The organism is uncultured Winogradskyella sp., from assembly GCF_947495255.1.
Taxonomy (GTDB): Bacteria; Bacteroidota; Bacteroidia; order Flavobacteriales; family Flavobacteriaceae; genus Winogradskyella.
In genome coordinates this window covers 1-57671 of record NZ_CANLYI010000014.1, presented here as the reverse complement: position 1 = coordinate 57671, position 57671 = coordinate 1, and the positions used below count along the sequence as shown (strand labels likewise).

The following is a 57671-nucleotide window of genomic DNA, read 5'->3' as shown; positions in this document are numbered from 1 at the left end:
ACATAGATATAATCGTTATCATTAATCTGTTGGTAAACATCATGCGTTTTCTGAACATTTTTATGCTTTTTTAAATATTTAAATTTAAACTCATTAAATCCTTTACTCGCAATTGGTGCCAAATACATTCCTAGAAATAATGCAAAACCTGCTACGATAGTTGCTCCTATCATGTAAGGTCTTAAAAATCTAGAAAACGAAACACCAGAGCTTAAAAAAGCAACAATCTCAGTATTATTGGCTAACTTGGAAGTAAACCAAATTACTGATAAGAATAAAAACAGCGGAAATAAAAGATTTGCAAAGTAGACTGTGAAATTTAAATAATAGAAAGCAACTTCACCAAAAGGTGCATTGTTTTCTAACATTTTACCTACTTTCTCAGCTAAATCTACCGTGATTCCGATAGGAACAAACAACAATAACATCGTTAAAAATGTTAATAAATATCGCTTTAATATGTACCAATCTAGGATTTTCAAATTGCTTACTTTTTTTAAAATAAAAATATCAAAATTTTAAAGTCGGTTATCCATTTGTTTAACCATTTTTTCCTTCCATGCTCTAAAATCACCTGCAATAATATGTTTTCTTGCCTCTCTTGTTAACCATAAATAGAATCCAAGATTATGAATGGTAGCAATTTGCTTTCCTAATAACTCATTTACTGTAAATAAATGTCTTAAATAAGCTTTGCTATATTCCGTATCTACAAATGTTATTGCCATTTCATCTATAGGCGAAAAATCATTAGCCCATTTTAAATTTTTAATATTTATAGAACCATGAGCCGTAAAGAGCATTCCGTTTCTGGCATTTCTAGTTGGCATCACACAATCAAACATATCTACACCTAACGCAATATTTTCTAAAATATTGATTGGTGTACCAACTCCCATTAAATAACGTGGTTTGTCTTCTGGTAAAATGCTACATACTACATCCGTCATAGCATACATTTCTTCTGCCGGCTCACCTACTGAAAGTCCACCAATAGCATTTCCTTCAGCGCCTGCATTAGCAATATATTCTGCAGATTGCTGTCTTAAATCTTTATATGTGCTTCCTTGAACGATAGGGAAAAAGGTTTGGTCGTAATCGTAGGTTAAAGGTGTTTTTTTAAGATGCGATAAACAACGTTCTAACCAACGATGTGTCATATGCATAGAACGTTTTGCATAATTATAATCGCATGGATAAGGTGTACACTCATCAAAAGCCATAATGATATCAGCGCCAATTTTACGCTGAACTTCCATTACATTTTCTGGCGTAAACACATGGTAACTGCCATCTATATGCGATTTAAACTTTACACCTTCTTCCTTAATCTTTCTGTTTGAAGACAAAGAGTACACTTGGTAGCCTCCAGAATCGGTTAAAATATTTCTATCCCAATTCATAAATTTATGCAAACCACCCGCTTGCTCTAAAATTGGTGTTTGAGGTCTTAAATATAAATGATATGTGTTACCAAGAATTATATCTGGATTAATATCATTTTTCAACTCTCTCTGATGCACTCCTTTTACAGAAGCCACAGTACCAACTGGCATAAATATTGGTGTTTCTATAGTGCCATGATCTGTTGTTATAGATCCTGCTCTAGCCTTTGTTTCTTTATCTATTGCTACTCTTTGAAATTTCATGTGTTTTTACTTATTGTTTTACAGCGAACACATGTTTCAATAAATTAATCAATCTATTTTTTGATGATAATTTCAGCATGCTCGTTTCATTAAATATAAGTCAGACGGCAAATATATATAACTCTTTAGGATTCCCTCTTAAATTAAATTTAAAATAATAGTCCAAAATTAAATTGTATTAAGAAATCCCTTAATTATTGATATTGTTAGCAAATCGCGTATTTCGTTAATAAGTGCACCTAATCAACTTTTGAAAGACTTCATTAAAAAGTTACATTTGTAGCATAAAACTTAAGTAACATAACATGCCAAACATTAAAGAATTAAACGATTTTACAACTCAGGTTCGTAGAGATATTATACGAATGGTACATAAAGTAAATTCTGGTCATCCTGGAGGATCACTAGGTTGTGCAGAATTTTTTGTTTCTCTTTATCAAGAAATATTAGAAACCAAAGAAGGTTTTGATATGGATGGGATTGGGGAGGATTTGTTCTTTCTATCAAACGGACATATTTCACCAGTTTATTATAGTGTTTTAGCTAGATCTGGTTATTTTCCGGTTGAAGAATTAAACACTTTTAGATTATTAAACACTAGATTACAAGGACATCCAACAACTCACGAAGGTTTACCAGGTATCAGAATTGCTTCTGGTTCATTAGGTCAAGGTATGTCTGTTGCAATTGGAGCAGCGCAAGCTAAAAAATTAAATAATGATGATCATTTAATTTATAGCCTTCATGGTGATGGTGAATTACAAGAAGGGCAAAACTGGGAAGCAATAATGTATGCTTCTGCTAAAAAAGTAGATAACCTTATTTCAACTGTAGATTTAAACCAACAGCAAATTGATGGTTCTACTGATGATGTTTTACCAATGGGAAGTCTAAAAGCGAAATTTGAAGCTTTTGGTTGGATTGTAATTGACATAGAAAAAGGTAATGATATTGAAGCTATCTTAAAAGGTATGGCTGAAGCAAAATCTTTAACAGGGAAAGGAAAACCAGTTTGTGTGTTATTACATACAGTAATGGGTAATGGTATCGATTTTATGATGCATACACATGCTTGGCACGGAAAAGCACCAAACGATGAGCAACTTGCTAACGGTTTAGCTCAAAATCCTGAAACTTTAGGAGACTATTAATCACCAATCAAAAGAAAAATGAAAACATACACATATACAGAAAAGAAAGATACAAGAAGTGGATTTGGAGCAGGTTTAGCAGAACTTGGTAGAACAAATCCTAATGTGGTTGCCTTATGTGCTGACCTTATTGGATCTTTAAAGATGAATGAATTTATTGACGAAAATCCAGAGCGTTTTTTCCAAATAGGAATTGCAGAAGCAAATATGATGGGTATTGCAGCAGGTTTAACCATTGGTGGAAAAATTCCTTTTACAGGCACATTTGCTAACTTCTCTACAGGTAGAGTTTACGATCAAATTCGTCAATCAATTGCTTATTCTGGGAAGAACGTAAAAATTTGTGCATCTCACGCAGGATTAACGTTAGGTGAAGATGGTGCAACACACCAGATATTAGAAGATATTGGTTTAATGAAAATGTTGCCAGGAATGGTGGTTATTAATCCATGTGATTATAACCAAACAAAAGCAGCAACTATTGCTATTGCTGATTATGATGGTCCTGTTTACTTAAGATTTGGCCGTCCTTCTGTGCCAATCTTTACACCAGCTGACCAAAAATTTGAAATAGGAAAAGCTGTTCAGTTGACTGAAGGAACTGATGTAACTATTGTAGCTACAGGCCATTTAGTTTGGGAAGCATTAGAAGCTTCTAAAGTTTTAAATGAAGCTGGTATTTCTGCTGAAGTTATTAATATACATACTATTAAACCATTAGACGATAAAGCAATATTAGACTCTGTTGCTAAAACAGGTTGTATTGTTACCGCAGAAGAACATAACCATCTTGGTGGTCTTGGTGAAAGCGTGGCTAGAGTTTTAGCACAACACAAACCTACACCTCAAGAATTTGTTGCAACTAATGATACTTTTGGAGAGTCTGGTACTCCTGCTCAACTTATGGAAAAATATGGATTAAATTCTGATGCCATTGTTAAAGCAGTAAAAACTGTGATCAAAAGAAAATAATTTTGTTTTGGCATCGTTTTTGAAAGTACATGCTTAAATCTAAAAAAACGAACATTATGAGAAATTTAAAAAAATCAGTTATTTCAACTGCGCTTTTATTATTTATTGGGTTTAGTTTATCTGCCCAAAACAAAAGTTCATTTGGTTTTAAAGGTGGTTTAAATTATGGTGCCAATGGAGATTATTTTGATTCCGTAAATCTTAATAGTAGTAATCCAGACCAAAATATTGGATATCACGTAGGTATTTTTGGTAAAATTGGTAATAAAATTTATTTACGCCCTGAAATTGTTTACACTGTAACCAAGAGCGATTACAATAACAATGATTTTAATATAAAAAAAATTGACGTTCCAGTGCTAGTTGGTATAAAAGTTTTAGGACCTTTAAGTGTCTTTGCTGGGCCATCTGCTCAATATATATTGGATACTGATTTTCATGGAATTGATATTGACAATGTTCAGGAAGATTTTACAGTTGGACTTAACTTTGGAATTGGATTAAATTTCAATAAAATAGGTATTGATTTAAGATACGAAAGAGGCTTTGGCGAGAATGAGGCATCATTTATTGAAAATAACATCACAACTATTAATAGTAGAATTGATACAAGACCAGAGCAATTGATACTTAGTTTATCTATTGGATTATAAAAATAAGAAATAGTATTAAATAAAGAAAGCCACTCAAATTGAGTGGCTTTCTTATTATATAAATTAAAGACATTGTATTAATTACTCTCTTCCTCTTCGTTATAATCTATTACAATTGTTGCATCTAAATAGTCTGGAGTTCCATCACCATTTGAATCCATTACAGTAACCGTTTTAATTGTAATAACACCACCTTCTTCCGTTCTGCTATATTCGTATTCATTAGAAGCTAGAGTTGGCTCTACTTCGCCAAGATTTGTATCTACTGTATAATCCGTAGACATCAATTCATTAAACGTAGAAACATCATCGCCATCGTCATCAAAATCTATGTAATTTGGAAATCCATCTTCATCTGTATCGTCATCAAATGCATCAGTATTATCATCTAAATCTTCAAGATAAGAAGGAATTCCGTCATTATCATGATCCATGACTTCATACTGTAATAATTCAAATTTAAACATCAAATTGTCGTATGAATAACCCGTACTAGTTCCAGAGAAATAAGCTAATCCAGAAGGTACAAACATAATTCCTAGTCCAAAATTATCATAACTTATATTTCCGTTATCATAACTAAAACCTACTGCAGAGTTAAATTTTGGCATAACTAATTGCCAAGCTCTAATACTACCTAACGAGGTAAATCCGTCACCATAAAGTAGCAATTCTTCTGGTGTAATTATTGATTCAAAAATTTCTCCATCCTCGTTAACTGAAGATCCTTCATATCTAACTCTAATACGATCTGTAAATTTAGGAGCAACACCACCTCCTTGATTTAGGTTTAATATATAATACTTATAAGTTGCATCTACATATTCTGTTTCATAAGTATCAACAGCGTCTATTAATAATGTATTATTATCTGGGTCTGGCAATTCTTCATATACACCTTCATCATCCTGAAGTAATTCTGTTATAATTATATCAGTGTATTTAGGGTTTGTACTCGACTCGAAAAAACTAGAGTTATAGTAATGTGTTGTTAAATACAATAAAATAGCATCGTTATCTATAACTTGTTGCTCCGTTCTGTCTTCTACTTCAACGGTTGTAGATCCATCATCATCATTCTTACAAGAAATAAGTATAGAAAATGTAGCAAGTAATATAAGACTTAACCTCAATGTTTTAATTTTCATAGAATTTTGATTTTTTTCGTCTAAAACTACCACAGTTTTAGAACGTTGTTCATTATTGCTTATTTTTAACACGCAAGATACAATAATATAATATTTTTGTACTAATCTATTAACGTAGTTTTTTATTTAAAGAATATGCGAATTGACAAATATTTATGGTGTGTGCGTTATTACAAAACACGCAGTATAGCTACAAAAGCTTGTAAAAAAGGACAAGTAAAAGTAAATGGTGCTGCTGTAAAACCCTCTCGAGAAGTTTACCCAACGGATAAAATTGAACTCAGAAAAGATCAAATTATTTATCAATTAACGGTGAACGATTTACCTCCAAACCGTGTGGGTGCTAAACTTGTAGATATTTATAGAGTAGATACAACACCTAAATCTGCTTTTGAAGCCCAAGAACTTCTTAAATACAGTAAGGACTATTATAGAAAAAGAGGTACTGGTAGACCTACAAAAAAAGATAGACGAGATATTGATGACTTTTATGATGATGAAGAATAATCACAACAGAGCGTATTGGGAAAACCGTTATTCTCAAAATCAAATTGGTTGGAATATTGGTAGAATTTCTACACCTCTAAAAACGTATTTTGATCAATTAACAGATACATCTTTAAAAATTTTAATCCCTGGTGCTGGTAATAGTTATGAAGCTGAATATTTATGGCGTAAAGGTTTTAAAAACATTAATGTGCTAGATTTTGTACAACAACCTATAGATAACTTAAAAAATAGAGTGCCTGATTTCCCTGAAAACCAATTATTTAAAACTGATTTTTTTAAACTTAATGACAGCTTTGACATTATTATAGAGCAAACCTTCTTTTGTGCTTTAAACCCTAACTTGAGATTAGAATATAGAAATCATATGCATAAATTGCTTAAACCTAACGGTAAGCTCGTTGGTTTACTATTTAATTTTGAGTTAACGGAAACGGGGCCTCCTTTTGGCGGAAGCGAAGATGAATATAGATATCTGTTTGAAGAAAAGTTTAATTTAAAGATCTTAGCGCCTTCAATAAATTCTATAAAAGAAAGACAAGGTAAAGAACTGTTTTTTATCTTTGAAAAAAAGACCTAATGGCACTAACAAAAAATACAATTTTAAGTCACAAAGAAATTGAACATAAAATAAAGCGCATTGCTTACCAAATATATGAAAGTAACGTTAATGAAACGGAACTTATAATTGCTGGTATTGAAAGTAATGGCTATACCCTTGCAAAAAAGATAAAAGCAAACTTAGATAAAATTTCTTCTATTGAGTCTACACTTTGTAAGGTTACCATTAATAAGTCTGAGCCTACAAACCCAATTAAAACATCTATTACAAAAGAAGATTATACTAATAAATCTATAGTACTTATAGATGATGTATTAAACTCAGGTAGTACTTTAATATATGGTATTAAACATTTTTTAGATGTACCATTAAAACAATTTAAAACAGCTGTTTTAGTCAATCGAAATCACAAAAAATTCCCAGTAAAGGCAGATTTTAAAGGGATTTCACTATCTACGTCATTATTTGAACATGTTCACGTCAACCTGTCTAAACAGCCTTACGAGGCTTATTTAGATTAAATGTGTAAGAATAGATTCTAATACTTCTTTTAAAGATTTGTTATCAGTATTAATGGTATGGTTTGCTTTAGAGTAATATAAAGAGCGCTCAAATAAATGTTTCCCTATAAACTCCAACATACCCTCTTCTGTATTGATATGACTTATTAGAGGTCTTTGCTCTTTTGCCGCAAATAATCGTTTTGATAAGAGCGGAATAGATAGTTTTAAATAAAATGAAACCACATTAGAATTTTCGTTTATTAAATCCATATTTACACTGTAACATGGCGTTCCTCCACCTAACGAAAGTACAATATCATCTGTTTGACTAATAATTTCCTTTAAATAAAGTGTTTCCTTTTTTCTAAAATAAATTTCTCCTTTTGTTTTAAATAAGTTTGAAATTGTAGCATTCTCTTTTTCGGCAATAAAATCGTCTAAATCTAAAAATTTATAGTTCAATACTGAAGCTAATTCCTTTCCGAGAGTCGATTTTCCCGAACCCATATATCCTAGTAAAACTATAATCATAGCACTTAAAAATTGATTATTAAACTCTTAGGTTTATTCACAACAAAAAAACAAAAAAAAATTCAAAAAAGTGTTGTTAAATTAAAGAAAGCTTTTATATTTGCACCCTCGTTAGAAAAACGTAACGACCAGTTAGCTCAGTTGGCAGAGCATCTCCCTTTTAAGGAGAGGGTCCTGGGTTCGAGCCCCAGACTGGTCACTTAAAGAAAGTTAAGCTTAATGCTTAGCTTTTTTTTTGCACAAAAATGACTGAAAGTCAAAAAACACAAAGCTTTCAATATATTGTATAATAAAGGCAATAAAAAGTAGTTAAATTCCTCATATTCCCACACCTTATTAAAAGACTAATAAACAATACGTTAAATCATAAAATTTATCTAAGCGATATAGTCAAAATATAGAACAGTGAAAAAAAACATTTTTTTTTTTAATTCTATTCTTTGTATTTGCATAAAGGTTTTATATTTGCGTCCTCGTTAGAAAAACATAACGACCAGTTAGCTCAGTTGGCAGAGCATCTCCCTTTTAAGGAGAGGGTCCTGGGTTCGAGCCCCAGACTGGTCACTGTAAAAAGTTAAGCATTATGCTTAACTTTTTTTTATCTTTACTTTATTATTTTGCGCACGTGGCGGAATTGGTAGACGCGCCAGCTTGAGGGGTTGGTGGACATTAGTCCGTGGAAGTTCGAGTCTTCTCGTGCGCACTTTATTCCTTTATTAGATATATCTTTTTTTCTTTGACTAATAGCCTAATAAGATTTATTCCACTTTTATTCTAATTTCAAATTTCTCAACACTACCCAGAATACACATTTTGAGAGCTCATTATTTAATATTTTGAACAAATAGTCTCAACATAAAAATCATAAATAATCTTAAAAAGAATTGACTTAGGAAAATATATTGTATTTTTGTTTAACTTATTTTAAATAACAATGAACAATATTAAAAGTAGTTTTAGCATAAAAGATTTAGAAAACCTAACAGGCATAAAAGCTCATACTATTAGGATTTGGGAAAAACGATACAATCTGTTGGAACCAAAACGAACTGATACTAACATTCGTTATTATGATTTAGAAAGCTTTCAAAAACTCTTAAACATTAGTTTTTTAAATAATAATGGTTACAAAATATCAAAAATTAGCAAAATTGATGAATCTGAAATCCTTGAGTTAGTAAAATCAATTGCTATTAAAGATGAATCTAATAACCATGCCATTAATTCATTTAAATTGGCAATGTTGAATTTTGATCAAAACTTATTTTTCAATACTTACGATTCTTTGCTAAAAGAAAAATCATTTACTTATATTTTTTTCGAAGTCTTTATACCAATGCTAGCTAATATTGGTGTGCTATGGCAAACCGATACAATAACACCTGCTCATGAGCATTTCATTTCATCTTTAATTCGTCAGAAAATTATAGCGAATACAGAAAAGGCGCAATTAAAGTCTACTAACGATTCTAAAAAAACATTTGTTCTATACCTTCCTGATAACGAAATACACGAGTTAGGTTTATTATACATTAATTACGAAATAATAAATAACGGTTATCATTCTATCTTCTTAGGACCTAGTGTACCTATAGATAGTTTAAAAGACCTTCAAAATTATTACGACGATATCACATTTATTTCTTATTTTACAATAAAACCAGAAAAAGAGAATGTACTTAGCTATTTAAATTCTTTTACTGATGAAATTTTAAAATCTAGGAGTTCTAAATTTTGGATTTTGGGGCAAATGCTAACACAAGTAAATCTTGAAAACTTACCAGAAGGAATACAAACCTTTGAGAATATTAAGTCATTAACAGAAGCAATATTAATTAATGAGTAAAACAGTTTCTATAATTGGGTCAGGGTTTTCGGCACTATCAGCATCATGTTATTTAGCGCAAGCTGGTTTTAAAGTATCCGTTTATGAGAAAAACGCTACTGTTGGAGGTCGAGCTAGGCAACTCACAAAAGAAGGCTTCACATTTGATATGGGTCCAAGCTGGTATTGGATGCCAGATATTTTCGAAAAATTCTTTAATGATTTTGGCAAAAAAACAAGCGACTTTTATGAACTGGATAAATTGAGTCCTGCTTATAAAATTTTCTTCTCCGATGACGTTATCACTATAGGAGACCAAATGAATAAAATCTGTGAAGAGTTTGATCGTATAGAACCTGGGAGTTCTAAACCACTTCGTAAATTTATTGCCAAAGCTCAAGAACACTATAATATTGCTATTAATAAAGTTGTTTTAAAACCTGGGTTATCACCTTTTGAATTGGTAACTAAAGAAACAGTAACTAGATTAGACCAGTTTTATAAAACAATTAGTTCTCAAGTTCGTAAAAACTTTAAGAATCCTAAGTTGATTTCAACCTTAGAATTCCCTGTTTTGTTTTTAGGTGCAAAACCGAGTAAAACGCCTTCATTTTATAGTTTTATGAATTTTGCTGATTTTGGGTTAGGCACTTGGCATCCTAAAGGTGGCATGTATCAAATTGTTATTGCAATGAAAAGTTTAGCTGAAAGCTTAGGTGTATCTATACATACCAATAGTAATGTTGAAAAAATAAGTGTTAACAATAAAAAAGCTCAACACATCATTGTTAATGGAGAAACCATTGAATCTGATGTTGTTTTAAGTGGCGCAGATTATCACCATTCTGAAACACTTTTAGATACAAAATATAGACAATACAGTGAAGCTTATTGGGAAAGTAGAACATTTGCACCTTCTTCCCTACTATTCTATGTTGGTTTTAACAAGAAGTTAAAGAATATTGAGCACCACAATTTGTTTTTTGATACTGATTTTGAAAATCATGCTGAAGACATCTACGATAATCCTAAATGGCCAAAAGACCCATTATTTTACGTGAATTTCCCTTCTGTAACAGATAAGAGTATGGCTCCAGATGATTGTGAAACAGGATTTTTCCTAATCCCTATTGCACCTGGCTTAGAAGATACACCAGAATTACGTGCACAGTATTTTGATATTATTATAAAACGTTTCGAAAAAAGAACACAACAAAAAATACAGGATAACATCCTTTTTAAAGACTCTTATTGTGTCAACGATTTTGTTGAAGATTACAACTCTTACAAAGGTAATGCTTACGGAATGGCAAATACCTTAATGCAAACGGCTTTTTTAAGGCCAAAACTAAAAAGTAAAAAAGTCGAAGGACTTTATTTTACAGGTCAATTAACAGTGCCTGGACCTGGTGTTCCACCTGCATTAATCTCAGGAAAATTAGTAGCAGAACTTATTAAAAAAAACGAACATTAATAGCACAAGAAAACGAAACTTAAAATATGAAATCAATTTTTGACAATGTATCTAAAGAATGTAGTAAAGCTGTAACAAATGCTTATAGTACATCTTTCTCCTTGGCTACAAAAATGCTATCTAATAGTATTAGGCAAGACATATATAACATTTATGGATTTGTGAGATTTGCAGATGAAATTGTCGATACTTTTCATGATTATAATAAAGAATTACTTTTTAATAATTTTGAAAGAGATTTAGAAGATGCTTTAGAAAACAAGATTAGCTTAAACCCTATTTTGAATGCGTTTCAAGAAACATATCATAATTACGGAATTGATAAACATTTAGTAGATTCTTTTATGAATAGTATGCGCTTAGACCTTCATAAAAGTGATTATTTAACGCAAAAAGAATTTAAAGCATACATATATGGATCTGCTGATGTTGTTGGTTTAATGTGTCTTAAAGTGTTTGTTAATGGAGATAATGACAAATATGAAAGTCTTAAGGACTCAGCAATGAGTTTAGGCTCTGCTTTTCAAAAAGTGAATTTTTTAAGAGATTTAAAAGCTGATTTCGAAGACTTAAATCGGTCCTATTTTCCTAACACAGATTTAAGTCAGTTAGATGAAATCTCTAAGGAGAAAATTATTACTGAAATTGAATATGATTTTGCGCAAGGCCTAGAAGGCATAAAACGTTTACCACTAGAAGCTAGATTTGGTGTGTTTATGGCTTATCGCTATTACAGTAAGTTATTAGAAAAACTAAAAAAGACACCAGCTTTAAAAATTAAATCAACGAGAATTAGAGTACCTAATTATAGAAAAATTGAGTTACTTACTCGAAGTTACGTTAAATATCAATTAAATTTACTTTAAAATAAAGTACCGCTATGCAAATTGTTTTTTGGCTATTAATATTTTTTGGAACCTTCTTTATTATGGAATTTAACGCATGGTTTACGCACAAATACGTAATGCATGGTTTCTTATGGAGTTTACATAAAGACCACCATCATAAAGATCATGATAGTTGGTTTGAGCGCAACGATGCCTTTTTTATTTTTTATGCAATTATAAGTATTACTTGCTTTTACCTATGGAGCTATGAAGATGTATGGTATACGCTTCCTATTGGGTTAGGAATCTTAGCTTACGGAATAGCTTATTTTGTAGTACATGATATTTTTATTCATCAACGTTTTAAATTGTTTCGAAATGTTGATAATAAATATGCTCGAGGTTTAAGGCGTGCACACAAAATGCATCATAAACACTTAGGTAAAAAAGATGGAGAAAACTTCGGAATGCTGATTGTACCTTTTAAGTATTTCAAGTAAACTATTCTAAAAGTAAATTGTTAAGCTGTTTTCTTACTTTATCGCTATTCCAATTAACTGCGCCAGATTCGTCTATAACAATTTCACCATTCTTATTAATTACAAATGTTCTTGGTATTGAGCTTGTCTTTAATTCTGAAGGTATTTCTGTTATAGGATTAAAAACTTCAAAATTAAACTCTCTTTGTATTTTGAATTTCTCTACAGTTTCAAAATCATCATGTGTTACAAATAAAAACACAACCTTCTCATTATAGTCATTATACAACGTTTGTAAACTTGGCATTTCTGCAATACAAGGTGGACACCAAGTTGCCCAAAAATTAATCAACACTACTTGCCCTTTTAATTCTTCTAAATTTAATGTAGTATTCTTATCCGATTTTAAAATCCATCTGGTATTAGCTATAGCAGACCTATTAACCTCTTCAATTAAAGATGATTGGTTGACATAACTAAACCCTTTATGAAACCAAACTTGTATGAATTGGCGAGTCTGAGGAACAATCAACAATATTATTGCTAAGAGACTGATAAAATTTAAGATTCTACTCTTTGTTGATTTTGTCATTTCGTTACATATTTATACTAAAGAAGCGCAACATCAAGTGAATGATATTACGCTTCAAATCTAACAAATTAAAACTGAATTTAATTTCTCGTTACAAAACCTGAAATGCTTTCAACTGGTCCAGCTCCCATAGAAATAGTTGTGTGTACTAATGCATCGTCTGGCACCACGTGAGCCAAAGGTTTTAAAGTAAAAGGTAAAGCGCTGTTATCCGGACTTGGCTCAACAGAAATTACAATTGTTGCTCCTCTAAGATTCGTTGGAAATGTCATTCCTGCTGGTGCGTTCTGTAAATAATCTTCTCCAGGATATCCAGGGCCATTACCTGTATCTCCTTTAAAAGTCGAAGTTGCAGCGTTATCATCAGCTGCTGCTGGATCTGTAAATGTACCTGTACTCACTGGTGTACCATCTAAAACTGCCCATCCTTCATATTTCCATCCATCAGCTAACGTTGGTAAATCTAAACCTGTTACAGCTGACCCACTTGAATTATCTAAAAACCATACACCACTTTCTTCATTTGTATCGTCCGCATCAGTTGGTGTCGCTAAAATATATGTACCTGTTGATGTACTAAAATCTGCAACAATTCCATTAGAGTCAACACTTGCTGAAGTTCCTGAAAAGTCACCTGCTAAAATCTTTGTAGCCGCAGGAGCTGGATCCGAATCTACAGCTGGCTCAATAGACAATACAAACGTAGTTGCACTATTTAATTGCGCTGTATCTACTGAGAATGTTTGTGGAAAAATGACACTACTAAAAGTACCTGTTGATACTGGTGAGCCATCTACAATAATCCATCCTTCATAAACAAAATCATCACCTAAAGCCTCTAAACCATCAAGACTAAGTGTTAAATTTGAATTTGAACTAGTACTGTTGTCGTCATCACTACTACACGAGCTGGCAAAAATCCCTAATGCCAAGGCTGCTAAAATCATTTTTTTCTTCATTGCTTTTGTATTTTTTAATTATAGTTCAAAAATAAAACTTCAATTTCCGATTAAATGTTAGATAGCTAACACTAAGCTGATTTTTTTAAGATTCTTATCTCTTTTCTGTTAAAATCTAAATAATTTTCTTCCTTTAACTCATTAAGAAGAATATTTATAGTGGGTCTAGAAGTACCAATTAGTGAAGCTATATCTTTTTGAGTATAGGGATGTTTAATAATATGGTCTCCTGTTTTATCACAGTTGTATCCAAAGTCTAAGCAAAGTTCATTTAAGAATTCTATTAATCTTGTTTTTGTATCCTTAAATAATAACAACTGTAATCTACGCTCAAGTTTTTTAAACTTATACCCAATAAATTTATGCACTTTAAAACTAAATGTTTGGTTATTACGCATCAAATCATGCATAGTATCTACACCTATTGAACAAATTGAAGTATCGTTATCAATAGATTGCGCAAACTCATCTCTTTTTTCGTCACCTAATATGGCTTTTTCACCAAATAATTCACCTTTTGTAAGTATGGCTTTTACAATTTCATTACCATCCTCGCTGTAATAACCAATTTTAACTTTCCCTTTTTCTATTAGAAACAACTTATTAGCCGAATCGGCTTCAAAGTATATGTAATCTTTCTTTTTAAAAGCACAAAAATCATGCTCTTTTTTATATTCGCGAAATTTATGAGGACAGAGCACCTTAAAAAGGTTAACATCGTCAAAGAACCACAGTGACTGCATTATATTGAGAGTATTTGTTAGATATGATATATGTCGTTAAAATTTGGCAAAACTTACAGCCATAAAAAAAGCCCTTGATTTCTCAAGAGCTTTTAGATATCTATAACTTATTAAGCATTTTCTTTCTTAATCAAATTCAAAGCAGAACCTTCGTTATACCACTCAATTTGAGCATCATTATATGTATGGTTTAATGCAATTAAATCTTTACTTCCGTCTGCATGAACGACTTCTAAATGCAATTGCTTATTTGGAGCAAATTCATTTAAATCTGTAAAATTAAATGTATCATCTTCCTGTATTAAATCGTAATCTGATTCGTTTGAAAATGTTAAACCTAACATCCCTTGTTTTTTAAGATTTGTCTCATGTATACGAGCAAAAGATTTTACTATTACTGCAACTACTCCAAGATGTCTTGGCTCCATTGCGGCATGCTCTCTAGAAGATCCTTCGCCATAATTATGATCGCCTACAACTAAAGTTTTTATACCTGCTGCTTTATATGCTCTTGCTGTATCTGGCACACCTCCAAAATCTCCTGTTAATTGATTTTTAACGAAGTTAGTTTTCATTCCGAATGCATTTACAGCACCAATTAAACAGTTATTAGAAATATTATCTAAATGCCCTCTAAATCTTAACCATGGTCCTGCCATAGAAATATGATCTGTTGTACACTTACCAAAAGCTTTAATTAACAATTTAGCACCCTTAATTTCATTACCAATCGGTTCAAATGGTGTTAATAATTGTAATCGTTCTGAAGTAGGACTTACAGAAACATCTACACCACTTCCGTCTGCAATTGGTGCCAAGTAACCATTTTCCTTTACTTCAAAACCTTTAGGAGGTAATTCCCAACCTGTTGGTTCATCAAACATTACTTCTTCACCATTTTCATTAATCAGTTTATCCGTAATTGGATTAAAATCTAAACGACCAGCAATGGCAATCGCTGCAGTAATTTCTGGAGAAGCAACAAAAGCATGTGTATTTGGGTTACCATCTGCACGTTTAGCAAAGTTTCTATTAAATGAATGTACTATGCTATTTTTAGGTGCATTTTTTGGATCACTATATCTAGCCCATTGACCAATACAAGGTCCACATGCATTGGTAAATATTTTAGCATCCAATTTTTCAAATATTCCAATAATTCCATCTCTATCTGCAGTATATCTTACTTGCTCAGAACCAGGATTAATTCCTAATTCAGATTTCATTTTTAAACCTTTATCCAGAGCTTGTTGCGCAATAGATGATGCTCTTGATAAATCTTCGTAAGATGAATTGGTACAAGAACCAATTAAACCCCATTCTACATTAATAGGCCAATCATTTTCAGTGGCAATTTTAGTCATATCCTTACCAACTGAAGTAGATAAGTCTGGTGTAAATGGTCCATTTAATAATGGTCCTAATTTTGATAAATCAATTTCTATAACTTGATCAAAATATTGTTCTGGATTAGCATATACTTCATCATCACCAGTTAAATAATTTTTTATTTTGTTCGCTTCATCTGCAACATCTGATCTATCTGTAGCACGTAAATAACGCTCCATAGAATCGTCATAACCAAAAGTTGAAGTCGTTGCTCCAATTTCAGCTCCCATATTACAAATGGTTCCTTTTCCTGTACACGACATTGATAACGCGCCAGGACCAAAATATTCTACAATAGCACCTGTTCCGCCTTTTGCTGAAACAATACCTGCCACTTTTAAAATGACATCTTTTGGCGCTGTCCAACCAGAAAGTTTTCCTGTTAGTTTAACACCTATTAATTTCGGAAATTTAAGTTCCCAAGCCATTCCTGCCATAACATCAACAGCATCAGCACCACCAACTCCAATAGCAACCATTCCTAATCCACCTGCATTTACAGTATGTGAATCCGTACCAATCATCATTCCTCCAGGAAATGCATAATTCTCTAATACTACTTGATGAATAATACCAGCTCCTGGTTTCCAGAATCCAATTCCGTATTTATTAGACACTGACTCTAAAAAACTAAATACTTCACTACTTGTACTGTTAGCATGCTTTAAATCTGTTGCAGCACCATCCTTAGCTTGTATTAAGTGATCACAATGAACTGTAGTTGGCACAGCAACTTTTGGCTTACCTGCTTGCATAAATTGCAACAAAGCCATTTGTGCTGTTGCATCTTGACACGCAACACGGTCTGGAGCGAAATCTACATAATCCTTACCTCTCGTAAATGCTTCACTTGGTTTTCCATCCCACAAATGCGAGTATAATATCTTTTCTGAAAGTGTTAATGGTTTACCAACAATTTTACGAGCGGCATCAACACGCTCTGTCATTTTGCTGTAAACATCCTTAATCATATCAATATCAAATGCCATAGTATTTTTGTTTTGAATTTAATTCTACTAATATACAAAATGCGGAATGACTTTAAAAGCGTAAATACCATATTAATAATGATAATGGAATAAGTTTTATCTATACTAAAGCGCTGTAAATTCAAAACAAAATTATATTTTATATTGACTAAAGTCTTTATCATAAAAAAAAGCCTGAATCTAAGATTCAGGCTTTTTTTTTTATTAAGAATAGATTTTGATTATCTAACTAACTGCTTTGTAGAAGGTTTAAACTTCGTTAAAACAATACCATCAACAGCTGCTTCATATTCTGCCATAGTTGGTGTTCTACCTAAGATAGTAGATAAAACTACTACTGGAGTAGATGATAATAATGATTCACCTTTTTTCTCTCCATCATCTTTAACAACTCTACCTTGGAATAAACGTGTTGATGTTGCCATAACTGTATCTCCTGGTTCTGCCTTTTCTTGGTTACCCATACAAAGGTTACAACCTGGACGCTCTAAGTACAACATGTTTTCGTATTTAGTACGTGCTAATCCTTTTGGCGCATTGTCATCGAACTCGAAACCTGAGTATCTCACTAAAACTTCCCAATCACCTTCTTCTTTTAACTCGTCTACAATATTATAGGTAGGTGGTGCAACTACTAATGGTGCTTTAAATTCTACTTTACCATGTTGAGCTTCAATATTTTTTAACATCTGAGCTAAAATTTTCATATCGCCTTTGTGTACCATACAAGATCCTACGAAACCTAAATCAACTTTTTTAGTTCCTCCGTAAAAAGATAATGGTCTAATGTTATCATGTGTGTAACGTTTAGAAACATCGTCGTTATTTACATCTGGATCGGCAATCATTGGTTCTGCAATCTCATCTAAATCAATAACAACTTCTGCATGATATTTAGCATTTGCATCTGGTCTTAATGATGGTTTAATACCAGTTTTAAGTTCAGTAATTCTAGTTTCTGCTTTTTCAACAAGACCTTTAAGTACTTGCTTAGCGTTATCCATTCCTTTATCAATCATGATTTGGATACGACCTTTTGCAATCTCTAATGATTCAATCAACGTATCATCTTCAGAAATACAGATAGATGCTTTTGCTTTCATCTCTGCTGTCCAGTCTGTAAATGTAAAAGCTTCATCTGCTGTTAACGTCCCAATATGTACTTCGATAACACGACCTTGGAATACGTTTTCGCCTCCAAATTGCTTTAACATTTGAGATTGTGTTGCATGTACCACATCACGGAAATCCATATAAGATTTCATTTGACCTTTAAAGGTTACTTTAACTGATTCTGGAATTGGCATACTCGCCTCACCTGTAGCTAATGCTAAAGCTACTGTTCCTGAATCTGCTCCAAAAGCAACACCTTTCGACATACGTGTATGCGAATCTCCACCAATAATGATGTCCCAATCACCAACAGTAATATCGTTTAATACTTTATGAATAACATCTGTCATTGGGAAATATTTCCCTTTTGGATCACGACCTGTAATTAAACCAAAATCGTTCATAAAACTCATTAATCTTGGAATGTTAGCTTTAGACTTATCATCCCATACAGAAGCTGTATGACAACCAGATTGGTATGCGCCATCAACGATTGGAGAGATAACTGTAGCAGCCATCATCTCTAATTCTTGAGAGGTCATTAATCCTGTAGTATCCTGAGAACCTACAATGTTTACTTCAGCACGAACGTAAGAACCAGCATGTAACGTAGCTCCTGAAGTTCCTACTGCATTTTTATTGAATATTTTCTCAACTGCAGTTAGACCTTGTCCTTCAATTGAAACTTCTTTTGAAGGCGCATATACCTGAGGTACGTCAATACCTAATACTTTACAAGCAAAGGTTTGTAGTTTTTTACCAAAAACAACAGCATATGATCCTCCCGCTTTCATAAACTCCATTTTTTGCGGCGTAAATGCAGCAGAAATATCTTTTAATTCTGTATTTCCATTATATAATTTTTTCTCTTTTGTATTAATAGTAAGTACTGTTCCTGTTTCAACAGAGAATTCTTGTTTTAATACAGGTTCTCCGTCTTTATCAACAATAGTATTGCCATCAGCATCTTTTTGCTTAACCCAGTTTTTAAGATCTAAACCGATACCTCCTGTTACACCAACCGTAGTTAAGAAAATTGGAGCAATACCATTAGTACCTGCAATTACTGGAGCAAAATTAATAAATGGAACATATTTGCTAAATGGAACACCTGTCCATAAAGCGACGTTATTTACACCTGACATTCTTGAAGAACCAACTCCCATTGTTCCTTTTTCTGCGATTAGCATAACACGCTTATCAGGATGTTGTTCTTTTAAAGCCAATAATTCATTTTGCATATCTTTATTATGCTCAAACATACATTGACCGTGTAACTCTCTATCTGACCTAGAGTGTGCATCTCCACCTGGGGATAATAAATCTGTTGATATATCACCAACACCAGCAATGTAAGTTACAACTTCTATCTTTTCATCTAACTCTGGAAGCTTAGTAAAAAACTCAGCTTTAGCGTAGCTTTCAATAATATCTTTTGCTATTTTACTACCGTCTTTAAAAGCATCTTCTAAACGATCTGTATCTGCTTCGTAAAGAAATACCTGTGTTTTTAAAACTTTAGCTGCTTTTTCCGCAATGGATTCGTCATTACTTAAAGCTAGGTCTAACAGCACATCAATTGAAGGTCCACCCTTCATGTGAGATAACTGCTCAAGCGCAAAATCAGTAGAAATTTCTGGAACTATAGATTCACCTAAAATTATCTCTTTTAAAAACTTAGCTTTTACACGAGCAGCACTTGTTGTACCAGGTAAAACATTATATATAAAAAAGTTTAGAGATTCGTCTCTATACTGGTTATTAGTATCTTTAATTTGCTCAATAATTGTACTAAGTAAATCTGCACCGTCTATTGGCTTAGGATGAAGACCTAAGACTTTTCTGTCTTCAATCTCTTTAAGGTAATCTTTATAAATGTTCATATAGTAGAGTTATTTCTTTTTAAAAAGGACACAAATCTACAAATTTTAAAGAGGATTTGAAAAATATGCAACAAAATAGGATAGCCTATAAAAACAATCTATAATTATATAATTTTTACTATAATTAATTAAGTATTTAACAAAAAACACCATCAATAATTAGTAATTTAACAATTACACGTTTCTAGAGCTATTATGAGTTTTGATTATTGAAATATATCTATCGTTAACAGGAGAAAAATCAATCTAAATTTGGGATTTAGAAATAATGACTTACAACAATATTTATGTTGCTCTCATCGAGATAAACAACCGAGTTAGTGTTTTCTAAAATAATTATAAACCTAAAAAAAAGTAATGATATCTGCGAATGTTTCAATACAGCTTCCCTCAATTAAGAAAAGTGCTCCACATCTTATAATTCATGAGGCTGCTGCCGAAGCGATTCCAAGTTTAGAAATAAGAAATATTAAAATTGTTCTTGTAAAGTTTTTAAATTTCATCTAAAACAAACTCTGAATAATCTTCTCATCAGTGACACCTTCAGCTTCCGCTTTGTAGTTTTTAATAATTCTGTGTCTTAGAATACCTGTAGCCACAGCTTGGACATCTTCTATATCTGGAGAAAATTTTCCGTTTGTTGCTGCATGTGTTTTCGCAGCTAAGATAAGGTTCTGCGACGCTCTTGGTCCCGCTCCCCAACCTACAAACTCTTTTACAATATCTGCAGCAGTATCTTCTTTAGGTCTTGTTTTACCAACTAAAGAAACGGCATATTCTATAACATTGTCTGCAACAGGAATACGACGAATGACATTCTGAAATTCAATAATTTCTTCAGCTGTAAATAACGAATTTACCGTCATTTTAACATCTGTAGTTGTTGCTTTAACAACATCTACTTCTTCTTGAAATGAAGGATATTCTAGATTAATAGCAAACATAAAACGGTCTAATTGTGCCTCTGGTAAAGGATAAGTTCCTTCTTGCTCAATTGGGTTTTGTGTTGCTAAAACAAAATAAGGTAAGCTTAATTTATACTGATGACCTGCAACAGTAACTGAGCGCTCTTGCATAGCTTCTAATAAAGCTGCTTGTGTTTTTGGAGGCGTTCTATTAATCTCATCTGCTAAAATAATATTAGAAAAGATAGGACCTTTTATAAATTTGAATTGTCTATTCTCATCTAAAATCTCACTCCCTAAAATATCACTTGGCATTAAATCTGGCGTAAACTGAATACGTTTAAAATTTAAACCTAAAGCTTGCGCAATGGTATTAACCATTAATGTTTTTGCTAAACCAGGTACACCAACCAAAAGTGAATGTCCACCAGAAAAGATTGAAATCAAAATCTGATTTACAACCTCATCTTGACCAATAATAACTTTGGCAACTTCTTCTTTTAGTGCAGCAAATTTTTTTACAAAATTTTCGATTTTAGCAACGTCAGACATAAACTATTATTTTTTTAACCAGTTACTTTGAAAATCACAATCTCTATACTCACCATTGATTTTAATGTAAGTTTCAGAAATTGTTTCTTTCTGCCATTTTTCTACAGCTTTAATTTGCTTGTCTTGTAACGCTAAATTTTTAATCTTTAAATAATCCTTAGCAAAGTCTGCTTCGTGATCATCTATACGGTCTGTAACGGTTAATATCTTAAATTTAATTCTGTTTATACGATCTTCATCTTGTAAAACTTCACTAATCTCACCATCCTTTAAATCTTGAATCTGAGAATAAAGCTCTGGCTCCATTCTTGTTAGTTCAAAATTAAAATCTTGTGTTGTAGGATTTGTTAGTTGTCCGCCTTCATATTTAGTTTCTTCTTCATCACTAAACTCTCTTGCCGCTTCAGCAAATGTTAGTGTTCCGTCAACAATCTTTTCTCTTACTTCTTTGATTTTATCATTTGCTTTTTTAATAGCATCTTGAGTTAACTCTGGACGCAATAAAATGTGTCTAACATCGTACTCTTGACCTCTAATTTTTTCTAACAATATAATATGGTAACCAAAATCTGTCGCAAAAGGCTCAGAAATTTCACCTTCTTGCATAGAGAAAGCAACTTCTCTAAATTCCTTCACCATTCTTGGCTGCTTTCTATTAAGCGTGTATTTTCCACCTGTTGGTTTAGATGCAGAATCTTCAGTGTAAAAAAGAACCTTAGTTGTAAAACTAGATCCATTTTCTTCTATATCAGTTTTAAATCCTTTTAGTTTATCAATAACAGCTTGCTTTGCTTCTTCTGTTACTTCAGGAATTACTACAATTTGTGCTAATTTTAATTCTGTACCAAACGTTGGACGTTCGTCTTTTGGAATATCATTAAAAAATGTACGAACCTCTTCTGGTGTTACTTCAATATCTCCAGTAATTTTAGCTTGCATTTCTTGAGCGAGATAATTGTTTTTATTTATCTCATACATCTCATCTCTTAAAGCTTTCTCAGAATCTTTTTTGTAGTACTCTAACATTTTATCCATGTCACCATTCAATTGACCTAATATGCCTTGAAATTGCTGATCAACACGAGACTGAATCTGTAATTCATTCACCAAAATACTATCTTGTATCGCTTGGTGCGCATACAATTTACTTTCTAGTAAACTACCAAAAAGCTCACATCTTGTTAAATCACCTAAATCTGCTCCTTGTGCTTTAAACTGCTCAATTTCTCTATCTAAATCAGATTCTAATAGAATAAAATCACCAACAACAGCGGCAACACCATCTGCTTTGATACGTGTCTTATTAGTAACACTATCTTTAACTTTTTCTACGACTGGTTTTTCGTCTTCAATAATCTCTTGAGCATTGATAAAACCGAAGGATATAAAGCAAACTAATAAGGTTGCTTTAGTTATAAATTTGGAATTGATTGTTTTTAATAGCATCTTTTGTAATATCATTTTCGAGTTGCTTGATGAGCTCTAATTTTCTCTTGTTTATAACAATTTTTTTAATCGATGAATTCACATAATTCAAAGGTGCATAATCGTTTTGAAGTCGCACGTCATTAACTTGCATCAAATATAGGTTTAATGAATCTTTGAGTTGTAAGAAATTAGTTTTTTTTAACAGTTGATTTTTATTCGTCTCTGTTATTATAGGAATTTTATCTGCTACACGATTCAGTTTTAACCAAAGTGAATCATTTAACGAGTAAGATATAAACTGAACAGAAATAGAGTCTAAATAACTCTTATCCTTTGCTTTAAAGCGTTTAAATCGTATTTTAATTGAATCTAAATTTACCGGATTTAATGGTAGACTTATATATCTAAACTGAATTAAGTTGTCGTTGAGTTTAAAGGATTCTTTATTAGCTTCATAAAACAATTGTGCCTCTTCTGGTTGTACTAGTGTATCAATGTTCTTTTTAACTAAACCTTCTAAATAAGCCTTGGTATATAAATCTACTTTATACTGTTCTACCAATTTAGAAAAACCGGTTTGTTTTTCTTCAGACAAATTAACCAATGCACCATCCATTAAAAGCAATTGTCTTGCCCAACGGTTTACATAAGCGTTAACCATTAACGTACTGTCCTCTTTTGTTGTCCCTTTTGGCACAATATCTTCGATATCTTCTTTATAGAGGTAAGACTCATTTACCCTAGCAATGGGTGTACGATTATCAGATTTTTTAAAAAAATCACAACTCGTAAAAAGTAAACTTATTAGTAATATGTATAACGTATGTTTCAAAAAGTGGCTTTTAGTTTCCTATTTTAGATTTAACAGTTTTTAGAACATCATCGTTTACTTCTACTTTAAAACGACTATACAAATCCTTAACCCAATTTGTTTCTAATACAGCTTGGTAATCATTAATAACGCGACCTTTAGCTTCTTCTAAAGTTTTAACTCTCGCTGGTAGTACTTCTTTTACTCTAATAATATGAAATGCTTCGTTATGATTATTATAAACATCCGAAAGTCCTTTTTTAACTTCAAAATTAGATGGTAAAACTGGATCGTTAACACTATAAATACCTTTAGTAAAAATAACATTCTCTTCGTCTCCTTTGTTTAAGGCCTCCTTTATTTCATCTTCAGACTTTCCTTTCTTCATTAATTTACGAAGCTTCTTTAAATTAGATTTATCTGATGACGTTGCAATAACAACATCTACTCTATCTGTCCATTTGTAATTAGCTTTGTTATCATTATAATATGCTTCTAAACCAAGAGTGTCCTTTGACGCCTTGTTCCAGATTTCCTTCTCCATTAAATCAAATAACAAAAGTCCATCTCTATATTCCTTTAAGATATTTGCATAATCTTTGTTCTCAACTTCTAAATTCTCTTCTCTATATTTAAAAATAGATGTTTCAAAAAAGCTCTTAAATTCTTTATCTACTATAGTTGCAAATGGCATTTTTTTATTCGAATATAGACGTTGTGAATTAAATAAGTGCTTTGCAAATGCCTCATAAGAGAAAGCTCTATCATTAATAGTAAAAACTGCTTCCGTTTTATTTAAATCTTCTGGTATTTCCCAAGCACGACTATAAAATTTCTCATTTAATATTTTAACAAAATATGCTTTAGCCTCTGAGTTATAATTGATTTTATACTTCTTCTTCAACTTAGCAACCATTGCTTCGTTAATTAACTTAGACCTTGAGTCCCTTTTAACACGTGCTACAAAATTTTCTTTTACATCCTCTAATGGCGCAATTGGTTCTAAATCTATTCGTTTTACAATGTGCCATCCATAATCTGTTTTAAAAGGCTTGCTAAAATCTCCATTATTCTTTAATCCAAATGCTTCATCTTCAAATTTAATAGAACTTAACTGACCACTTTTAAAAGGTGTTAATTTTCCGCCATTATTAGCAGAACTCTTATCCTCTGAAAACTGCTTTGCTAAAGCTTCAAAATTTTCACCTTGTTCTAACTTCTTGTAGATTGTATTGATTCGTTCTTCTGGATTTACTAAAGTATCTTTTGGAGACAAATTAATCATAATATGTGCTGCAGTAACTGTACCTCTAGAAGCACGTCTATCGTTTACTTTAACAACATGATAACCAAACTGTGTTCTAAATGGCATTGATATTTCGCCTGCAGGTGTATTAAAAGCGGCTGTTTCAAAATCATAAACCATTTTAAAGGCTGAAAAATATCCCAAGTCTTCTAAGAAAATAGTTTCTCCATTATGCATTTTTGCTTTAACTGTATCATAACCTTCTTTTAGAGCACGATTTCTCAATTCTAAAACTTGGTTATAAGCTGCAATAGTATCTTTTTCCGATGGGTCTAAGCGTACTAAAATGTGTGAAGCATTTATATCTATATTACTACGCTTGTAAGCTTCTTCAACTAACTCATCCGTTACTTTGTTCTCTGAGATGTAATTTTTAATAAGTTGCTTTTTATAGCGTGTAAACTCGCGTTGGTAGTTTTTATCTTCATTTAGCTTAAGACGTTTAGCTTCTTGAAGTTTTAATTGATATTCTGTAAATAAAGTTAAATAACCATCAATATCTTTTTGACTTTCGTCCTTTACTAAATCTAAGTTTTTATTATAAACTCTTAAAAATTCTGATGCCATAATTGGCTCACCACCTACTTTAAGTAGTACTTCATCTTTATCTTGAGAAAACGAAACGTTTAGCGCTAAAAGCACAACGAACAAACACTTGAATTTTAATGACTTCATTTAAACTAATTTTATTTTGAAACTTTTAATGTATGTGACTGTTTTTTCAAACTGAGCAAAAATAACATAAATAGCTAATTTAACAAGCCGTTTAAATTGCAATATTTTTATGATTACTGCTAGTTACGTAGTAAAAATCATACCAGTTTAACAACTCAGAAAGTTTAACGTTGATTTTAACAAATAAAACTATAAGAACGTCGATTAGTCCAAATAATTGCTAACACTTTTTTTACATTTGTTTAAAATCCCTCATAATGCAATACGTTACCGAAGTTCTTATTAAGAAGTCGATTTCAGAAGTTATAGAAAAACTAGACTCGACCGAAAACCTAAAGCATTGGCATAATGGTTTAGTGAGTACCGAACATATTTCTGGCACACCAAATGAACTTGGTGCAACTATGCGATTAAATTACAGCTTTGGCAAACGAACAATGCAAATCATTGAAACGGTTACTAAGCAAAACTTCCCTAATGAATTTCATGCATCATATACTACAGAAGGTGTGCGTAACATTCAGGAAAATTACTTTAAATCTACACAAGACAATTACACTCAGTGGACTTCTAAAAACGAATTTCAACCTACAAGTTTTAAAATGAGTGCAATGTTATTTTTTATGCCACGCGCATTTAAAAAACAAACAAAAACGTACTTAAATAATTTTAAAAACTTTGTTGAAAACGGAACTTCAATTCTTAAATCTGCCTAATTAAGACGATATATAATGCGACAATTAAAACTGATTTGGGATTTTAGAGGACCTGCTGCAGAAAAAACAGCGGAACACCATGTTATACATCTCAAGGAATATATTGCAATCAACAAACTAGATATTACAATTGTTGAAATGGAAACTATAAGCGATATGCATACCTTAGCTTATTTAGTAGTTGCCGAATCTGAAATGAAACCGATTAGAGATGCTTTAAAACCTCATCGTGGACAGGTTTATTCAGGAGAATAGATTGTTTATATTTCTCGTTATCTCAATATTTTTTTTCTAAAAAAGTCGTTTAATAAACGCTTGTATAAATCGTTTTGGAGGAACTGACAGTATTATTTTTAAGTCTTCAATTATAGTAGATTCTTCATCTAGAAATCTAAACACTGTTTTAATATTTGCTTTCTTAAACATAGAGGCAAACATTGCTGCACCTTCCCCATTATGATTTGCCAAAACATCTAAAAAAATTAAATCATAGAACCAGAATTTTGATTTTTTATGAAACTTAGATAAATCGTTTTTTGTCTTTAAAAATGCAACAACTTCTTTAGTCTTTTTTGATGTATTTTTAAACGTATAGCCTGTACTAGCTTTTGTCCAGCCACCCGCTGTCCCTATATTTAAAACATGCTGAGAATTTATGTTCTTAAATTTAAAGGATGTCATTGGTATATTTCCCTTTTCTACTTCTACAATGGTGTAATCTGATATGTTTTTATTTTCTAAATATAATTTTATAGCATCTTCATATTCAGAATGTTGCAATAAGTCTTTTGAAAACAAGGTATACTCAAACAACGCAGTCCTTCTAGTAACAGGTAAAACATACATAAAGCATGTATTATCATTCTGTTCTACTGAAAAATCCATGAATGTGGCTTTAGAATCATCAAATACATCTTCCTGCACTTTCACAAACCAACCAACAAAATGCTGATGTATTAATGGATATTTATCTTGAGATTTATAGACTTCAGCATTTGGTAAACTATTAAAAAGTTTTAATCCTAAATACCGCCCTTTTGAAGTAATTATTTGAACCTCATTCTTTAATTCTGAAAAGCTATTAATTGTATCTTCAATAAAAGTGAAATTAGATTTTGCATTGATGCTTTCCCAAAGTGAATTGTAAAAAGCTTCACTCCTTATCATTTTATATTTATAAGGTGCAATGGGTATTGTTTTAGAAAATTGTGCACTTCCAAAATAAATATTCGACCATGTTTTGGTTACAACCTCATCCCATTCACCTTCGTTTTCTTCCCAAAAACACCAAGTTCTATCGTTTCCTTTGTTTTTAGATTTATCAATGATTAAAATTGATTTATCATCAAAAAACGAATCATTAGCCATACGAGAAGCCAACATTAAACCTGCTGCTCCTGCTCCTAAAATTATGTAATCGTATGTAACCAAGATTATGATATAGAATTTGAAATGTAAAATTAGCCAACGCCTTACGCAAAATCTAATATTTTACACAAAAAAAACAGCATCTCTCAATGCTGTTTTCAATTTTATAAAAATAAGATTAATCTTTTATTAACGTGAGTAATTTGGAGCTTCCTTTGTAATGGTTACATCATGAGGATGGCTTTCATTAATACCAGAACTTGTAATTTTAACAAAGCGTCCTGTTTCTTTTAGAGTGGCTACATCTTTTGCTCCACAATAACCCATTCCTGCTCTAAGTCCACCAATAAATTGGTGAATACTTTCTTCTAATTCTCCTTTGTAAGGTACACGACCTACAATACCTTCTGGCACTAATTTTTTAATATCATCTTCTACATCTTGAAAATAACGGTCTTTACTTCCTTGCTTCATGGCTTCAACAGAACCCATTCCTCTGTAAGATTTAAATTTTCGGCCTTCGTATATAATCGTCTCTCCTGGACTTTCTTTTGTTCCTGCTAACAGAGAACCTAACATTACCGTATCTGCACCAGCAGCAATGGCTTTAGGTATATCACCTGTATAACGAATTCCTCCATCTGCAATTACTGGAACTCCCGTACCTTTTATAGCTGCTGCAACTTCTAATACTGCAGAAAACTGAGGAAAACCAACACCTGCTACTACTCTTGTGGTACAAATAGAACCTGGACCAATACCTACTTTTACAGCATCCGCTCCTGCTTCTACTAAATATTTTGCCGCTTCTCCTGTTGCAATGTTTCCAACAATAACGTCTAGTTTAGGGAATTTCTTCTTTATTTCTTTCAAAACCATTACCACACCTTTGGTATGTCCATGAGCTGTATCTATAATTACAGCATCTACACCAGCTTTTACTAAAGCAGAAGCTCTTTCTACAGCATCACCTGTTACACCAATGGCAGCAGCAACACGTAATCTTCCGTAAGTATCTTTGTTTGCATTTGGTTTTTGAGTCACCTTAGTGATATCTCTAAAGGTAATTAGTCCTTTTAAAATATAATTATCATCAACGATAAGTAATTTTTCAATCTTGTTTTGTTGAAGAATTTTTTCAGCATCTTTTAAAGATGTACCAACTGCAGCTGTAACTAAATTTTCTTTAGTCATTACTTCTACTATCGGTTTTGCATTTTCATGCTCAAAACGTAAATCTCTATTGGTTACAATACCTGTTAATTTTCCGTTTTCATCTACAATAGGTATTCCACCAATGCCATGCTCTGCCATATTAGACTTCGCATCAAAAACTGTAGCTGTTAATGGCAATGTCACAGGGTCTATAATCATACCGCTTTCTGCACGCTTTACGCGACGCACTTTATCAGCTTGCTGATCAATAGTCATGTTTTTATGCAACACACCAATACCGCCTTCTTGTGCCATGGCAATTGCCATTTTACTTTCAGTAACAGTATCCATTGCTGCGGAAATCACAGGAATGTTGATTGTAATGTTTTTTGTAAATTTTGTTTGAATATTAACTTCTCTAGGAAGAACTTCAGAAAATGCTGGAACTAAGAGTACGTCATCGTAAGTAAGACCTTCTCCAACAATTTTATTTTCGTGTGCTGTCATGGCAATTAAGATATAATTGCATACAAAGATACATCTTATTTTTCTTAATGAGAAAATAAAAACACCACAACTAATACGATTACTTTAAGCGGCAGAAAAACAGAAACTAATTATGTGCTTTGCAATAAACTCTAAGCCTTTCTATGGCAAAATTATAGCGGTTTTCGGCAAGTGTCATATCACCTATAAACCTGATTTTTTTAGGAACAACTAAACGATAAAACCATTTCCCTTTTGCTATTTTTTCAATTTGTTTTAGCTTTTGGCAGTTAAGTATAGAAATTTTTACAATTTAACTTCCAATGTTACATACCAGTTACGAGGTGCAGATGGAATAATTCCTGGTCCAGGGTAACCTGTTGCTCTTCTTGTAAAATAAGCATTATCGAGTAAGTTATTAACTCCTGTTTCTAATTTGAAAATTTTATAAGCGTAAGATAACGATAAATCCAATATATCATATTCGGGAATTTCACCAATTACACCACTTAAATTTGAGTCTATAGAATTAGTAGCATCTGTAAATTGACTTCCTAAATAAGTGTATTGCATATTTGCCATTAGGTTTTTATAACCGAATCGCAATCCTGTTTTTAGGTTTAAGTCTGGCACAAATTCTACTTCATTACCTTCAATTCCTACTTGATCTGAATTGGTATATTCTGATTTAATAACTGATGTATTTACAAAATAATTTAAGCTGAAGTCATTATTCATTTTGAATATTTTCTTCAAGTTAAAATCAAACAAAGACTCAACTCCATACATAACTGCGTCACCAATATTTCCACGCTCGCTGACTACACGACCATCATCTAACCCTTTCTGTACAAATCCGATTCTTCTATTGTAAAATAATGCGAATGCACCTACATCATAAGATACAATACTTTTAAAATTACCACGTAAACCTAAATCAATAGTAAATCCTTCTTCATCTGTAATATTAGGATTGATAGCAAAAGCAGGATTGATAATATTTATATCAGAAAAAGTTACTGATCGGTAATTTTGAGAAATATTTCCATAAGCCTCTAAACTTGTACTTGGTTTGTAGCTTAATCCTAAGCCTAGCAACACAAAATTACGTTCGAAATCTCGATTATCTTCCACAGTTTCCTCAAAGATGACGTTACCAGCCGCATCTGTATTGATACGCTTATAAAAACCATCACTTTCTGTTTTAATATATTCGAATCTAAAACCTGGTGTAACAGAAAACTTATCGTTTAGGTAAAAAATATTTTCGCCAAATACGGCAACGTTTAAATTAGGGAAATCAAATTGAGATTGATCCGAATAATTTGGAAACTCGTCTGTTCTAATATTAAAGTCTGCTTCTACACCATCAGAACCTGGACCTTGTTGCTGGCTGTTATTTGCATTATAAAACTTGGAACCTATTAAAAATGTCGCATTTTTATTAAAAACCTGATATTTACTCAATATCCGTGTTTCAAAACCATAATTATTAAAATCACCTTTTATTAAATCTCGTTCTTCACCAGGATCCAATTGGTCTACTCTATTAGTTCTAAAACCAAGGGCATCTCTTGAAGCATTTAACCCAAAAAAATTGAAGGTGAAATTGGTGTTTTCAGAAAATTGATGTGAGAATTTAAGATTATACAATAACCAATCGACTTCAAACCAATTTCGAGCTCTATTACTTTGATAAGGGTCATCGTTAAACATATCGTCAGTTAATCCGCCAGCTTGCTGTGCTAAGTAATTTAAATACGTTACTTCACCCGTTAATGCTGTATTATCATTAAATTGATAACCAATATGCGCATAGACGTTTTTAGATTCGAATTCTGAATTTGATCTAAAACCATCTCCTTTTTTATAATTAAAAAACGTATAATAACTCCATTTACCTTTTGTACCACTAAGGCTTGTAAAATTAGTGTATAAACCGAAACTCCCTAAAGTGTTTCTAGTTACTAGTTCAATAGGTTTATTGGGATTTGGTTCTTTCATTACAAAATTAATAAGTCCTCCAAACTGTGTGCCGTATTGCAGAGAAGCTGCACCACGGATTACTTGAATCTGTTTTAGCCCTTCCGTTGCAGGAGAATAATAACTCTCTGGATATCCTAATACATCAGCACTGATATCGTAACCATTTTGTCTCGTATTAAAATTTGCTGTTCGATTGGGATCTAAACCTCGACCACCAATATTTAGTTGCAATCCTGCATCATCGTTTTGATAAATATTTAAACCAGCAACTTGACTATAAATTTGCCTAGCGTTATTAGTTGCTAAATTTGCCATAGATTGTTCTACCAAAACAACTTCTGTTTTTTTACCTGCATAAATAGCTGTTTCTTCAACGTCACTTAACCTACTTAATTCAAAAACTTTATCTTTCCTTGCTGTAATCTCAACTGCTGTTAATTCTTCTCCTATCGCCTCCAATTGTTGATATAAAACCACATCAGCTTCAACAATTATTTCTACTTCTATAATTTGAAATTCATAAGAAAAGAATACCAACTTTAATTTCTCTTTTTTTGTGGTAAACTCATAATAACCTGTAGCATTTGTTTTAGCCAACAAGCCTGAAATCTTATCATAAATCTCCACATTATTTATGGGTTGTTGAGTTGCCTTGTTCTTTATAATACCAGACACCTTTTGCTGTCCATTTAGCGTAAATGCCGTTATTATAATTATTATAAGTAAACTATAGTCCTTTAATTTCATCCTTAAATGGTAAAATCCAATTTTTAGTTTTTAATGATTCTGTTTGTTTTAGTAAATCTACTTTAGGATTTATAAAACGTTCGCTTGAGCGACCGTTGAGAGCCACATAGCTATCAACGTAAATTTCAATATTTTTATGACCTTGAGCTAAGAAATGTTGCTCTAAGTACTTAGCATATTCAAGAATAAAATCGGGCTGTGAACTCATTTGTTTTTCTTGAAACGGTGTTAAAAAATCTGAATTGTTTACGGAAAATGAATGACCCGTTTCAGCGTTAACAATTTTAAATTCTGCATAACCTGCTTTTTCCATTAGCATCACGCGCCAAGAAAAGCGGTAACCTTCCTCTGTCCAAAACAATTCGTTTGGATACAATACATAACGAAACGGTAAAAGTAATTGAATAGTAAAAAACAAACCTAATATTGGCAGAATTATCTTTTCATTTGAAACCTTATAGCTTAAATTTTCTAAGTTTGAAGCTTTCAATTTAAAAAAACTAAATAGTCCTCTAATTACATTTAGAATACGCTCATGAACTCCATAATCAAAGAAAATTAAGGTACCAACAATCATCACATATGGAAACATACCAATTGGAAACAGTACTCTTGTAAATACATGAAAGAATACGACTAACACAAAAGCAAAAATTCGTGTTCGCTTATAAAGTAATAAAAATGGGATAGTTAAATCGTATAACATACCAGACCAACTCATTGCAATATGAAACCACTCTTGCTGCATTAGACTTTGGCCAATAAAAGGTAAATCGTACTTTGAAGGCAACCATATTTTTAAAGGCATTGCCTTAAACAACCAATCACTGTTTATCTTAGCTAAACCTGCATAAACGTACACAATACCTAGAAGTAACTTTATACAATCAATAGTCCACTTAGGGATTTGGTTATATTGTTTTTTTCTAATAAAAGCATCTATTGAAAAATAAGTATTAGCTGGTAAAAAGCACATTAAAAAACTCAATACACTTATAAAATAATAGTGATTAAGATAAGTGGTTTTATCCATCAATTCTATATAAGTAAAACTTAAAAAGAATGTGATTATTGCAATTCTATACTTAAACCCTAAGGCTACAAAAAGTGCTGATAATCCACAGATAAAAAAAATGAGATAGCTATAAACACCTATAGGTTTTATAAATTCTAAGCCATAATAAGAGAAGTGAAATTTTGGTTCTAAATACAATTTTTCAATCCAACCGTAAGACCAAAACCTTATGATACTCGCTAACATCATAATACCAAAACCTATTCTAAACACAGACAAAGGAGCTGCATTAGTTTGGATATTTAAATATGTTGTTAGTTTATTTGGCATAAAGCAAAAAAAAGGACTCTCATTGAAGAGAATCCTTTTGAAATTTTTTAGTTTTTTCTAATCACCATCTGCATCTACATAATCAACGCTAATATTAATGGCTTGTAACATATCTACTTTTAAAAGCACAACTGCCATTTGCAAAGCATCAAATGTTTCTGTCATTTTAGTATTATCGCTATTAATCTGGTTGGTGAAACTATCATCTAAACTGTCTATATTAGCCTGAGCGGTATCAAACTGATCGTTAATTAAGACGCTTAAGTCTTCACCATTTTTTATAGTATTTAAATAATCTAAATACGAAGCTAAACTTTCGTCAGTGACATTACTAGTATAAGCTTTTCCATTAAAAAAGTCTTTAACTGCACCCATAGCTTCTGTTGCTAATGCTTTAGAAACATCGTTTCTATAATAGCCTTCAACCTTTTCTGGTAAAGGTGTGGTTGAGAAATTACCTGCTGGTATTCCTATTTTATTAGCTCTTAACCCTTTTTCATAATAGTAAATAAAGTCATTTACCAACTTATTTAAAGAACCAGTTACTGTATTATTGGTGTTATTAATAAATGTTTGTCTGTAAGTTGACCAGTTAGAAGTCACGTCTTGAGTTAACGCTTTCATCTGATTAGTTAAGTCTGAAGCGTACGTCAAATATTTAGACGCTTCTGTATTTGTAGTGTAAAACTCTAATATATCTGCATCGTCATCTGCTAAACCATATAACATATAATCTAAAGCCGGAAAGCCAACAGCATCATTATTGTTAACATTAGTTAAATCATAACTCTGAGATTCAATATTACTTTGAATATCAGAAACATTAGTTGGATAGATATTCATTTGAAAAGCGAAGTTAATTTCTTCTGCTCTACCAATATTAAACATTTCAGCATATTGCCAAACCTTGTAAGCATTGTACCAAGATGTTCTAAACTCATTAAGAGTTGTTTGATTTGGTGTAGTAACGAAAGCATCTTTTTTAACAACCAAGTCTGCAAGTAGCGTATTTAAATCATCATAAATAGGAACTATTATATTATCTGCCCAATTGGTTAACAATGCTGTTCTATCAAAATTATCGCTAGTATTACCAGAGCCATCATCTGAAGAACTACAAGCTAAGGCTATAAAAACGAATGCGATAAGAACTAGTACTTTCTTAAACATAATTATTTTTTTATTGGTTGCAAAGATAAATAAGCATAAGCTTTCTACCTAAAGAAAGTTTATGCTTATAATTAATTTCTATAATATTAACTTCCAGCTTGCTCAACTGTAAAATTAAAACGCGAAGCAATATCTTCAGATATACTATCTAATGTCTCAGAAGTTACATCCCAAAACCCATTTGCTGTCATTAATTCCGAAACAAAGGCATCAACCTCAGATTTAGTAAAGTATGGACTTGAAGTTCCTGGTTGACGCGTAAATTGTAAACTGTATACAAATCCAAAACCTTCAGATAAATCGTGAAAAGCACTTCCGTAATCTGTACCTAAGTTAGTTTTACCTTGTTGTAAATAATATACAGCTCTAATAGCAATAATTTCAGAAATTTTTTCTCTGATAATTTCTGCTTGTTGATCTCTAACAGTATAGTTTTTTGATACAATTGCTGCTCTACCTAACTTAAATGCATTATAAATATCATCAGCAATACCTGCAAAATCTTCATCATCTTCTACACGAGATAAATACTTATTTAAAAAGCTATCTTGATTTAATTGTGGTGCTAAAGCATCATCAGTACCATACAGGTAACCAAAAGCTTCGTCCCACTTGTGCTCCATTGTTGTATAATTATTAGAACCATCTAATACATCACTGTCATTATTAGTTATATTGTCACCAGCGTCTAAAACTGAAGGACTTAAATAATTATTAAGTATTTGGTCTGCAATTAATGCACCAATTAAAGATTTATTAATAGCTTGGTTATATTCTAAACCTTTTGAATTTACATAGCGAATAGATCCTCCACCAGCTTCTTGTATTTGACCTGCTGTACCAGATACTGCAATAGTATTCCAATTAGGAAACACGTCATTAACTTGATTAGCTATCCAGCCATCAAGCTCTGATTTAATAGCATTTCCATCTGTTGTGTTTGCCGAAAAATAGTCATTAGATGCAGCTGTTTTACTTCTAATATCTTTTCCTGAAGTATTTAATTCACTTGTAGAAAAATAATCGCCTGTATTAGTAAACATACCATCTAATTCCACTTCTGTTTTAGTATTATCGCTTAATGCTGACACAAATTCTACTCCCATTAAAATACGTGATGTTTGACCACCATAATTTACAGTTGTAACTCCATTTCTTTCAAATTGATATGTGGCAGGCGCAACAACTTGCGACCCTGAACTTCCGTTGTCATCATCACTAGAACATGAGGTTAACATGCTTCCTACTATAAATAAACTTAATACTAATTTTTTCATTTTTGGCTGGTTTATTATTCTTATTTAGACTTGATATGAATTGTTTTTCATTTAAAGCTGCAAATTTATAACAGAATAGTAATTACACAAAGTTTATTTAGATTAATTTTAAATAAACTTTGTAATTAAACTGAAATGCAATAAAAAATAATGAAATATTTGTTTATTCAAAGAAGTAAAAAATTGACTACCAGTCAAATAAGAACAGCCTCAATAAGAAATAAGATATTAATGATACTTTGAGAAAATTTTAGTCGCCTCATTATGCGAACTCTCAAAACACATAGCATTAAGATTATGTGCCTTCTTTTGTGTGAAATACGAAAGCATCTTTTCAGTTGGCATATTACCCGTTAAAACATCTTTAGCCATTGGACAACCACCATAACCCTGTATAGCACCATCAAAACGTCGACAACCAGCTTGGTACGCTGCATCAATTTTCTCAAACCAACTTGATGGTGTAGTGTGCAGATGTGCTCCGAATTCGATATTAGAATACGTAGGAATTAAATTTGAAAATAAATAATTAATATTATCTGGATCAGAGCTTCCAATGGTATCACTAAGTGATAAAATTTTAACGCCCATATTAGATAAACGTTCTGTCCACTCACCTACAATATCTACATTCCAAGGGTCGCCATAAGGATTGCCAAATCCCATAGATATATAAACTACCACTTCTTTATTGCTTTTATCTGCAATTTCTAATATTTCAGAAAGTGTAACAACAGATTGTGCAATAGTTTTATGCGTGTTACGCATTTGAAAGTTCTCAGAAATGGAAAACGGAAAGCCTAAATAATCAATTTCAGAATGTTTTGAAGCGTCTGTTGCACCTCGAGTATTAGCAATAATAGCCAATAGTTTACTTTCGGTTTTACTTAAATCTAATTGTGCTAAAACTTCAGCTGTATCTACCATTTGCGGAATCGCTTTTGGAGATACAAAACTTCCAAAATCAATAGTATCAAAACCAACACGAAGTAAAGATTGAATGTATTGTACCTTCTTTTCTGTTGGTATAAACTCCTTAATGCCTTGCATAGCATCTCTCGGACATTCTATTATTTTAACGGCTTTATTCATTGGTTCAAATATACGGTTTAGTCTTTCGATTTAAAAACAATACTTAAGAATTGAATAGTGCTTCACCCAAAAATCCTAACCAAATAGCAAAACCTGAAATTCCACCAACTAATCCTGAAACTATAAATGTAAATCGGTATTTAATTGGAATGATTTTAAAAACTACATAACAAGAAATGAGTAGTCCAATCATTAAAGCAATCGTTGGAATAATCTATTCATTAAGCCCCAAATATCTAGAAATCCTGAATTCATCTGTATGAAAATTTGATTTAGAATATAGCATTGACCCATAAATAGCTGTTATAAAATTAAAAACTTCACGCAAGACAAATAATGACATAAAAACAGCTAACCAATCCACAAGTTTAAATTGGTCTTTCCTTGTTTTCCGTCTTAAAAACAAAATAAATAAACCTATACAACTTGTGAGTAATGTTTGTGCAGGACCACCAATGGTAATCCATAAATCATGAATTTCATTTCTTGGATATCTATCTTTTATAATTAAATTATTCTCTTCTATTTTTAATTTTAAATCATTAGTCCAGTTTTCGTAATTTTCAAGCTTATATTTTTTTATTAAGTTTTCAATTTCTTTTACATTTTCATCTTCATAATAGCCCTTTTCAAAAAAACTCATACTACCATAATTCAGCTTTGTTTCGTAACCAAAATATTCTGCAACCGTTATATGTCCAAATTCGTGAGAAAGTGTTCCTATAATTGTAAATAGAATAAAAGAACAGAAAATAATAATTGAAAACTTAGGAAGAAAATTAAATTTTAGCATGTTACTAAGTTAGAATAAAAACTGCAATCCCAACAAAAACAACAATCTGCAGCCATTTTAATACTAAACCTGAGTTTTTATGATTTAGAGTAAAGGTTTTAATCTTACCTGCTAATAAGGCAATAGAAGAAAAGACAAGAAACGAAACCAACATAAAAATACCTCCCAAAATATAAAACTGAATTACCGTACTCATTGTTTCACTAAACAAAAATCCTGGGAAAAATGCCAAAAAGAAAATCATAACTTTAGGATTGAGTACATTCATGAAAAAACCTTGAACAAATAATTGTTTCAAACTTTTCTTAGGAATAACATCTGAATTTAAACTAATAGCTGCATCAGATTTAAAGACTTTATAAGCGAGGAAAAGAAGATAGCATGCACCTAAAAGTTTAATACCAAAGAATAAATTTTCATTAGCACTTATAACTGCAGAAACACCAAAAGCTAGTAACGTAGTATGGACTATACAGCCTGTAATTAATCCACAAACAGTTGCTAAGCCATAAGATTTACCATTGCTAATACTTTGTACTAAAACATAAATATTATCTGGTCCAGGCGAAATAGCCAAAACTGATGTCGCTAATGCAAATGATATGAGTATGTCGTAATTCAGGATATTTAGAGTGTGGTTTTTAAATTACGTTAAATCTAACTAATAGTTTACTTCAACAATGCCTTATTAATTTGTTTTATAAGAGAAGGACCTTCATAAATAAAACCAGTATAGACCTGCACTAAATCTGCACCTGCTGCAATCTTTTCTAAAGCATCTTCTGCAGAGTGAATACCTCCTACTCCAATAATAGGGAATGCTTTATTGCTTTTATTTGCTAAATACTGAATTACTTTGATAGACTTCTCCTTAATTGGTTGTCCGCTTAAACCACCATTGCCTATTTCGGTAAGTCGAGCATCACTTGCTTTTAAACCTGTTCTGTCAATAGATGTATTGCTAGCAATAACGCCATCGAGATTAGTTTCTGCAATTAGTTCTATAATTTCATCTAACTGAACGTCGTTAAGATCTGGTGCGATTTTAAGCAGAATAGGTTTCTGTTTATTAAATGTAGTATTGGCTTTTTGCACACTAGAAATCAACTCTAATAAATAATCTTTATCGTTTAATTTAGCATGGCTACCAACATTTGGGCAACTAACATTCAGCACAAAATAATCTACATAAGGGTGTAAAGCATTAAAACATTCTAGATAATCTTTAGTATAATCCTCCGGAAGCGTTTGTGTGTTTTTCCCAATGTTTCCGCCAATAATTAATTGGCCTTTATTCTTTTTAAGTTGTGTAATAGCAGCTTCTAGACCGTCATTATTAAAACCCATTCGGTTTATGATGCCTTTATCTGCTTTTAGCCTAAATAAACGTTGTTTTGGGTTTCCTTCTTGAGCCTTAGGTGTTACAGTTCCTATTTCTATAAAACCAAAACCGAAGTTTGCTAGGTCATTATATAAAACCGCATTTTTATCGAAACCTGCCGCTAAACCCACCGGATTTTTAAATTTTAATCCAAATAGCTCTCGTTCTAGTCGTTTGTCTTCAACCACATATAAGGATTTAAAGAGACTCCTAATACCTGGAATTTTAGATAAAGTTCTAATTAAAGAAAACGTAAAGTAATGAACCTTCTCTGGATCAAAACAAAATAAAATAGGTCTAATTATAGCTTTATACATAGTACTGATTTAGCAATGCAAAAATACACATCTCTTCTCTATTAAGGAAGTATTAATTTTTTTCATAAACTGTCCATTATCATTTTTAGAACTTTCTAATTTGATTAACTTTGAAATCAGAACCAAAACAAAATTATCATGAAAAAAATTATTGTCCCAGTAGATTTCTCAGAGTATTCTGAATATGCTCTAGAAACAGCAGCAGCTTTAGCAAAACAACATCAATCAGAATTGATTGTAATGCATATGTTAGAAATGTCTGAATCTATTATATCATCTAGCAGCGATAAACGTGGTGAAGAAAATGCATTTATGCTTATGGTGGCTAACAAAAAGTTTGAAGCTTTTTTAGATAAGCCTTACTTAGAAGATGTTAATGTAACTGCTTTAGTGAAATATCATAAAGTTTTAAAAGAAGTTGCAAAAGTTGCACTTGAAGAAAAAGCAGATATAATTGTAATGGGTTCTAGAGGTCATAGTGATCATGATGGTATCTTTACAGGATCTAACACAGAAAAAGTAGTACGTTACAGTGAAACACCTGTTTTAGTCGTAAAATCGCCATTAAAAGTTGTAGACTTTAATCATATTGTTTTAGCATGTGATTTCTCAGAAGAAAGTGTGCCTGCTGTTAAAAAAGCGATAGAGTTACTAGACAAATTAGGTAAGAAAACAACTTTATTAAATATAAACGCTCCAACTTTAGGCTTTTTAAGTACTGATGAAATAGATGAAAAAATTTCAGATTTTTTAGAATTAGCCAAATTAAATGCCTCTGACTTAAATATTGGTCGTATTTCTGATCATAATGTAGAAGATGGAGTTTTAAGTTTTGCAAGAAGAGAAAATGCAGATGCTGTATCTATGATTACACACGGAAGAAAGGGATTAAGCCACTTCTTTGGTGGTAGTATTTCTGAAGATGTTGTTAACCACAGTAAGCTTCCAGTAATTACATTTAAACTTTAATATAAAGACTAAATTTATGCAGCATATTATAGATCGTTTTATAAGTTACATTACTATAGACACAGAGTCTGACCCAAATTCTGAAACTACACCAAGCACAGCAAAACAATGGGATTTGGCTAATATATTAGTTGAAGAACTTAAGGCAATTGGTCTTAGTGATGTTACTATTGACGACAATGCATACATTATGGCAACATTACCTAGTAACGTTGATCATGAGGTACCAACCATTGGTTTTATTTCGCATTTTGATACATCACCAGATTTTACAGGTGCTAATATAAAGCCTCAAATTGTTGAGAATTATGATGGCAAAGACATCATCCTTAATGCTGAACAAGACATTGTATTATCTCCAGATTATTTTGAAGATTTATTAATGTACAAAGGTCAAACGTTAATTACAACGGATGGTACTACCCTTTTGGGTGCAGATGACAAAGCCGGAATTACGGAAATAGTCACTGCTATGGAATACCTTATTAATCATCCCGAAATTAAACACGGAACGATTAAAGTTGGTTTTACACCAGATGAAGAAATTGGCAGAGGTGCTCATAAATTTGATGTTGAAAAATTTGGTGCAGAATGGGCTTACACCATGGATGGTAGTCAAGTTGGCGAACTAGAATATGAAAACTTTAATGCTGCAGGTGCAAAAATTACTGTAAAGGGTAAAATTGTACATCCTGGTTATGCTAAAGGAAAGATGATTAACTCTATGTATTATGCTTCAGAGTTTATTAATATTCTTCCAAGATTAGAAACACCTGAACGTACAGAAGGTTACGAAGGCTTTTTCCATTTACATAATATGGAAGGTGAAGTTGAAGAAACAACACTTCAGTACATAATTAGAGATCACGACAAAGATAAGTTTGAAGCTCGTAAAGCTTTAATGCAAAAGATTGTTGATGATTTAAACGCTAAATACGAAAGTGAAGTTTTTAAACTCGAATTGAAGGATCAATACTTCAACATGAAAGAAAAAGTAGAACCTGTAATGCATATTGTAGATATTGCAGAAGAAGCTATGAAAGCTGTTGGTGTTACACCATTAATAAAAGCTATAAGAGGTGGAACTGACGGTTCCCAACTCTCTTATATGGGTTTACCTTGTCCTAATATTTTTGCAGGAGGCCACAACTTCCATGGTCGTTATGAATATGTCCCAGTAGAAAGTATACAGAAAGCTGTAGAGGTTATTGTAAAAATTGCAGAACTTACAGCGATTAAAAAGTAATTTTTAGTCACTATTATATTTAAGGAAGCAGTAAACTATACTTTTAGTTTACTGCTTTCTTTTTTCTTCTTAGATTTAAAACTCAGAATTGTTTTTATTTTCAATTTTAAACAAACAGTATGACTACAACACCAAAACATGATGAACGCGTAGCAAATCTAACTTTTGCTTCAGTATATCCACATTACTTGACCAAAGTTGAAAAAAAAGGAAGAACAAAGGCCGAATTACATTTAGTAATTGAATGGCTTACTAGTTTTAATGATAATAAATTGCAAGAACTCATAGACGATAAAGTAACTTTTAAAACTTTTTTTGAAAAAGCAAAACTAAACCCAAACGCCAAACTAATTAAAGGTGTTATCTGTGGTTATAGAATTGAAGATATTGAAACACAATTAACAAGAGAAGTAAGATATTTAGACAAACTAGTGGATGAATTATCTAAAGGACGTAAAATGGAAAAGATATTGCGTACTACTTAAATTTTAGAGCAAGAAGCAATATGAAAGACCATAGTCTAACGAACAAAATCATAATACATGACTAACATTGAAATCATAAACAAGCTGAAGTCATCCATTTTTAAAGATGAAGATAACGAAGACTATTCATTAAATTTTAAAGACGGGTTAACTACTGCAGAGATTAACGAACTGGCTAAATCTTTTCCTAATAAAAAAATTGATGATGAGCTAATTGAAATCCTAAAAGAGACAAGCGGTTGGGAAGATTATGGTTTAGACCAAATAGATTTTACATCTATAGGAGCATTCGGATTTACAGAATTATCTCCTAATTCCGTTACATTAGGACATGATGGTTTTGGAAATCATTGGATTTTAGATATTTTAAATGATGGCGCTTTAGGCTTTGTATATTATGCTTGCCATGATCCTGCTGTTTTTCTAAAATATGCAGATAATTTAAATGACTTTTTAAAAAGCATGTTAGAATTTCACCAATCACCAACAGAAAATTATCTAAATGAAATTCATGATAAAACAGTGTATGATGTATGGAAAAGCGACAAGAACCTGTTTGATAAAATTGATTTTGTACATGCCAATAAAGCCTATATCCCATTTTTAAATGAGTTTGAAGGTAATGATTGGGTTATAGCGGATTTAAGAAATGCAAAAAACAAAGATGGGTTTGCTTGGGGAAAATTTGGACCTAATAATTTAACAAAACGTCATCCTCAAGAATTAATTTGGGTAATTAAAAAGAAGAAAAAAGGCTTTTTTGAAAAGCTATTTGGCTATTAATTAATAGAAAAATCGACCAAACAATAATCAAAATCACAAGGTATTAAACAACAGTTTCACCACCTGCAACAACAAAAAAATCTTATATTTATGAAAAACATCTTTTGCATTCTTTTTTCAATTATTAGTATTTCGTCTTTTGGTCAAGATATAGATATTAATATTCAAACAGGAGATTTTTATAGGGATAAAATGATAAACACTACGCTATCATTTTCCGAAAGCGATAATAATGGTGGGATAATAGCAGTAAGAAATGCAGAAGCAACTCTTACCTCTAACCCTTACCCAAAAGAATATTTTATAGAGCATTATGATAAAAACCTAAAACTAATTAAGGAGATAACTATTACTAATGACAACATGAGTCAGTTTAAAGGATTAATGATTAAAAACGGTAAAATTAATCTCATTGAATTTGAATATGATAAAGAGAATATGCGTATCAATGTAAATATTCTTGAATCAAACATTGATGATTTAAAATTCGAAAAAAAGTTATTAATCTCTTTAAATCAAGATAACTTTAAAGCATACTTTGGTAGTTCTGGTTTAGATTTTTTGAATAATGAATTTAAATTTATCAATAAGAATCCAATTGGACATATAATCTTTTCTGAGAAAAAAGAATTCTTTACAATTCAATTTGATCATATTGAAAAGAAGAATAATGTTCATTATTTTTTAGTATATAACTCTAATTTTGAAAAAGAATATGAAGTAAAGCATTGGAATAAAAACCAATATACCGATTTCAATAATATTAAACTAAGTGATTATGACGGAACCCTATTCTTTCTGCAAAAAGTTTTTGAAAACAATTCTCAACGAACAGAAAAAAACGGAAAAACGAATTATCATTATGAATTATTTAAATACAACGCATTAGCAAATACCCAAATTAATATAAAAGAAGATACAAAATTCATTAGCTCCCTATTTATACTTCCAAAAATAAACGATGTAAGTTTAGTTGGTTTTTACAGTTCTAAAGACGATAGCTATATAGAAGGAATATGTCATTATAATATAAACTTAAATGATTTAAAAACGAAAGAAAAATCTTTTGAACCACTTTCAAAACAATTCTTTATTGATAAATACAAAAAAGGAATAAGCGAAAAATCTAAAAAATTAAGAAATTTAAAAGTTATAAACTTAATAATAGACAAGGCAGAAAACATTATAATCAGTGCTGAAGAATATACTTTAGAAAATCCAAATTTAGATACACAAAACAATACTTTAAATAAAAATACAAGCTATTCAGAATTTTTAAAAGAAGCCAATCATCATTATGATGATATATTAAGTATAAAAATAAACAATGAAGGTAAAATAATCTGGTCAAGAAACATAAATAAAGCTCAGACTGGTATTAAAAAATCATCTTATATATCAACGTATCAGAATGGTAATGCTTATTACTTTATAAATGGCAACCTAAAAAAGTTAAAAAACGATAGAATAGTGTTTTTGCAATCAGGTCTTAGTAAATCTGATCTCTACCTTATTTCAATTGATGATAATGGTTTTAAATATAAAAAAATAATGGATGATAATAAATCTAATATTTGGTATGATTTGAGAAATGGGGTAATTTCCAAAGACCGTAAATCGATTATTCTTCAGGGAATTAAGAAAAGAAGCAAACAAATTATTAAAATCGATATTTAATACATTATAAGAATAACTTCAATATGAAAAAAATAACCTCAGTAGAAGAATATATAGAAGTTAATCCTCACTTATCCGAAGAGATTAGCATTTTACGTGCTATTGTCACTTCTACGGAGTTAGAAGAAACCATTAAATGGAGTATGCCAACGTATTGTTTAAATGGAAAGAACGTTTTAGGTATTGGTGCTTTTAAAAATCATTTCTGTATTTGGTTTCATCAAGGTGTGTTTTTAAAAGATGAGCATCAATTATTACATAATGCTCAAGAAGAAAAAACTAAAGCGATGCGTCAAATGCGATTTAATACTAAAGCTGACATCAATCAAGCTGCCATTTTAGCTTATGTAAAAGAAGCTATAGAGAATCAGCACTTGGGACGCGAAATAAAACCAAAGCGTAATACTAAACCAATTGTTATTCCAGAGGAATTAAAAGCTGCTTTAAATACCAATACAGCGCTTAAAAGTACATTTAATAAACTATCACCTTCACATCAACGTGAATATTGCGAATACATCTCAGAGGCTAAACGCGAAGCTACCAAACAAAGACGACTAGATAAAATTATTCCGATGATAGCATCTAAGAAAGGTTTAAATGATAAGTATAGCTCTTAGGTTTTTAGATTATTTCTATTAATCCTTTCTTTGTAAAACAAAAAAAAGACTGTTCAATTAAGAACAGTCTTTTTATATAAGTTAATATGCTTCAACTTACTTTTTAGTAGCTGGTGCATTTAATTTATTACTCATTTCCATTGAAATTGCAGAACGGTCAAATTTAATTTTTCCGGCTAACGTTTCAATCACGCACGAGTTATCTTTTTCATTTAACTCAGAAATTTTTCCGTGCATTCCACTTTTTGTAACGACACGATCACCACGTTTTAATTCCGCAGCAAACTTTTTCTCTTGTTTAGAGCGTTTCATTTGTGGTGCAATCATAAAGAAATACATCACAGCAAAAATGGCGATAAACGGTAAAAATGATCCTAATGATTCCATTTAGTTATTATAAGTAATTGATTAATCGTGGTTATGTCCTTCGTGACCTGGTTGAGTACTAGACTTTCTTGGTGCAGCAGCTCCATTATCTACAGACAAAGGATTGATTGTTGCTTTACCTGCTTTTTGAGCTGAAGCAGCAGTAGCTTTAACTGGTGCATTTGGATCTTGCTTTATTTGTGCAGAAATCTTTACCATTTCTTTACCGCTTTCAGTGTTAGTTGTCATAGTAATAGATTTAGTAACTTTTCCGTTTCCTTTTCCGTTAAACTTTACAGAAAATTCACCTGTCTCTCCTGGTGCAACTTCTTTTGTCCAGTTAGAAGGTACTGTACAACCACATGTAGATTTAATGTTACTTACAACTAACATAGAATTACCAGTGTTTTGATATTTAAAAGTTGTTTCTACAGGTGTACCGTTTTCAATAGTACCAAAGTCGTGCTCTTTTTTATCTAAAGCTATTACTGGAAAATCACCTGCATTTGCATCTCTTTCTGCTGCAACTGCGATATTTTCAGTTTTAATTTTGCTAGCTGCATCTTCTTTACAAGACGTAAACGCAACCATACATAACGCACTAAGACCTAGAATTACTTTTTTCATTATTTTTTTATTTTAATTAAGATTTATTTTGAGCAAGCGAAGTTAATAATTATTTTATTGATTTAAAATATTTAAGAACTCGTTAACATTGTTCTGACTGAAATAACTTACTTATTATGTGTTTTTAACCAAGAAATATTCAAATTTCATTAATTATGATGTCTAAAAAGTTATTTCAAGTTATTTAGCTACCACTTATTTTACTTCGATTTAAAGCAAAATTAGGTTACATTAAACCTCTTCCTGTCTTGAGATGAATGTTTTCAGCTTGATATTCCTTTACAATTTTATCTAAAATACCATTAATAAATAAACTACTTTTTGGTGTAGAATATTCTTTGGCTATTTCTAAATACTCATTAATTGTTACTTTATGAGGAATGGATGGAAACTTCTGAAATTCGCATAAAGCCATTCTTAAAAGCACACCATCTATACTTGCCAATCGTTCGCTATCCCAATTGGTTGTTTTTGTTGAGATTTCTTCCGCAAATTTAGAATTATTAAGAAATGTTTTTTGCAACAAGTCTTTAGCAAATTCTAAATCTTCTTCATCCTTATACAAATCTGGCAACAATGCTGTTTCTGGAGACGTTAACTTCAGCTTTCTTAAAATTCTAAGAATTGCTGTGTTTACAACTGGCAAATCATCTATCCAAGTTAACTTCTTATCTTCAAAAAACTCATAAAGCTTTTCGTTAGGTGCAATAATTTCAGTAAAGACGTCTATTATAAAATGTTTGTCTTTTTTGAAACTTGTTTCCGTTTCTGCAGTATAGAATTTATATAAATCACTTTTTATAATTTCTTTAAAAATGATATCTACATATTCGAAATCTAAATGCCAAAAATTCAACTTACTACTAGAGACTGCCTCTTGTAATAAAGTATTACTGCTAATAAGATGCAATAATTGATTTTCTTGAAACTTTAGGCTTAGGTTTTTATCTGCTTCAGATTTAACGATTTTATTCTGAATTTTCTCGTTATAATCTTTGCTCTTTTTATGAAGTTCTGTGAGTAATGCTAAAACCGACAAGTATAAGTCGTACATGTTATCTAAACTATGAGTTAAGAACCGTTGTTCTTTTAATAAATCATCACTTTCGGTACCTTTAAAAGCATACATGGATTGCATAACTTTTATTCTGATGTGTCTTCTGTTTAGCATGTGTAAGAACTCACTTTAATTTTGGTTATTAAAAAAGGTGAACCTATAGAGATTCACCTTGCAAAAGTACTATTATTTAATTTTTATTTCAGAATTAAAATGCGACTATTTTAAATTTTCTTGCTTTCTTGTTTCAATACGCTGTTTAGCAATATTCATCGCAGCATTATGCGTTGTAAGATTGTAAACTTTAGCGTTATCTAAAATTTCGAGCGTAGTATTATAAATATTCTCTGTTTTACGCATAATTTCTTGTCTTCCGTAATTCTCTAATTCGGCATAAACGTTAATGATTCCGCCTGCATTAATTAAAAAATCTGGTGCATAAACAATACCACGGTCTTTTAAAATTAGTCCGTGTTTTGCTTCTTCTGCTAACTGATTATTTGCAGCACCTGCAACAATCTTAGCTTTTAGTTTATAAACTGTATCGTCATTAATGGTTGCTCCTAATGCACAAGGTGCATAAATATCCATTTCTTCACTGTAAATATCGTTACCTCTATAAATAGAAGCACCATATTTAGAACGTACTTCTTCTAAGCGTTCTTGGTTGATATCTGTAATGGTTACGTTAGCGCCTTCATTCATTAAATGCTCAACAAGACCTTCACCTACATTACCAATACCTTGAACAAACACATTTTTATCTTCTAAAATATCTGACCCGTATTGAAACTTTGCAGCTGCTTTCATTCCCATAAAAACACCATATGCTGTAATTGGCGACGGGTTACCAGCACCACCTTTACTTTCTGAGATACCAGTTACATAAGGTGTTACTTCTCTTACTGTATCCATATCTTCTGTTGTCATCCCAACATCTTCAGCTGTGATGTAACGACCACTTAACGAGTGTACAAATTCGCCAAAACGTCTCATTAACTCAGGTGTTTTCTGTGTTTTAGCATCACCAATAATAACGGCTTTACCTCCACCAAGATTTAAACCTGTAATGGCAGACTTAAATGTCATTCCACGAGACAAACGTAAAACATCATTTAGTGCTTCCCACTCGTTGGCATAATTCCACATTCTGGTACCACCTAAAGCTGGTCCTAAAACTGTGTTATGAATACCAATTATCGCTTTTAAACCAGTATCTTTGTCATTGCAAAAAACAATTTGCTCATGATTGTCAAAAGAGTGTTGACCAAAAACGGGATCCACTTTATTTAAGTCTTTTGAATTTATAATTTCTGAAGTCATTTTACCTTTAGATTTTAGGGTGTTTATAGATTTTCTAAAAACAGCTAGCAAAAATAAATTATAAATAGAGGATTAGCAAAATATTAACTAATAAATACGATTATCGTAATACTTTTGACCTACGAAATACAACATGAAAGCACTAAAACACCTCAATAAATACTTTTTAAAATATAAATATCGCTTAATTATTGGTGTACTCATCACCATTATATCTAAGATATTTGCACTGTTTACGCCACGTTTAGTTGGTGCATCAATTAACGTTGTCTCTGATTATTTAGATGGAAATATTGCAAAAGAAGTTTTTAAAAGCGAACTCACAACTAATGTTATATATATTGCAGGAGCTGCCATAATTGCCGGAATTTTCACATTTTTAATGCGTCAGACCATCATTAATGTATCTCGTTATATTGAATATGACCTAAAAAACGAAATTTATAAGCATTATCAAGTCTTATCGCTAAGTTTTTATAAAGCAAACCGAACTGGTGATTTAATGAACCGAATTAGTGAGGATGTTGGTAAGGTTAGAATGTATGTTGGACCAGCTTTAATGTACACCATAAATACAATTACCTTATTTGCCGTAGCTTTAATATATATGATTGATCGTTCACCAACATTAACCTTATATACATTGTTACCCTTACCGATTCTATCAGTTGCTATCTATAAATTGAGTCGTTTAATTAATAAGCGTAGTACTATTGTACAGCAATCGCTTTCTACACTCTCAACATATTCTCAAGAAACATTTAGTGGTATTTCTGTTATAAAATCTTATGGTATTGAACCAAGAACTAATATGGAGTTCGAAAATCTTTCAGCAGAAAATCGTCAGAAACAAATTAACCTTACTAAAGTGCAAGCGTTATTTTTTCCGATGATGATTTTACTTATTGGCGTGAGTAACCTAATTGTTATCTATGTTGGAGGCATGCAATATATGAATGGCGAAATAGAACATATTGGTACTATTGCCGAATTTATTATATACGTAAACATGCTAACTTGGCCAGTTGCTACAGTTGGTTGGGTAACGTCTCTTGTGCAACAAGCCGAAGCTTCGCAAGAACGTATTAATGAATTTTTAAAAACAGAACCAGAGATAAAAAACAAGGTAGATAAACTTACGCCTATTAAAGGTGATATAGAGTTTAAACACGTGTCGTTTGTATATCCTGATACTAATATTGAAGCTTTGAAGGATGTTAGTTTCACATTAAAATCTGGCCAAACCTTAGCCATATTAGGAAAAACAGGCTCAGGTAAATCTACCATTTTAGACCTTATTGGTCGTTTATATGATATTGATAAAGGGACGATATTAATTGATGATACTAATATTACAGACCTCAATCTATTCAGCCTTAGAGAAAGCATTGGTTATGTGCCACAAGATGCCTTTTTGTTTTCAGATTCTATAAAAAACAACATTAAATTTGGTAAAGAGGATGCTACCGAAGCGGAAGTTATAGAAGCTGCAAAAAACGCCAGAGTTCATAAAAACATCATAGGTTTTAGTAAAGGTTATGATACTGTTTTAGGGGAACGAGGTATTACTCTCTCTGGTGGACAAAAGCAACGTGTATCTATTGCTAGAGCGATTATTAAAAAGCCAGATATTCTTTTATTTGACGACTGTTTATCTGCTGTAGATACGGAAACTGAAGAAAAGATTTTAAAGAACTTAGTAAAGCTTACCAAGGATAAAACAACGATTATTGTGAGTCACAGAATTTCTTCGGCTAAAAACGCTGATAAAATTATTGTTTTAGATGATGGAAAAATTATTGAGTCAGGAAATCATGAAAGCCTTATCAATACTGACGGTTATTACAAAGAATTATACACTAAGCAACTCTCTGAAAAAGAAATGTAATAATTTGTTGCTTAGCTTACTTTTTTTTTAGATTTTTGGATTGAAATTATAAACTACAATTGAGTTATGAGTGATTATGAAATGATGGACAAAGAAGAAATTTATTCTAAAGTATTGCGTGCGGGACGAAGAACCTATTTCTTTGATGTAAGAGCTACTAAAGCTGGTGACTATTATTTAACAGTTACTGAGAGTAAAAAATTTACTAACGACGACGGTTCTTTCCATTATAAAAAACATAAAATCTACCTTTATAAAGAAGATTTTACTGAATTTAAAGAGATTTTATCTGAAATGACTGATTATATCATTAATGAAAAAGGTCAGGAAGTTATTAGCGAACGTCACCAAAAAGATTATAAACGCGAAGATGATTTTGTAGCTCAAGAAGCGAAAACTACAGAAGATACTGCAAACACAGATAGTTTTACTGATATTAGTTTTGACGATATTTAGAAAACATTCTAAACACATATAAAAAAACCGTTACTTAATGTAGCGGTTTTTTTCGTTTAAGAAATTATATCACTTATCTATTATAAAACAGTTGCTCCATTCTTCACGTTACTTTCTGGCTTCAATAAATAAACATCCTTTTCTTTTACTGCACCAACCACAAGACATTGGCTCATAAATTTACCAATCTGTTTTTCAGGAAAATTAACGACAGCTACAATTTGCCTATTTAGTAAATCTTGCTTTGTATAAAGTGTTGTAATTTGGGCTGAAGATTTCTTAATTCCTAATTCACCAAAATCTATTTTAAGCTGATAAGCAGGACGATGTGCTTCTGGGAAATCATTAACTTCAATAATTGTCCCAATTCGCAAATCTACCTTTGTAAAGTCTTCATAAGTTATTATCTTTTCCATTCTCAAATATAATAATTTATAAAATGGCTCGTACAGAATCTAACATGTTACCCTTAGGTACCAAAGCACCAGACTTCAGACTCATTGATACCGTTGATAATACTAAAAAATATCTTAATGAACTAAAAGGTGTAAACGGAACTTTAATCTTCTTTATATGTAATCATTGTCCTTTTGTAATTCATATTAATTCAGAATTAGCACAACTTGCTAAAGATTATGTTTCTAAAGGCATCAACTGTATTGCTATTTCTAGCAACGACGCAGAAAATTACCCTCAAGATGGTCCGGAATTAATGAAGCAAAATGCTATTGATAACGATTATATCTTTCCGTATTTGTATGATGATACACAAAACGTTGCTAAGGCTTTTGATGCTGCTTGTACGCCAGATTTCTTTTTGTTTAATGCCGAACTAAAATTGGTTTACACTGGTCAATTAGATGATTCTAGACCTGGAAACGGAATACCAGTTACCGGAAAAGATATAAGAACTGCTATGGATGCTTTACTACAAAATGAAACTATAAACCCTAATCAAAAACCAAGTATGGGTTGTGGTATTAAATGGAAGTAGTTTTTACTAAAGCGTATCTAGTGGACTTTTTAGATTGGTTAATGCGGAATTAGACACGTGAGTGTAAATCTGTGTTGTTTTAATACTATAATGCCCTAACAATTGTTGAATAAAGCGAAGGTCTGCTCCACTTTCTAATAGATGTGTTGCATAACTATGACGCAACCCATGAACGCCAATTTTCTTATTAATATTTGCTTTTAACATAGCGCGTTTAAAAATAGCTTGTACGCTTCTAGGACTATAAGCGCCTCCATACTGACCCTCGAAAAGCCATTCTTTTGGTTTGTGTTCTTTGTAGTAATTACGCAACAGCTCTAACACAGTTTGCGGCAAATTAACATATCTGTCTTTTTTACCCTTTGCACCAGAAACGAGCACAACCATATTATGACTATCTATATGAGAAATTTTTAAGTTTACAATTTCGCTAACACGCAATCCCATGCCATAGCATAGTTTAAGAATAAGTAGATGTTTAGAATTGGTTACAACTTTAAAGAGGCGTTTTATTTCGGCTTTACTCAACATTTTGGGTAATGTTAATGGCTTTTTGGGTCTGGGAATATTGAAAAACATTTGAGGTTGTAGTCTTACTTTTTCGAAATAAAATTTAATAGCATTAATCTTACCATTCATTTTTCGTTCACTCATATTTAATACTTTAACACAATACAAAAAATAGTCTTTAAGACGTTGATGTGTTAAATCATCAACAGGATGATCTTTTAGAATTAGTAATAAATGTCCAAATTCGGACAAATACATTCTAATTGTATTAGGGCTGTAGGCTTTTAGTCTTAATTGATCATAATATTCTTGAAAAGCCTCCTTATTTTCAGCATCAATTTTACTTAACAGATTTAAATGTGGGTCTTTTTTAGCTATTGTTAAAGAATTTCGGACTGTTGCTAGATCAGCAAGGTACCAAGATTTGTTACTTTGGCTCCATTTTGCAGAAGGATAACGTTCTCTAAATTGATTAAGTAGGGTTTGATTATATTGAAAATGAACCCAAATAACATTTTTACCTCTATGAGTGCCTGGCGAAAATTTATAGTTGTTAGTATCCATTTACAATATGCGCATTTTAAATATCAATTATGATGTAAATATAGTAAATTTTAGTTGTGATATTTAAAATACGTACAATAATAAATCATTGTAATAAAGACTATTACTATGATACGGCATTAAATTATTTTTATTACATTTGATGAAGCACTTGCGTATATATAAGTGTTACCAAACAGTTGAAACCCGAACAATGAAACAACTTCTGATTTTACTATTAATATTTTCTCTTTTATCAAGTTGCGACCGAAATAAATCCGAAAAAAACCAACCTGAATTTAAGTCAAAAACGGAATTAACAGCAGAAACGGAATCTGAACAAAAATTAGAGTTGGAATCTAACCAATCAAAAAATAAAAAAGATACAATTAATAATTATTGGGCTTTAATTCTTGACACTATTTCGACAAAAAAAGAATTCAAAATTTCTGAATTAAAACACACTCTTGAATTAAAAACTTATAGTTTAAACGATAGTTCTATTGTTAGGAATTTAGCTCAAAACGGAGAACAAGCATATTTAGACCATTCTCACAAAATGGTAACTGATTTCAAACTTTTGACTGACTCAATTGTTGACAAAAAACAAATCGACCGAACTGATTTCAAAGAATCTCTGATTCCTGAATTTTATGCAGAATGTAATCTTTTCTCAACCGATATTGATAGCATTTTAGGAAACACTATTTATCTGACTTCTGACTTGAATGTTCCTGATACAGGCAATCAATGGAGAGTTTGGTATTCGATTAAAATAAAAGACAACCAAATTGGAAAAATAGAAATTAAAGAATCTGATTACGTTGGAGATTAAAAACCGTTTGGTAACACCGTGTATAATTAATTGCTTTTTACGTGCTTACTTGCGAAAATTCCTGCGGAATTTTCTCGGGTTCGTAAAAGTTTGCTAAATTAGTTGCTTAACCACGCAACTAACCATACACAATCACGTTGTAAAACATTTGCCAAACCAACAAAATGAAGAAATACAAATTAGAATTTTTGACAATTTTACTTCTGATTCCAATGTTTACGATTGGACAAATTCCGAAAGGACATTTTTTAGACGCAGACGATTCGGCTGAAAAGGGCTATAAATTAAAACCTTTCAAACAGAAAAAGGAGGGAATTTATCATTACGCAATTCTGACAGAATTGCCATTTGAAAATGATTGTGAAAGTGGAATTTCGCAAAAAGAGCAAATTGCTTGTGCGGAAAAAAATCTAAATGGATTAATAAGTGAACAATTGAACTCTGAATCAGAATTTAAAGGGAACGTATATATTTATTTAACAGTAACTGAAAAAGCGGAAATAATTGACGTAAAAATTAAGTCATATCCACAATCGAATGAAATTGATAAAATAATAAAAAAAGCAACTGAACAAATAAAAGTTAGACCAGCAAAATTTAAAAAGAAAGTTGTTAAATCCAGATTATGGACAAAATTAGAATTTGAATAAAAAAAAGTATAATATCCAAATATTTGAAATATGAACATTATACTTAGACTAATAATGCGTTTAATTCTAAATTATCCTGGAGCATATATCAGATGGCTTTTGTTTAATAAAGAAAATAAAATTGAATATTATAAAAAAGATACATCAAATAACTATTTTGTATCAATGTTAGTGATAACATTAATTATTATAATTATTAATTGTTCTAAAATGATATTTGAATAAAAAAACGTTTTACAACACCGTGTATAATTAATTGCTAGGTTCTTCCCTACTTGCGAATATTCCTTCGGAATATTCACGGGTTCGTAAAAGTTTGCTAATTTAGTTGCTAAACCACGCAACTAACCATACACAAAACCGTTGCCAGTAATTAAAAAAAACCGAGAACATTGATATTTATTGATTAAATGAAAAACCGATTTTTAGTTTATTTTCTAGCCATTTTCACACTCTTCTCTTGTAATAATCAAAAAGAGGAAATGAAAGAAATGAACTTGTTTTTACAAGCAAATAATGAATTCAATAATAGAACCTTAAATAAAAATAAAGGAGATTATTATCGGATAATCGAAGAAGCGCCTGGACGTAAAATTGAAAAATTAAATCAATTGGATTCAAAGTTTGAACTGCTAATTTCGAAAATAAATAGTGCAATTGCGAATAAAGAAAGTAATCTGAAAAGCATAACTTCTGAATCAAATGAAATTCTTAGCGAGATTCCGAAACTTGTAGATAATAGAAAAGATTATTTATTACCTGAATTTAAACAACCGAAATCCGACTCTGATGATTTAAGTCTAAAATATATAAAAAATAGACTTGTTATTGGAATGGCTTATGTTTTCGAGTATGCAAGTAGACAAACTTATTCAGTAGACGGATTATATAAAGTAGATGTAGATAGTATTATTTCACAAAAAACTGACAACGGAATTAAACTTACTTTGACCTCTAGGTTTGGACAACCCATAAAAGAAAATAGACATATTTTAATTAATAAAATTAAGTTCAATGGAAAAGAGGAGAAAGTCGATTTTAAACTAAAAGAGAATTACTCTATTGCGGATATTGAATTAGATTCATTAAGAACTGGAATTTATGAAATAAACGGAATTTTACGATTTTATCATAGAGAACAAAAATTTGACATTCCGTTTGAGAAAACAATTAAAGTGGAATAAAAACTACTGGCAACACCGTGTATAATTAATTGCTAGGTTCTTGCCTACTTGCGAATATTCCTGCGGAATATTCACAGGTTCGTAAAAGTTTGCTAAATTAGTTGCTTAACCACGCAACTAACCATACACAAACACGTTGCCAGTAATTTGAAAAAAAACAGAATGTACGAGGAAGGAATAGAACTTGGTATTGAGAAAAAACTTAGAAATGAAATTATAGCCAGGAAAATATATCTATCATTTCCTACTAATGTTTTTGTTGGTAAAGAAGAATTACAGTTTGAAATTACTAATTCAATTGCAAATCAATTCAAAATCCCACTAACTGCAATTCAAATTGTAGGGTCAGCAAAAACGGGATATAGTTACCATAAAAATAAAGAGTTTGAACCTGGCAAATCAGATTTAGATATTTCAATAGTAAGTAAAGATTTATTTATAAATTATACAGAAACTGTTTTAATTGAAACCAAAGGATTCAAAGATTTATCTTCTTTTGGGAGAAATAGAGATGGAAAAAGTAATTTTGATTCATATAAAACATATATTAACAAAGGAATTTTTAGACCAGATTTAATGCCAGCCTGTAGTACAAAAAATAAGTGGTTTAATTTTTTTAACAAACTTTCAGGAAAACATTTTGAATTATTCGGATCAATTAATGCCGGAATCTATTTAAGTCAAAAATTTTTCGAATATAAACAAGCTGATAATATAGAATTTTACAAAAAAATATAATGATAAAATATCAAGTTAGAGCAAGACAATTAGTAGATTTAATAAGTGAAATAAAGAGAGGTAAATTAATTTTATCACCACCATTTCAAAGAAACCTTGTTTGGAGAACAATACACAAAATAGATTTTATAAAAACAATCTTATTAGGCTTTCCTTTTCCTCAAATATTTTTAGCAAAAGGGGAATTAAATGCGGAAGAACTAACAACAACTTCTGTTGTTGTAGATGGCCAACAAAGAATGAATTCTATTCTTGAATATATCAATAACGAATATAAAGTTGAAGGTCATTACTATAATGAACTGACGATGGCAGATAGAGAAAGTTTTTTGAAATACGAGATTGCGATTATCGAATTAGATATGGAAAGTGATGACCCACAAATTATCGACATTTTTCAGAGACTCAATAGAACATTTTATAGTTTAACTAAAATCGAAAAATTAGCAAGTGAATACGCATCTTCTGAATTTATGCTAATTGCTAAACTGTTATCTAATGAAATTAGGTTTGAACCAGGTGTGAAAAATCCATCTAACGGTAATATTCCAAAAGAATTTAAGGATTGGGCAAAAAACACCAATTATTCAGATTTTAGAGAATTAATGATTGAAAGACCAATATTCACACCTTATGAAATTTCCAGAAAAGTACATTTAATGTTCGCTTTAAATATTTTAGGAACAACTGAACGAGGGATTTTTAATAGAAACATTAAAGATTCTATTTTAGAAGAATATAAAGATAACTTCCAAAATAAGAGTGAAATTGTTGAAAAACTAAATAAAGTTGGGGAACTTTATAATTCTATTAAATTCAAAAAAACAAGTTATTGGTATAATAAAGCCAATTTTTTTACTTTAGTTATTGTTTTTTACAATAATCTGGAAGCGATTCAGAACATTCCAAAAGGTTTCTTAAAAGAAAAATTATTGGAATTTGAAGAGAACACACCTGAGGAATATAAATTAGCCGCAAAAGAAGGTGTTAACAATAGAAAAGAAAGACTTTTGAGAAACCAATTTATTGAAAATTTAATATTGGAATAAAAAACTACTGGCAACACCGTATATAATTTATTGCTGGCTTCTTGCCTACTTACGAAAGTCCTCGCGGACTTTCTTGGTCTGTAATTATTTACTTAATTAGTTGCTTGAAACACGCAACAAACCATATACAACAACGTTGTACAACATACCCGAAATGAACAAACTGCTGACAATTTCACTTCTGATTTTCCTATTTCTGTCTTGCAAAAACG

At 31.4% G+C, this 57671-nt stretch carries 56 protein-coding genes and 3 tRNA genes (1 of these 59 running past the window's edge); 29 read left to right on the top strand and 30 right to left on the bottom strand.

Translation table 11 applies throughout. The features are described 5' to 3' along the window. On the bottom strand, nucleotides 1-482 hold the beginning of the coding sequence (locus Q0807_RS18420; protein WP_301161987.1) for an LptF/LptG family permease. It extends 595 nt beyond the left edge of the window; only the first 482 of its 1077 coding nucleotides appear in the window; the start codon lies at nucleotides 480-482; the stop codon falls past the left edge of the window. 36 nt (nucleotides 483-518) lie between these two features. Further along, nucleotides 519-1649, bottom strand: a complete 1131-nt coding sequence (gene tgt / locus Q0807_RS18415) for a tRNA guanosine(34) transglycosylase Tgt (RefSeq protein ID WP_301161986.1) — start codon at nucleotides 1647-1649, stop codon at nucleotides 519-521. 305 nt (nucleotides 1650-1954) lie between these two features. Here tgt and Q0807_RS18410 point away from each other — a divergent pair, with 305 nt between their 5' ends. Genes Q0807_RS18410 through Q0807_RS18400 form a run of 3 tightly spaced genes read left to right on the top strand, consistent with a single transcriptional unit; the run spans nucleotide 1955 to nucleotide 4425 of the window. After that, nucleotides 1955-2800 (top strand): transketolase, encoded by an 846-nt coding sequence (locus tag Q0807_RS18410; protein ID WP_301161985.1) that lies wholly within the window; start codon nucleotides 1955-1957, stop codon nucleotides 2798-2800. Nucleotides 2801-2818: 18 nt separating this feature from the next. After that, nucleotides 2819-3772, top strand: a complete 954-nt coding sequence (locus Q0807_RS18405; RefSeq protein ID WP_301161984.1) for a transketolase C-terminal domain-containing protein — start codon at nucleotides 2819-2821, stop codon at nucleotides 3770-3772. 56 nt (nucleotides 3773-3828) lie between these two features. Continuing rightward, on the top strand, nucleotides 3829-4425 hold the full coding sequence (locus tag Q0807_RS18400) for an outer membrane beta-barrel protein (RefSeq protein WP_301161983.1): 597 nt from the start codon (nucleotides 3829-3831) through the stop codon (nucleotides 4423-4425). Between the two features lie 77 nt (nucleotides 4426-4502). Here Q0807_RS18400 and Q0807_RS18395 read toward each other — a convergent pair whose 3' ends face one another. Continuing rightward, nucleotides 4503-5573, bottom strand: a complete 1071-nt coding sequence (locus Q0807_RS18395; RefSeq protein ID WP_301161982.1) for an FKBP-type peptidyl-prolyl cis-trans isomerase — start codon at nucleotides 5571-5573, stop codon at nucleotides 4503-4505. A gap of 135 nt (nucleotides 5574-5708) precedes the next feature. On the opposite strand from Q0807_RS18395, the gene Q0807_RS18390 reads away from it, so the two are divergent. From Q0807_RS18390 to Q0807_RS18380, 3 genes are read left to right on the top strand one after another with little or no spacing between them, the layout of a single operon-like run. Next, a complete protein-coding gene (locus Q0807_RS18390; RefSeq protein ID WP_301161981.1) occupies nucleotides 5709-6080 on the top strand; it encodes an RNA-binding S4 domain-containing protein in 372 nt (123 codons plus the stop codon). Next, nucleotides 6070-6660: a methyltransferase domain-containing protein gene (locus Q0807_RS18385; protein WP_301161980.1), complete on the top strand. Its 591-nt coding sequence runs from the start codon at nucleotides 6070-6072 to the stop codon at nucleotides 6658-6660. Before Q0807_RS18390 ends, Q0807_RS18385 begins: the two co-directional genes overlap by 11 nt. Continuing rightward, nucleotides 6660-7163 (top strand): phosphoribosyltransferase family protein, encoded by a 504-nt coding sequence (locus tag Q0807_RS18380; protein WP_301161979.1) that lies wholly within the window; start codon nucleotides 6660-6662, stop codon nucleotides 7161-7163. Before Q0807_RS18385 ends, Q0807_RS18380 begins: the two co-directional genes overlap by 1 nt. On the opposite strand, the gene Q0807_RS18375 is transcribed toward Q0807_RS18380, so the two are convergent. Beyond that, entirely contained in the window at nucleotides 7155-7676 is a 522-nt protein-coding gene (locus Q0807_RS18375) for a shikimate kinase (RefSeq protein WP_301161978.1), read from the bottom strand. The two genes, Q0807_RS18380 and Q0807_RS18375, sit on opposite strands and share 9 nt — an antisense overlap. Before the next feature lie 126 nt (nucleotides 7677-7802). Between Q0807_RS18375 and Q0807_RS18370 the strand changes: the two genes are divergently transcribed. The 7 genes from Q0807_RS18370 to Q0807_RS18340 all read left to right on the top strand — a co-directional run bounded on the left by Q0807_RS18370 (nucleotide 7803) and on the right by Q0807_RS18340 (nucleotide 12302). After that, nucleotides 7803-7875 (top strand) — tRNA-Lys (locus Q0807_RS18370). 292 nt (nucleotides 7876-8167) lie between these two features. Further along, a tRNA-Lys gene (locus tag Q0807_RS18365) sits at nucleotides 8168-8240 on the top strand. A gap of 55 nt (nucleotides 8241-8295) precedes the next feature. Continuing rightward, nucleotides 8296-8379: transfer RNA gene (locus Q0807_RS18360), tRNA-Leu, on the top strand. 231 nt (nucleotides 8380-8610) lie between these two features. Next, nucleotides 8611-9522, top strand: coding sequence for a MerR family transcriptional regulator (locus tag Q0807_RS18355; RefSeq protein WP_301161977.1), 912 nt, complete (start codon nucleotides 8611-8613; stop codon nucleotides 9520-9522). Then, entirely contained in the window at nucleotides 9515-10975 is a 1461-nt protein-coding gene (locus Q0807_RS18350) for an NAD(P)/FAD-dependent oxidoreductase (RefSeq protein ID WP_301161976.1), read from the top strand. Before Q0807_RS18355 ends, Q0807_RS18350 begins: the two co-directional genes overlap by 8 nt. Before the next feature lie 26 nt (nucleotides 10976-11001). Continuing rightward, on the top strand, nucleotides 11002-11841 hold the full coding sequence (locus Q0807_RS18345) for a phytoene/squalene synthase family protein (RefSeq protein ID WP_301161975.1): 840 nt from the start codon (nucleotides 11002-11004) through the stop codon (nucleotides 11839-11841). A 14-nt stretch (nucleotides 11842-11855) separates the two neighbouring features. Further along, the gene (locus Q0807_RS18340; protein ID WP_301161974.1) at nucleotides 11856-12302 is read left to right on the top strand and encodes a sterol desaturase family protein; all 447 of its coding nucleotides are present in this window, start codon (nucleotides 11856-11858) and stop codon (nucleotides 12300-12302) included. A gap of 1 nt (nucleotide 12303) precedes the next feature. Here the strand turns inward: Q0807_RS18340 and Q0807_RS18335 are convergent, their stop codons facing one another. The 9 genes from Q0807_RS18335 to Q0807_RS18295 all read right to left on the bottom strand — a co-directional run bounded on the left by Q0807_RS18335 (nucleotide 12304) and on the right by Q0807_RS18295 (nucleotide 25626). Continuing rightward, nucleotides 12304-12873: a TlpA disulfide reductase family protein gene (locus tag Q0807_RS18335; protein ID WP_301161973.1), complete on the bottom strand. Its 570-nt coding sequence runs from the start codon at nucleotides 12871-12873 to the stop codon at nucleotides 12304-12306. A gap of 80 nt (nucleotides 12874-12953) precedes the next feature. Beyond that, nucleotides 12954-13832, bottom strand: a complete 879-nt coding sequence (locus Q0807_RS18330; RefSeq protein WP_301161972.1) for an anti-sigma factor — start codon at nucleotides 13830-13832, stop codon at nucleotides 12954-12956. Nucleotides 13833-13903: 71 nt separating this feature from the next. Then, nucleotides 13904-14575 (bottom strand): Crp/Fnr family transcriptional regulator, encoded by a 672-nt coding sequence (locus Q0807_RS18325; protein ID WP_301161971.1) that lies wholly within the window; start codon nucleotides 14573-14575, stop codon nucleotides 13904-13906. Between the two features lie 110 nt (nucleotides 14576-14685). After that, nucleotides 14686-16953, bottom strand: a complete 2268-nt coding sequence (locus Q0807_RS18320; RefSeq protein ID WP_301161970.1) for an aconitate hydratase — start codon at nucleotides 16951-16953, stop codon at nucleotides 14686-14688. 221 nt (nucleotides 16954-17174) lie between these two features. After that, the gene (locus Q0807_RS18315) at nucleotides 17175-19949 is read right to left on the bottom strand and encodes a bifunctional aconitate hydratase 2/2-methylisocitrate dehydratase (RefSeq protein ID WP_301161969.1); all 2775 of its coding nucleotides are present in this window, start codon (nucleotides 19947-19949) and stop codon (nucleotides 17175-17177) included. Between the two features lie 503 nt (nucleotides 19950-20452). After that, nucleotides 20453-21406, bottom strand: a complete 954-nt coding sequence (locus tag Q0807_RS18310; protein ID WP_301161968.1) for a MoxR family ATPase — start codon at nucleotides 21404-21406, stop codon at nucleotides 20453-20455. 6 nt (nucleotides 21407-21412) lie between these two features. Continuing rightward, nucleotides 21413-22867: a peptidylprolyl isomerase gene (locus Q0807_RS18305; protein WP_301161967.1), complete on the bottom strand. Its 1455-nt coding sequence runs from the start codon at nucleotides 22865-22867 to the stop codon at nucleotides 21413-21415. Next, on the bottom strand, nucleotides 22815-23666 hold the full coding sequence (locus Q0807_RS18300) for a peptidyl-prolyl cis-trans isomerase (protein ID WP_301161966.1): 852 nt from the start codon (nucleotides 23664-23666) through the stop codon (nucleotides 22815-22817). The genes Q0807_RS18305 and Q0807_RS18300 overlap by 53 nt, the downstream gene beginning before the upstream one ends. A gap of 10 nt (nucleotides 23667-23676) precedes the next feature. Next, nucleotides 23677-25626, bottom strand: coding sequence for a peptidylprolyl isomerase (locus tag Q0807_RS18295; RefSeq protein ID WP_301161965.1), 1950 nt, complete (start codon nucleotides 25624-25626; stop codon nucleotides 23677-23679). Between the two features lie 257 nt (nucleotides 25627-25883). Here Q0807_RS18295 and Q0807_RS18290 point away from each other — a divergent pair, with 257 nt between their 5' ends. Together Q0807_RS18290 and Q0807_RS18285 are read left to right on the top strand one after the other, a co-directional pair. Continuing rightward, complete coding sequence (locus Q0807_RS18290; protein ID WP_301161964.1) at nucleotides 25884-26342, top strand: SRPBCC family protein; 459 nt, start codon at nucleotides 25884-25886, stop codon at nucleotides 26340-26342. Nucleotides 26343-26354: 12 nt separating this feature from the next. Next, nucleotides 26355-26597, top strand: a complete 243-nt coding sequence (locus Q0807_RS18285) for a hypothetical protein (protein ID WP_301161998.1) — start codon at nucleotides 26355-26357, stop codon at nucleotides 26595-26597. 36 nt (nucleotides 26598-26633) lie between these two features. On the opposite strand, the gene Q0807_RS18280 is transcribed toward Q0807_RS18285, so the two are convergent. The 11 genes from Q0807_RS18280 to Q0807_RS18230 all read right to left on the bottom strand — a co-directional run bounded on the left by Q0807_RS18280 (nucleotide 26634) and on the right by Q0807_RS18230 (nucleotide 39459). Next, a complete protein-coding gene (locus tag Q0807_RS18280) occupies nucleotides 26634-27773 on the bottom strand; it encodes a lycopene cyclase family protein (RefSeq protein WP_301161963.1) in 1140 nt (379 codons plus the stop codon). A gap of 126 nt (nucleotides 27774-27899) precedes the next feature. Beyond that, nucleotides 27900-29372 (bottom strand): IMP dehydrogenase, encoded by a 1473-nt coding sequence (guaB, locus tag Q0807_RS18275; RefSeq protein ID WP_301161962.1) that lies wholly within the window; start codon nucleotides 29370-29372, stop codon nucleotides 27900-27902. Between the two features lie 285 nt (nucleotides 29373-29657). Then, entirely contained in the window at nucleotides 29658-32084 is a 2427-nt protein-coding gene (locus Q0807_RS18270; RefSeq protein ID WP_301161961.1) for a TonB-dependent receptor, read from the bottom strand. Next, nucleotides 32065-33429 (bottom strand): HTTM domain-containing protein, encoded by a 1365-nt coding sequence (locus Q0807_RS18265; RefSeq protein WP_301161960.1) that lies wholly within the window; start codon nucleotides 33427-33429, stop codon nucleotides 32065-32067. Before Q0807_RS18265 ends, Q0807_RS18270 begins: the two co-directional genes overlap by 20 nt. A 57-nt stretch (nucleotides 33430-33486) precedes the next feature. After that, on the bottom strand, nucleotides 33487-34599 hold the full coding sequence (locus tag Q0807_RS18260) for an imelysin family protein (RefSeq protein WP_301161959.1): 1113 nt from the start codon (nucleotides 34597-34599) through the stop codon (nucleotides 33487-33489). Nucleotides 34600-34685: 86 nt separating this feature from the next. Continuing rightward, on the bottom strand, nucleotides 34686-35876 hold the full coding sequence (locus Q0807_RS18255; protein WP_301161958.1) for a DUF4856 domain-containing protein: 1191 nt from the start codon (nucleotides 35874-35876) through the stop codon (nucleotides 34686-34688). A gap of 228 nt (nucleotides 35877-36104) precedes the next feature. Then, nucleotides 36105-36968: a hydroxymethylglutaryl-CoA lyase gene (locus Q0807_RS18250; RefSeq protein WP_301161957.1), complete on the bottom strand. Its 864-nt coding sequence runs from the start codon at nucleotides 36966-36968 to the stop codon at nucleotides 36105-36107. A gap of 43 nt (nucleotides 36969-37011) precedes the next feature. After that, nucleotides 37012-37161 (bottom strand): hypothetical protein, encoded by a 150-nt coding sequence (locus Q0807_RS18245; RefSeq protein WP_301161956.1) that lies wholly within the window; start codon nucleotides 37159-37161, stop codon nucleotides 37012-37014. Between the two features lie 21 nt (nucleotides 37162-37182). Beyond that, complete coding sequence (locus tag Q0807_RS18240; protein ID WP_299112617.1) at nucleotides 37183-37761, bottom strand: hypothetical protein; 579 nt, start codon at nucleotides 37759-37761, stop codon at nucleotides 37183-37185. 4 nt (nucleotides 37762-37765) lie between these two features. After that, nucleotides 37766-38383 (bottom strand): LysE family translocator, encoded by a 618-nt coding sequence (locus Q0807_RS18235; protein WP_301161997.1) that lies wholly within the window; start codon nucleotides 38381-38383, stop codon nucleotides 37766-37768. 47 nt (nucleotides 38384-38430) lie between these two features. Then, a complete protein-coding gene (locus Q0807_RS18230) occupies nucleotides 38431-39459 on the bottom strand; it encodes a quinone-dependent dihydroorotate dehydrogenase (protein WP_299112614.1) in 1029 nt (342 codons plus the stop codon). 138 nt (nucleotides 39460-39597) lie between these two features. On the opposite strand from Q0807_RS18230, the gene Q0807_RS18225 reads away from it, so the two are divergent. From Q0807_RS18225 to Q0807_RS18200, 6 genes are all read left to right on the top strand, one after another. After that, the gene (locus tag Q0807_RS18225; RefSeq protein ID WP_299112612.1) at nucleotides 39598-40428 is read left to right on the top strand and encodes a universal stress protein; all 831 of its coding nucleotides are present in this window, start codon (nucleotides 39598-39600) and stop codon (nucleotides 40426-40428) included. A 16-nt stretch (nucleotides 40429-40444) separates the two neighbouring features. Further along, a complete protein-coding gene (gene pepT, locus Q0807_RS18220) occupies nucleotides 40445-41674 on the top strand; it encodes a peptidase T (RefSeq protein ID WP_299112610.1) in 1230 nt (409 codons plus the stop codon). Nucleotides 41675-41793: 119 nt separating this feature from the next. Beyond that, complete coding sequence (locus tag Q0807_RS18215; protein WP_299112608.1) at nucleotides 41794-42159, top strand: DUF2200 domain-containing protein; 366 nt, start codon at nucleotides 41794-41796, stop codon at nucleotides 42157-42159. Between the two features lie 57 nt (nucleotides 42160-42216). Continuing rightward, nucleotides 42217-42942: an SMI1/KNR4 family protein gene (locus Q0807_RS18210; RefSeq protein ID WP_299112606.1), complete on the top strand. Its 726-nt coding sequence runs from the start codon at nucleotides 42217-42219 to the stop codon at nucleotides 42940-42942. A gap of 90 nt (nucleotides 42943-43032) precedes the next feature. Next, the gene (locus Q0807_RS18205) at nucleotides 43033-44619 is read left to right on the top strand and encodes a hypothetical protein (RefSeq protein WP_299112604.1); all 1587 of its coding nucleotides are present in this window, start codon (nucleotides 43033-43035) and stop codon (nucleotides 44617-44619) included. Between the two features lie 23 nt (nucleotides 44620-44642). Continuing rightward, nucleotides 44643-45239 (top strand): YdeI family protein, encoded by a 597-nt coding sequence (locus tag Q0807_RS18200; RefSeq protein ID WP_299112602.1) that lies wholly within the window; start codon nucleotides 44643-44645, stop codon nucleotides 45237-45239. Between the two features lie 96 nt (nucleotides 45240-45335). On the opposite strand, the gene yajC is transcribed toward Q0807_RS18200, so the two are convergent. The 4 genes from yajC to Q0807_RS18180 all read right to left on the bottom strand — a co-directional run bounded on the left by yajC (nucleotide 45336) and on the right by Q0807_RS18180 (nucleotide 48612). Further along, complete coding sequence (gene yajC / locus Q0807_RS18195) at nucleotides 45336-45626, bottom strand: preprotein translocase subunit YajC (protein ID WP_299112600.1); 291 nt, start codon at nucleotides 45624-45626, stop codon at nucleotides 45336-45338. A gap of 21 nt (nucleotides 45627-45647) precedes the next feature. Then, nucleotides 45648-46232, bottom strand: coding sequence for a DUF1573 domain-containing protein (locus tag Q0807_RS18190; RefSeq protein WP_299112598.1), 585 nt, complete (start codon nucleotides 46230-46232; stop codon nucleotides 45648-45650). A gap of 226 nt (nucleotides 46233-46458) precedes the next feature. Continuing rightward, nucleotides 46459-47403, bottom strand: coding sequence for a transcription antitermination factor NusB (nusB, locus tag Q0807_RS18185; protein WP_299112595.1), 945 nt, complete (start codon nucleotides 47401-47403; stop codon nucleotides 46459-46461). A gap of 105 nt (nucleotides 47404-47508) precedes the next feature. Further along, complete coding sequence (locus tag Q0807_RS18180; protein WP_299112593.1) at nucleotides 47509-48612, bottom strand: Glu/Leu/Phe/Val dehydrogenase; 1104 nt, start codon at nucleotides 48610-48612, stop codon at nucleotides 47509-47511. Between the two features lie 133 nt (nucleotides 48613-48745). Between Q0807_RS18180 and Q0807_RS18175 the strand changes: the two genes are divergently transcribed. Further along, nucleotides 48746-50500: an ABC transporter ATP-binding protein gene (locus Q0807_RS18175; protein ID WP_299112591.1), complete on the top strand. Its 1755-nt coding sequence runs from the start codon at nucleotides 48746-48748 to the stop codon at nucleotides 50498-50500. Nucleotides 50501-50566: 66 nt separating this feature from the next. Next, nucleotides 50567-50956 carry a PUR family DNA/RNA-binding protein gene (locus Q0807_RS18170; RefSeq protein WP_299112589.1) on the top strand — a complete coding sequence of 130 codons (390 nt, stop codon included), beginning with the start codon at nucleotides 50567-50569 and terminating at the stop codon, nucleotides 50954-50956. An 80-nt stretch (nucleotides 50957-51036) separates the two neighbouring features. Here Q0807_RS18170 and Q0807_RS18165 read toward each other — a convergent pair whose 3' ends face one another. Further along, on the bottom strand, nucleotides 51037-51372 hold the full coding sequence (locus Q0807_RS18165) for a tRNA-binding protein (protein ID WP_299112585.1): 336 nt from the start codon (nucleotides 51370-51372) through the stop codon (nucleotides 51037-51039). 23 nt (nucleotides 51373-51395) lie between these two features. Between Q0807_RS18165 and Q0807_RS18160 the strand changes: the two genes are divergently transcribed. Further along, nucleotides 51396-51950, top strand: a complete 555-nt coding sequence (locus tag Q0807_RS18160; protein WP_299112583.1) for a thioredoxin family protein — start codon at nucleotides 51396-51398, stop codon at nucleotides 51948-51950. 6 nt (nucleotides 51951-51956) lie between these two features. Here the strand turns inward: Q0807_RS18160 and xerA are convergent, their stop codons facing one another. Beyond that, nucleotides 51957-53024, bottom strand: coding sequence for a site-specific tyrosine recombinase/integron integrase (gene xerA, locus Q0807_RS18155; RefSeq protein WP_299112581.1), 1068 nt, complete (start codon nucleotides 53022-53024; stop codon nucleotides 51957-51959). Between the two features lie 193 nt (nucleotides 53025-53217). Between xerA and Q0807_RS18150 the strand changes: the two genes are divergently transcribed. The 5 genes from Q0807_RS18150 (at nucleotide 53218) to Q0807_RS18130 (ending at nucleotide 57459) form a co-directional block, all read left to right on the top strand. Next, nucleotides 53218-53838: a hypothetical protein gene (locus Q0807_RS18150; RefSeq protein ID WP_299112578.1), complete on the top strand. Its 621-nt coding sequence runs from the start codon at nucleotides 53218-53220 to the stop codon at nucleotides 53836-53838. A 164-nt stretch (nucleotides 53839-54002) separates the two neighbouring features. Next, a complete protein-coding gene (locus Q0807_RS18145) occupies nucleotides 54003-54488 on the top strand; it encodes a hypothetical protein (RefSeq protein WP_299112575.1) in 486 nt (161 codons plus the stop codon). Between the two features lie 482 nt (nucleotides 54489-54970). Then, nucleotides 54971-55672 carry a hypothetical protein gene (locus Q0807_RS18140; protein WP_299112572.1) on the top strand — a complete coding sequence of 234 codons (702 nt, stop codon included), beginning with the start codon at nucleotides 54971-54973 and terminating at the stop codon, nucleotides 55670-55672. Between the two features lie 162 nt (nucleotides 55673-55834). Beyond that, nucleotides 55835-56410, top strand: coding sequence for a hypothetical protein (locus Q0807_RS18135; protein WP_299112568.1), 576 nt, complete (start codon nucleotides 55835-55837; stop codon nucleotides 56408-56410). Continuing rightward, on the top strand, nucleotides 56410-57459 hold the full coding sequence (locus Q0807_RS18130) for a DUF262 domain-containing protein (protein WP_299112565.1): 1050 nt from the start codon (nucleotides 56410-56412) through the stop codon (nucleotides 57457-57459). Before Q0807_RS18135 ends, Q0807_RS18130 begins: the two co-directional genes overlap by 1 nt. The last annotated feature ends 212 nt before the right edge of the window (nucleotides 57460-57671 follow it).

Excerpts from the sequence above, each read along its gene's own strand:
- Q0807_RS18380 (WP_301161979.1), top strand. The coding sequence starts at position 6,660 with ATGGCACTAACAAAAAATACAATTTTAAGTCACAAAGAAATTGAACAT.
- Q0807_RS18325 (WP_301161971.1), bottom strand. The coding sequence starts at position 14,575 with ATGCAGTCACTGTGGTTCTTTGACGATGTTAACCTTTTTAAGGTGCTC.
- Q0807_RS18260 (WP_301161959.1), bottom strand. The coding sequence starts at position 34,599 with ATGTTTAAGAAAGTACTAGTTCTTATCGCATTCGTTTTTATAGCCTTA.
- Q0807_RS18265 (WP_301161960.1), bottom strand. The coding sequence starts at position 33,429 with ATGCCAAATAAACTAACAACATATTTAAATATCCAAACTAATGCAGCT.
- pepT (WP_299112610.1), top strand. The coding sequence starts at position 40,445 with ATGCAGCATATTATAGATCGTTTTATAAGTTACATTACTATAGACACA.
- Q0807_RS18350 (WP_301161976.1), top strand. The coding sequence starts at position 9,515 with ATGAGTAAAACAGTTTCTATAATTGGGTCAGGGTTTTCGGCACTATCA.
- Q0807_RS18345 (WP_301161975.1), top strand. The coding sequence starts at position 11,002 with ATGAAATCAATTTTTGACAATGTATCTAAAGAATGTAGTAAAGCTGTA.
- yajC (WP_299112600.1), bottom strand. The coding sequence starts at position 45,626 with ATGGAATCATTAGGATCATTTTTACCGTTTATCGCCATTTTTGCTGTG.
- Q0807_RS18305 (WP_301161967.1), bottom strand. The coding sequence starts at position 22,867 with ATGATATTACAAAAGATGCTATTAAAAACAATCAATTCCAAATTTATA.
- Q0807_RS18135 (WP_299112568.1), top strand. The coding sequence starts at position 55,835 with ATGTACGAGGAAGGAATAGAACTTGGTATTGAGAAAAAACTTAGAAAT.
- xerA (WP_299112581.1), bottom strand. The coding sequence starts at position 53,024 with ATGGATACTAACAACTATAAATTTTCGCCAGGCACTCATAGAGGTAAA.
- Q0807_RS18375 (WP_301161978.1), bottom strand. The coding sequence starts at position 7,676 with ATGATTATAGTTTTACTAGGATATATGGGTTCGGGAAAATCGACTCTC.
- Q0807_RS18400 (WP_301161983.1), top strand. The coding sequence starts at position 3,829 with ATGAGAAATTTAAAAAAATCAGTTATTTCAACTGCGCTTTTATTATTT.
- Q0807_RS18410 (WP_301161985.1), top strand. The coding sequence starts at position 1,955 with ATGCCAAACATTAAAGAATTAAACGATTTTACAACTCAGGTTCGTAGA.
- Q0807_RS18320 (WP_301161970.1), bottom strand. The coding sequence starts at position 16,953 with ATGGCATTTGATATTGATATGATTAAGGATGTTTACAGCAAAATGACA.
- Q0807_RS18355 (WP_301161977.1), top strand. The coding sequence starts at position 8,611 with ATGAACAATATTAAAAGTAGTTTTAGCATAAAAGATTTAGAAAACCTA.
- tgt (WP_301161986.1), bottom strand. The coding sequence starts at position 1,649 with ATGAAATTTCAAAGAGTAGCAATAGATAAAGAAACAAAGGCTAGAGCA.
- Q0807_RS18180 (WP_299112593.1), bottom strand. The coding sequence starts at position 48,612 with ATGACTTCAGAAATTATAAATTCAAAAGACTTAAATAAAGTGGATCCC.
- Q0807_RS18140 (WP_299112572.1), top strand. The coding sequence starts at position 54,971 with ATGAAAGAAATGAACTTGTTTTTACAAGCAAATAATGAATTCAATAAT.
- Q0807_RS18225 (WP_299112612.1), top strand. The coding sequence starts at position 39,598 with ATGAAAAAAATTATTGTCCCAGTAGATTTCTCAGAGTATTCTGAATAT.
- Q0807_RS18340 (WP_301161974.1), top strand. The coding sequence starts at position 11,856 with ATGCAAATTGTTTTTTGGCTATTAATATTTTTTGGAACCTTCTTTATT.
- Q0807_RS18210 (WP_299112606.1), top strand. The coding sequence starts at position 42,217 with ATGACTAACATTGAAATCATAAACAAGCTGAAGTCATCCATTTTTAAA.
- Q0807_RS18255 (WP_301161958.1), bottom strand. The coding sequence starts at position 35,876 with ATGAAAAAATTAGTATTAAGTTTATTTATAGTAGGAAGCATGTTAACC.
- guaB (WP_301161962.1), bottom strand. The coding sequence starts at position 29,372 with ATGACAGCACACGAAAATAAAATTGTTGGAGAAGGTCTTACTTACGAT.
- Q0807_RS18295 (WP_301161965.1), bottom strand. The coding sequence starts at position 25,626 with ATGAAGTCATTAAAATTCAAGTGTTTGTTCGTTGTGCTTTTAGCGCTA.
- Q0807_RS18315 (WP_301161969.1), bottom strand. The coding sequence starts at position 19,949 with ATGAACATTTATAAAGATTACCTTAAAGAGATTGAAGACAGAAAAGTC.
- Q0807_RS18395 (WP_301161982.1), bottom strand. The coding sequence starts at position 5,573 with ATGAAAATTAAAACATTGAGGTTAAGTCTTATATTACTTGCTACATTT.
- Q0807_RS18245 (WP_301161956.1), bottom strand. The coding sequence starts at position 37,161 with ATGATTGGACTACTCATTTCTTGTTATGTAGTTTTTAAAATCATTCCA.
- Q0807_RS18215 (WP_299112608.1), top strand. The coding sequence starts at position 41,794 with ATGACTACAACACCAAAACATGATGAACGCGTAGCAAATCTAACTTTT.
- Q0807_RS18230 (WP_299112614.1), bottom strand. The coding sequence starts at position 39,459 with ATGTATAAAGCTATAATTAGACCTATTTTATTTTGTTTTGATCCAGAG.
- nusB (WP_299112595.1), bottom strand. The coding sequence starts at position 47,403 with ATGCTAAACAGAAGACACATCAGAATAAAAGTTATGCAATCCATGTAT.
- Q0807_RS18330 (WP_301161972.1), bottom strand. The coding sequence starts at position 13,832 with ATGAAGAAAAAAATGATTTTAGCAGCCTTGGCATTAGGGATTTTTGCC.
- Q0807_RS18335 (WP_301161973.1), bottom strand. The coding sequence starts at position 12,873 with ATGACAAAATCAACAAAGAGTAGAATCTTAAATTTTATCAGTCTCTTA.
- Q0807_RS18160 (WP_299112583.1), top strand. The coding sequence starts at position 51,396 with ATGGCTCGTACAGAATCTAACATGTTACCCTTAGGTACCAAAGCACCA.
- Q0807_RS18175 (WP_299112591.1), top strand. The coding sequence starts at position 48,746 with ATGAAAGCACTAAAACACCTCAATAAATACTTTTTAAAATATAAATAT.
- Q0807_RS18270 (WP_301161961.1), bottom strand. The coding sequence starts at position 32,084 with ATGAAATTAAAGGACTATAGTTTACTTATAATAATTATAATAACGGCA.
- Q0807_RS18190 (WP_299112598.1), bottom strand. The coding sequence starts at position 46,232 with ATGAAAAAAGTAATTCTAGGTCTTAGTGCGTTATGTATGGTTGCGTTT.
- Q0807_RS18310 (WP_301161968.1), bottom strand. The coding sequence starts at position 21,406 with ATGTCTGACGTTGCTAAAATCGAAAATTTTGTAAAAAAATTTGCTGCA.
- Q0807_RS18150 (WP_299112578.1), top strand. The coding sequence starts at position 53,218 with ATGAAACAACTTCTGATTTTACTATTAATATTTTCTCTTTTATCAAGT.
- Q0807_RS18205 (WP_299112604.1), top strand. The coding sequence starts at position 43,033 with ATGAAAAACATCTTTTGCATTCTTTTTTCAATTATTAGTATTTCGTCT.
- Q0807_RS18145 (WP_299112575.1), top strand. The coding sequence starts at position 54,003 with ATGAAGAAATACAAATTAGAATTTTTGACAATTTTACTTCTGATTCCA.
- Q0807_RS18130 (WP_299112565.1), top strand. The coding sequence starts at position 56,410 with ATGATAAAATATCAAGTTAGAGCAAGACAATTAGTAGATTTAATAAGT.
- Q0807_RS18390 (WP_301161981.1), top strand. The coding sequence starts at position 5,709 with ATGCGAATTGACAAATATTTATGGTGTGTGCGTTATTACAAAACACGC.
- Q0807_RS18405 (WP_301161984.1), top strand. The coding sequence starts at position 2,819 with ATGAAAACATACACATATACAGAAAAGAAAGATACAAGAAGTGGATTT.
- Q0807_RS18240 (WP_299112617.1), bottom strand. The coding sequence starts at position 37,761 with ATGCTAAAATTTAATTTTCTTCCTAAGTTTTCAATTATTATTTTCTGT.
- Q0807_RS18200 (WP_299112602.1), top strand. The coding sequence starts at position 44,643 with ATGAAAAAAATAACCTCAGTAGAAGAATATATAGAAGTTAATCCTCAC.
- Q0807_RS18165 (WP_299112585.1), bottom strand. The coding sequence starts at position 51,372 with ATGGAAAAGATAATAACTTATGAAGACTTTACAAAGGTAGATTTGCGA.
- Q0807_RS18250 (WP_301161957.1), bottom strand. The coding sequence starts at position 36,968 with ATGAATAAAGCCGTTAAAATAATAGAATGTCCGAGAGATGCTATGCAA.
- Q0807_RS18290 (WP_301161964.1), top strand. The coding sequence starts at position 25,884 with ATGCAATACGTTACCGAAGTTCTTATTAAGAAGTCGATTTCAGAAGTT.
- Q0807_RS18170 (WP_299112589.1), top strand. The coding sequence starts at position 50,567 with ATGAGTGATTATGAAATGATGGACAAAGAAGAAATTTATTCTAAAGTA.
- Q0807_RS18385 (WP_301161980.1), top strand. The coding sequence starts at position 6,070 with ATGAAGAATAATCACAACAGAGCGTATTGGGAAAACCGTTATTCTCAA.